Origin of the sequence: Streptomyces sp. NPDC051636, assembly GCF_044453765.1 — a bacterium.
Lineage (GTDB): Bacteria > Actinomycetota > Actinomycetes > Streptomycetales > Streptomycetaceae > Streptomyces.
In genome coordinates this window covers 1-55,286 of record NZ_JBITDA010000001.1, presented here as the reverse complement: position 1 = coordinate 55,286, position 55,286 = coordinate 1, and the positions used below count along the sequence as shown (strand labels likewise).

General features: G+C 72.1%; 52 protein-coding genes, 1 other RNA gene, 3 pseudogenes and 2 riboswitches (1 of these 58 running past the window's edge). Of the genes and pseudogenes, 29 read left to right on the top strand and 27 right to left on the bottom strand.

What is annotated here, in order from left to right; all coding sequences use genetic code 11:
- The 6 genes from ACIBBH_RS00280 to ACIBBH_RS00255 all read left to right on the top strand — a co-directional run.
- Window positions 1-495, top strand: partial view of a hypothetical protein gene (locus ACIBBH_RS00280; protein WP_399400326.1) — the 3' portion only. Its footprint begins 231 nt before the window's first position; only the last 495 of its 726 coding nucleotides appear in the window; the start codon falls outside the window, past its left edge; its stop codon occupies window positions 493-495.
- An 874-nt stretch (window positions 496-1,369) separates the two neighbouring features.
- Complete coding sequence (gene fxlM / locus ACIBBH_RS00275) at window positions 1,370-2,632, top strand: methyltransferase, FxLD system (protein ID WP_399400324.1); 1,263 nt, start codon at window positions 1,370-1,372, stop codon at window positions 2,630-2,632.
- A 50-nt stretch (window positions 2,633-2,682) separates the two neighbouring features.
- The gene (locus tag ACIBBH_RS00270) at window positions 2,683-2,865 is read left to right on the top strand and encodes an FxLD family lanthipeptide (RefSeq protein ID WP_399400322.1); all 183 of its coding nucleotides are present in this window, start codon (window positions 2,683-2,685) and stop codon (window positions 2,863-2,865) included.
- A gap of 144 nt (window positions 2,866-3,009) precedes the next feature.
- On the top strand, window positions 3,010-6,021 hold the full coding sequence (locus ACIBBH_RS00265) for a lantibiotic dehydratase (protein WP_399401444.1): 3,012 nt from the start codon (window positions 3,010-3,012) through the stop codon (window positions 6,019-6,021).
- The gene (locus ACIBBH_RS00260) at window positions 6,018-7,190 is read left to right on the top strand and encodes a lanthionine synthetase C family protein (RefSeq protein WP_399400320.1); all 1,173 of its coding nucleotides are present in this window, start codon (window positions 6,018-6,020) and stop codon (window positions 7,188-7,190) included. The genes ACIBBH_RS00265 and ACIBBH_RS00260 overlap by 4 nt, the downstream gene beginning before the upstream one ends.
- Complete coding sequence (locus tag ACIBBH_RS00255) at window positions 7,172-8,254, top strand: thiopeptide-type bacteriocin biosynthesis protein (protein ID WP_399400318.1); 1,083 nt, start codon at window positions 7,172-7,174, stop codon at window positions 8,252-8,254. Before ACIBBH_RS00260 ends, ACIBBH_RS00255 begins: the two co-directional genes overlap by 19 nt.
- An 84-nt stretch (window positions 8,255-8,338) precedes the next feature.
- Here the strand turns inward: ACIBBH_RS00255 and ACIBBH_RS00250 are convergent, their stop codons facing one another.
- Both ACIBBH_RS00250 and ACIBBH_RS00245 read right to left on the bottom strand, forming a co-directional pair.
- On the bottom strand, window positions 8,339-9,112 hold the full coding sequence (locus ACIBBH_RS00250) for a glycosyltransferase family 2 protein (protein ID WP_399400316.1): 774 nt from the start codon (window positions 9,110-9,112) through the stop codon (window positions 8,339-8,341).
- Between the two features lie 186 nt (window positions 9,113-9,298).
- A complete protein-coding gene (locus ACIBBH_RS00245) occupies window positions 9,299-9,586 on the bottom strand; it encodes a hypothetical protein (protein ID WP_399400314.1) in 288 nt (95 codons plus the stop codon).
- Window positions 9,587-10,459: 873 nt separating this feature from the next.
- Here ACIBBH_RS00245 and ACIBBH_RS00240 point away from each other — a divergent pair.
- Window positions 10,460-11,773, top strand: coding sequence for a tyrosine-type recombinase/integrase (locus ACIBBH_RS00240; RefSeq protein ID WP_399400312.1), 1,314 nt, complete (start codon window positions 10,460-10,462; stop codon window positions 11,771-11,773).
- 189 nt (window positions 11,774-11,962) lie between these two features.
- On the opposite strand, the gene rnpB is transcribed toward ACIBBH_RS00240, so the two are convergent.
- Both rnpB and ACIBBH_RS00230 read right to left on the bottom strand, forming a co-directional pair.
- An RNA gene (rnpB, locus tag ACIBBH_RS00235) (RNase P RNA component class A) lies at window positions 11,963-12,365 on the bottom strand.
- A gap of 52 nt (window positions 12,366-12,417) precedes the next feature.
- Window positions 12,418-12,594 carry a hypothetical protein gene (locus tag ACIBBH_RS00230; protein ID WP_399400310.1) on the bottom strand — a complete coding sequence of 59 codons (177 nt, stop codon included), beginning with the start codon at window positions 12,592-12,594 and terminating at the stop codon, window positions 12,418-12,420.
- Window positions 12,595-12,787: 193 nt separating this feature from the next.
- Here ACIBBH_RS00230 and yaaA point away from each other — a divergent pair, with 193 nt between their 5' ends.
- Window positions 12,788-13,570, top strand: coding sequence for a peroxide stress protein YaaA (gene yaaA, locus ACIBBH_RS00225; protein ID WP_399400308.1), 783 nt, complete (start codon window positions 12,788-12,790; stop codon window positions 13,568-13,570).
- Window positions 13,571-13,646: 76 nt separating this feature from the next.
- A complete protein-coding gene (gene eda, locus ACIBBH_RS00220; RefSeq protein WP_399400306.1) occupies window positions 13,647-14,309 on the top strand; it encodes a bifunctional 4-hydroxy-2-oxoglutarate aldolase/2-dehydro-3-deoxy-phosphogluconate aldolase in 663 nt (220 codons plus the stop codon).
- On the opposite strand, the gene ACIBBH_RS00215 is transcribed toward eda, so the two are convergent.
- Genes ACIBBH_RS00215 through ACIBBH_RS00205 form a run of 3 tightly spaced genes read right to left on the bottom strand, consistent with a single transcriptional unit; the run spans window position 14,281 to window position 17,385 of the window.
- Window positions 14,281-15,762 (bottom strand): bifunctional RNase H/acid phosphatase, encoded by a 1,482-nt coding sequence (locus ACIBBH_RS00215; RefSeq protein WP_399400304.1) that lies wholly within the window; start codon window positions 15,760-15,762, stop codon window positions 14,281-14,283. The genes eda and ACIBBH_RS00215 overlap by 29 nt on opposite strands.
- 31 nt (window positions 15,763-15,793) lie before the next feature.
- The gene (locus ACIBBH_RS00210; RefSeq protein ID WP_399401442.1) at window positions 15,794-16,537 is read right to left on the bottom strand and encodes a zinc ribbon domain-containing protein; all 744 of its coding nucleotides are present in this window, start codon (window positions 16,535-16,537) and stop codon (window positions 15,794-15,796) included.
- The gene (locus ACIBBH_RS00205; RefSeq protein WP_399400302.1) at window positions 16,534-17,385 is read right to left on the bottom strand and encodes a Nif3-like dinuclear metal center hexameric protein; all 852 of its coding nucleotides are present in this window, start codon (window positions 17,383-17,385) and stop codon (window positions 16,534-16,536) included. The genes ACIBBH_RS00210 and ACIBBH_RS00205 overlap by 4 nt, the downstream gene beginning before the upstream one ends.
- Before the next feature lie 189 nt (window positions 17,386-17,574).
- Here ACIBBH_RS00205 and ACIBBH_RS00200 point away from each other — a divergent pair, with 189 nt between their 5' ends.
- Window positions 17,575-18,711 (top strand): hypothetical protein, encoded by a 1,137-nt coding sequence (locus ACIBBH_RS00200; RefSeq protein WP_399400300.1) that lies wholly within the window; start codon window positions 17,575-17,577, stop codon window positions 18,709-18,711.
- 98 nt (window positions 18,712-18,809) lie between these two features.
- Complete coding sequence (locus ACIBBH_RS00195) at window positions 18,810-18,965, top strand: hypothetical protein (protein WP_399400298.1); 156 nt, start codon at window positions 18,810-18,812, stop codon at window positions 18,963-18,965.
- Between the two features lie 150 nt (window positions 18,966-19,115).
- On the opposite strand, the gene ACIBBH_RS00190 is transcribed toward ACIBBH_RS00195, so the two are convergent.
- From ACIBBH_RS00190 to ACIBBH_RS00180, 3 genes are read right to left on the bottom strand one after another with little or no spacing between them, the layout of a single operon-like run.
- Window positions 19,116-20,054 (bottom strand): 3-oxoacyl-ACP reductase, encoded by a 939-nt coding sequence (locus ACIBBH_RS00190; RefSeq protein ID WP_399400297.1) that lies wholly within the window; start codon window positions 20,052-20,054, stop codon window positions 19,116-19,118.
- A 12-nt stretch (window positions 20,055-20,066) separates the two neighbouring features.
- The gene (locus tag ACIBBH_RS00185) at window positions 20,067-21,143 is read right to left on the bottom strand and encodes a Zn-dependent alcohol dehydrogenase (protein WP_399400295.1); all 1,077 of its coding nucleotides are present in this window, start codon (window positions 21,141-21,143) and stop codon (window positions 20,067-20,069) included.
- A 31-nt stretch (window positions 21,144-21,174) separates the two neighbouring features.
- Entirely contained in the window at window positions 21,175-22,068 is an 894-nt protein-coding gene (locus tag ACIBBH_RS00180; RefSeq protein WP_399400293.1) for a MaoC/PaaZ C-terminal domain-containing protein, read from the bottom strand.
- Window positions 22,069-22,351: 283 nt separating this feature from the next.
- Here ACIBBH_RS00180 and ACIBBH_RS00175 point away from each other — a divergent pair.
- Window positions 22,352-23,315 (top strand): annotated as a pseudogene (locus ACIBBH_RS00175) (ATP-binding cassette domain-containing protein).
- Window positions 23,316-23,328: 13 nt separating this feature from the next.
- Here the strand turns inward: ACIBBH_RS00175 and ACIBBH_RS00170 are convergent.
- Genes ACIBBH_RS00170 through ACIBBH_RS00160 form a run of 3 tightly spaced genes read right to left on the bottom strand, consistent with a single transcriptional unit; the run spans window position 23,329 to window position 26,150 of the window.
- Complete coding sequence (locus tag ACIBBH_RS00170; RefSeq protein ID WP_399400291.1) at window positions 23,329-24,102, bottom strand: hypothetical protein; 774 nt, start codon at window positions 24,100-24,102, stop codon at window positions 23,329-23,331.
- Window positions 24,102-24,641: a SigE family RNA polymerase sigma factor gene (locus tag ACIBBH_RS00165; RefSeq protein ID WP_399400289.1), complete on the bottom strand. Its 540-nt coding sequence runs from the start codon at window positions 24,639-24,641 to the stop codon at window positions 24,102-24,104. Before ACIBBH_RS00165 ends, ACIBBH_RS00170 begins: the two co-directional genes overlap by 1 nt.
- 51 nt (window positions 24,642-24,692) lie before the next feature.
- Window positions 24,693-26,150 (bottom strand): MFS transporter, encoded by a 1,458-nt coding sequence (locus tag ACIBBH_RS00160; RefSeq protein ID WP_399400287.1) that lies wholly within the window; start codon window positions 26,148-26,150, stop codon window positions 24,693-24,695.
- Between the two features lie 215 nt (window positions 26,151-26,365).
- Between ACIBBH_RS00160 and ACIBBH_RS00155 the strand changes: the two genes are divergently transcribed.
- The 5 genes from ACIBBH_RS00155 (at window position 26,366) to ACIBBH_RS00135 (ending at window position 31,928) form a co-directional block, all read left to right on the top strand.
- Window positions 26,366-28,105, top strand: a complete 1,740-nt coding sequence (locus ACIBBH_RS00155; RefSeq protein ID WP_399400285.1) for an MFS transporter — start codon at window positions 26,366-26,368, stop codon at window positions 28,103-28,105.
- A gap of 90 nt (window positions 28,106-28,195) precedes the next feature.
- The gene (locus ACIBBH_RS00150; RefSeq protein ID WP_399400283.1) at window positions 28,196-28,858 is read left to right on the top strand and encodes a class I SAM-dependent methyltransferase; all 663 of its coding nucleotides are present in this window, start codon (window positions 28,196-28,198) and stop codon (window positions 28,856-28,858) included.
- A gap of 10 nt (window positions 28,859-28,868) precedes the next feature.
- Window positions 28,869-29,852: an N-acetylmuramoyl-L-alanine amidase gene (locus ACIBBH_RS00145; RefSeq protein WP_399400281.1), complete on the top strand. Its 984-nt coding sequence runs from the start codon at window positions 28,869-28,871 to the stop codon at window positions 29,850-29,852.
- 117 nt (window positions 29,853-29,969) lie between these two features.
- Window positions 29,970-30,806: a DUF5336 domain-containing protein gene (locus tag ACIBBH_RS00140; protein WP_399400279.1), complete on the top strand. Its 837-nt coding sequence runs from the start codon at window positions 29,970-29,972 to the stop codon at window positions 30,804-30,806.
- Window positions 30,807-30,917: 111 nt separating this feature from the next.
- Window positions 30,918-31,928: an LLM class F420-dependent oxidoreductase gene (locus ACIBBH_RS00135; protein ID WP_399400277.1), complete on the top strand. Its 1,011-nt coding sequence runs from the start codon at window positions 30,918-30,920 to the stop codon at window positions 31,926-31,928.
- 4 nt (window positions 31,929-31,932) lie between these two features.
- On the opposite strand, the gene ACIBBH_RS00130 is transcribed toward ACIBBH_RS00135, so the two are convergent.
- Both ACIBBH_RS00130 and ACIBBH_RS00125 read right to left on the bottom strand, forming a co-directional pair.
- Complete coding sequence (locus ACIBBH_RS00130; RefSeq protein WP_399400275.1) at window positions 31,933-32,175, bottom strand: hypothetical protein; 243 nt, start codon at window positions 32,173-32,175, stop codon at window positions 31,933-31,935.
- On the bottom strand, window positions 32,172-32,789 hold the full coding sequence (locus ACIBBH_RS00125) for a hypothetical protein (RefSeq protein WP_399400273.1): 618 nt from the start codon (window positions 32,787-32,789) through the stop codon (window positions 32,172-32,174). The genes ACIBBH_RS00130 and ACIBBH_RS00125 overlap by 4 nt, the downstream gene beginning before the upstream one ends.
- Window positions 32,790-32,955: 166 nt before the next feature.
- On the opposite strand from ACIBBH_RS00125, the gene ACIBBH_RS00120 reads away from it, so the two are divergent.
- The gene (locus ACIBBH_RS00120) at window positions 32,956-33,249 is read left to right on the top strand and encodes a hypothetical protein (RefSeq protein WP_399400271.1); all 294 of its coding nucleotides are present in this window, start codon (window positions 32,956-32,958) and stop codon (window positions 33,247-33,249) included.
- Between the two features lie 181 nt (window positions 33,250-33,430).
- On the opposite strand, the gene ACIBBH_RS00115 is transcribed toward ACIBBH_RS00120, so the two are convergent.
- From ACIBBH_RS00115 to ACIBBH_RS00105, 3 genes are read right to left on the bottom strand one after another with little or no spacing between them, the layout of a single operon-like run.
- Window positions 33,431-34,501 carry a prenyltransferase/squalene oxidase repeat-containing protein gene (locus ACIBBH_RS00115; RefSeq protein WP_399400269.1) on the bottom strand — a complete coding sequence of 357 codons (1,071 nt, stop codon included), beginning with the start codon at window positions 34,499-34,501 and terminating at the stop codon, window positions 33,431-33,433.
- Window positions 34,498-35,253, bottom strand: a complete 756-nt coding sequence (locus ACIBBH_RS00110; protein WP_399400267.1) for a class I SAM-dependent methyltransferase — start codon at window positions 35,251-35,253, stop codon at window positions 34,498-34,500. Before ACIBBH_RS00110 ends, ACIBBH_RS00115 begins: the two co-directional genes overlap by 4 nt.
- Complete coding sequence (locus ACIBBH_RS00105) at window positions 35,247-36,638, bottom strand: glycosyltransferase family 4 protein (RefSeq protein WP_399400265.1); 1,392 nt, start codon at window positions 36,636-36,638, stop codon at window positions 35,247-35,249. Before ACIBBH_RS00105 ends, ACIBBH_RS00110 begins: the two co-directional genes overlap by 7 nt.
- Before the next feature lie 221 nt (window positions 36,639-36,859).
- Between ACIBBH_RS00105 and ACIBBH_RS00100 the strand changes: the two genes are divergently transcribed.
- Window positions 36,860-37,492: a TetR family transcriptional regulator gene (locus tag ACIBBH_RS00100; RefSeq protein WP_399400264.1), complete on the top strand. Its 633-nt coding sequence runs from the start codon at window positions 36,860-36,862 to the stop codon at window positions 37,490-37,492.
- 35 nt (window positions 37,493-37,527) lie between these two features.
- A riboswitch (TPP riboswitch) is annotated at window positions 37,528-37,711 on the bottom strand.
- Window positions 37,712-37,818: 107 nt separating this feature from the next.
- Here the strand turns inward: ACIBBH_RS00100 and ACIBBH_RS00095 are convergent.
- From ACIBBH_RS00095 to ACIBBH_RS00085, 3 genes are read right to left on the bottom strand one after another with little or no spacing between them, the layout of a single operon-like run.
- Window positions 37,819-38,559 (bottom strand): tetratricopeptide repeat protein, encoded by a 741-nt coding sequence (locus ACIBBH_RS00095; protein ID WP_399400262.1) that lies wholly within the window; start codon window positions 38,557-38,559, stop codon window positions 37,819-37,821.
- Between the two features lie 25 nt (window positions 38,560-38,584).
- Window positions 38,585-38,857 carry a ferredoxin gene (locus ACIBBH_RS00090; RefSeq protein ID WP_399400260.1) on the bottom strand — a complete coding sequence of 91 codons (273 nt, stop codon included), beginning with the start codon at window positions 38,855-38,857 and terminating at the stop codon, window positions 38,585-38,587.
- A gap of 4 nt (window positions 38,858-38,861) precedes the next feature.
- Window positions 38,862-40,319: an aldehyde dehydrogenase gene (locus ACIBBH_RS00085; protein WP_399400258.1), complete on the bottom strand. Its 1,458-nt coding sequence runs from the start codon at window positions 40,317-40,319 to the stop codon at window positions 38,862-38,864.
- 107 nt (window positions 40,320-40,426) lie between these two features.
- Between ACIBBH_RS00085 and ACIBBH_RS00080 the strand changes: the two genes are divergently transcribed.
- Together ACIBBH_RS00080 and ACIBBH_RS00075 are read left to right on the top strand one after the other, a co-directional pair.
- Window positions 40,427-41,452: an MBL fold metallo-hydrolase gene (locus ACIBBH_RS00080; RefSeq protein ID WP_399400256.1), complete on the top strand. Its 1,026-nt coding sequence runs from the start codon at window positions 40,427-40,429 to the stop codon at window positions 41,450-41,452.
- Window positions 41,453-41,492: 40 nt separating this feature from the next.
- Window positions 41,493-41,939 (top strand): nuclear transport factor 2 family protein, encoded by a 447-nt coding sequence (locus tag ACIBBH_RS00075; RefSeq protein ID WP_399400254.1) that lies wholly within the window; start codon window positions 41,493-41,495, stop codon window positions 41,937-41,939.
- Here ACIBBH_RS00075 and ACIBBH_RS00070 read toward each other — a convergent pair.
- The 5 genes and pseudogenes from ACIBBH_RS00070 to ACIBBH_RS00050 all read right to left on the bottom strand — a co-directional run bounded on the left by ACIBBH_RS00070 (window position 41,932) and on the right by ACIBBH_RS00050 (window position 46,710).
- Window positions 41,932-43,365, bottom strand: coding sequence for an FAD-dependent oxidoreductase (locus tag ACIBBH_RS00070; RefSeq protein ID WP_399400252.1), 1,434 nt, complete (start codon window positions 43,363-43,365; stop codon window positions 41,932-41,934). The genes ACIBBH_RS00075 and ACIBBH_RS00070 overlap by 8 nt on opposite strands.
- Entirely contained in the window at window positions 43,358-44,563 is a 1,206-nt protein-coding gene (locus tag ACIBBH_RS00065) for an MAB_1171c family putative transporter (RefSeq protein WP_399400250.1), read from the bottom strand. The genes ACIBBH_RS00070 and ACIBBH_RS00065 overlap by 8 nt, the downstream gene beginning before the upstream one ends.
- An 11-nt stretch (window positions 44,564-44,574) precedes the next feature.
- Complete coding sequence (locus ACIBBH_RS00060; RefSeq protein WP_399400248.1) at window positions 44,575-45,147, bottom strand: hypothetical protein; 573 nt, start codon at window positions 45,145-45,147, stop codon at window positions 44,575-44,577.
- A 35-nt stretch (window positions 45,148-45,182) separates the two neighbouring features.
- Window positions 45,183-45,779, bottom strand: coding sequence for an XRE family transcriptional regulator (locus ACIBBH_RS00055; protein ID WP_399400246.1), 597 nt, complete (start codon window positions 45,777-45,779; stop codon window positions 45,183-45,185).
- 245 nt (window positions 45,780-46,024) lie between these two features.
- Window positions 46,025-46,710: pseudogene (locus ACIBBH_RS00050) on the bottom strand (phosphotransferase).
- Between the two features lie 67 nt (window positions 46,711-46,777).
- Window positions 46,778-46,905, top strand: a riboswitch (cobalamin riboswitch).
- 114 nt (window positions 46,906-47,019) lie between these two features.
- Between ACIBBH_RS00050 and ACIBBH_RS00045 the strand changes: the two are divergent.
- The 7 genes from ACIBBH_RS00045 (at window position 47,020) to ACIBBH_RS00015 (ending at window position 53,981) form a co-directional block, all read left to right on the top strand.
- Entirely contained in the window at window positions 47,020-48,243 is a 1,224-nt protein-coding gene (locus ACIBBH_RS00045) for a prenyltransferase/squalene oxidase repeat-containing protein (protein WP_399400244.1), read from the top strand.
- Window positions 48,240-48,878, top strand: a complete 639-nt coding sequence (locus ACIBBH_RS00040; protein WP_399400242.1) for an SCO2322 family protein — start codon at window positions 48,240-48,242, stop codon at window positions 48,876-48,878. The genes ACIBBH_RS00045 and ACIBBH_RS00040 overlap by 4 nt, the downstream gene beginning before the upstream one ends.
- A complete protein-coding gene (locus tag ACIBBH_RS00035) occupies window positions 48,871-49,947 on the top strand; it encodes a CbiQ family ECF transporter T component (protein ID WP_399400240.1) in 1,077 nt (358 codons plus the stop codon). The genes ACIBBH_RS00040 and ACIBBH_RS00035 overlap by 8 nt, the downstream gene beginning before the upstream one ends.
- Complete coding sequence (locus ACIBBH_RS00030) at window positions 49,944-51,599, top strand: ABC transporter ATP-binding protein (RefSeq protein ID WP_399400238.1); 1,656 nt, start codon at window positions 49,944-49,946, stop codon at window positions 51,597-51,599. Before ACIBBH_RS00035 ends, ACIBBH_RS00030 begins: the two co-directional genes overlap by 4 nt.
- On the top strand, window positions 51,596-52,501 hold the full coding sequence (locus ACIBBH_RS00025) for an ECF transporter S component (protein ID WP_399400236.1): 906 nt from the start codon (window positions 51,596-51,598) through the stop codon (window positions 52,499-52,501). Before ACIBBH_RS00030 ends, ACIBBH_RS00025 begins: the two co-directional genes overlap by 4 nt.
- A 263-nt stretch (window positions 52,502-52,764) precedes the next feature.
- On the top strand, window positions 52,765-53,181 hold the full coding sequence (locus ACIBBH_RS00020; protein WP_399400234.1) for a transglycosylase SLT domain-containing protein: 417 nt from the start codon (window positions 52,765-52,767) through the stop codon (window positions 53,179-53,181).
- Between the two features lie 122 nt (window positions 53,182-53,303).
- The gene (locus ACIBBH_RS00015; RefSeq protein ID WP_399400233.1) at window positions 53,304-53,981 is read left to right on the top strand and encodes a YoaK family protein; all 678 of its coding nucleotides are present in this window, start codon (window positions 53,304-53,306) and stop codon (window positions 53,979-53,981) included.
- A 368-nt stretch (window positions 53,982-54,349) separates the two neighbouring features.
- Here ACIBBH_RS00015 and ACIBBH_RS00010 read toward each other — a convergent pair.
- Window positions 54,350-54,997, bottom strand: a pseudogene (locus ACIBBH_RS00010) (transcriptional regulator); the annotation flags it as partial.
- A gap of 68 nt (window positions 54,998-55,065) precedes the next feature.
- Here ACIBBH_RS00010 and ACIBBH_RS00005 point away from each other — a divergent pair.
- The coding region (locus ACIBBH_RS00005; RefSeq protein ID WP_399400231.1) for a helix-turn-helix domain-containing protein at window positions 55,066-55,286 on the top strand (221 nt) is incomplete at its 3' end.

The following is a 55,286-nucleotide window of genomic DNA, read 5'->3' as shown; positions in this document are numbered from 1 at the left end:
ACGACCGCACTGCGCTCGCTGGACTACGTCGTCGAGCACGCCGGCCGCCCGGTTGACCCGACGCTGGACTTGCGGGCCAACTTGTTGGTCTACCGGATGGAGCCGGGCAAGGCGCCACCCCAACGCCCGCAGGACGCGTGGACGCACGTTCCACCCCGACGGACGGCGCCGTACTCCTGGCACGAGACCTCGCCTCAGGACCAGGTCAGCAAGGTACTGCGGGACACCAAGGCTGCACGGAACGGCTCACGGCTGGTGGTCTGGGACATCGAGAGCGCCCTCTGGCCACCGCGCGCCTCCTCCTGCACGCTCGTGCGATGGTGGCCAACCCCAGGCGCCCCAAGCCGTGCGATTCACGAAGGGCTCCGCGAGTTCACCTCCGCCGCGAGGGACGCCGGCTACTGCACCCGGTTGCAGGAGTGCCCCATCCCTGACGCCATAGAAGACGTCGACCTCCTCGTCTACCGCGAAGCCGACTCGACGAGCCCTGCCTGACATCTCCCGGCGACCCGGTTGGCAGCCAGCGGCCGGCCCGCGCTCGACCACCCTCCGGTGTCGGTGTGACGGTCACTCGGCGGGCGGGTGAACCACACGTCGGACACAGCACTTACCGAAGCGGAGATGCCTTGCCCACACCACGACCTCCCGCGACTTCTGTCTCCTTCGGATGGGATGAGACGCCCGTGGTCAGCCCGCCGCAGAAGCAGTGGCGAAGCCTCGGAACGCTGTTCGGAGGATTCACCTCGGTGAACGAGGCGTTCCCCCCGGATGCCGAAGTCCTGCCGCCCCAGCACACGATTCCGCGACCGGCGCCTGACGAAGTTGTCCAGACCGATGAGGCCGCCACGGCGGAAGAGACCATGAAGGCCGCTGGCTACGTGCCGGAAGTGCCCTACCCGGGGAGACGGTCGCTCCCCTGGCGCAGCCGTTGCGCCGACTGTGGAGCCCAGCGCCGGCCGTCTCTCCAAGACGTCGACCGCGGCGTTCGATGCAAGCACATACGCCGCTCCCGCTGAGCAGTCCCCAGGCCAGCGCCCCATCAGCCCGGCAGGTTGCGGCCGGACCACGCAACCACGTGTGCAGAACCTGCACGCCGGTTGCACGTTGCGACAGCCCATCACAACTCCGGCCCGGCCAATGGTGTTCTGGTACCAGAAGCCAGGCCCATCCCCTGGCTGCTTCCACTGAAGGAGGACGCATTTCAGCCGAACTCTGAGGGCCGGCACCCCTACGGCGAGTAGCCACCCCACGTGAGTGGCGTCCTGGCTAGCGTCGTCGTCGGCCACCAGCCGCAAAACATTAGAAACACCGCAGCGACTCGCATGGCGACCGCTGTGCCATGCAGCACCACTGAAGGAGAACGCGACGAATGCCTACTGGCCCGCAGGCGACCGACAACAACGCACCCGCCCCCTCCGCCGAGTCTCTGCGGGAGGAGATGATCAGCGAACTGAAGCGCTCGGGTGACCTCACGTCGCCCGACGTCGAGGCCGCGCTGCGCAAGGTCCCCCGGCACGAGTTCACGCCGGGGATCCCGCTGGAGAAGGCGTACAGCTGGTTCGAGGCCGTGCCGACGAAGCTAAACGAGCACGGCGTGCAGACGTCCTCGGTGTCCGCGCCGCAGATCCAGACGTTCCAACTGGAACAGGGCCGTGTGGGGACCGGCATGAACGTGCTGGAGATCGGCTCGGGCGGCTACAACGCCGCCCTGATCGCCGAAGTGGTCGGCCCGACGGGCCAAGTGACCACCATGGACATCGACCCGGACGTCACCGAGCGGGCCGAACGCCTCCTCAAGCAGCACGGCTACGACCAGGTTCACGTAGTGACCGGAGACGCCGCTACAGGTGTTCCGGACCGGGCCCCGTTCGATGTGATCCTCGTGACGGTCGGCGCCTGGGACATCGCCCCCGCCTGGGTCGACCAGCTCACCGAGGGCGGCCGGCTCGTGGTGCCCCTGCGGGTGCGGGGGCTGACGCGATCCATCGCATTCGTCCGCCACGGCGACCGCCTGGTCAGTGAGTCAGTGCGGGTGTGCGGGTTCGTGCCGATGCAGGGCGCGGACGAACACGACACACAGGTACTGCTGGTGACCGGCACCGAGGAGATCGGGCTCAAGTTCGACGACGAGGTCATGGGCAACCCGTCCGACCTGGACAACGCCGTCAAGACGCCGAGGTTCGAGACGTGGACCGGCGTGACGATGGGTATGCAGGAGCCGTTCGACTCCTTGCAACTGTGGCTGGCCACGCGGCTGGACGGGTTCTGCATCATGGCAGTCCGCGACGACCTGGACACCGGCATCGTCGCCCCGGCGAACAAGTGGTTCTCCATGGCCGCCGTGGAGGGCAACTCCTTCGGCTACGTCACCTGGCGGCGTCTGGAAGCCGGCGACGGCAGCAAGCGCATGGAGTTCGGCGTCCACGCGCTTGGGCCGCAGGCTCCCGAGCTGGCCGAGTCCATCGCCGACCACATCCGCGCGTGGGACCGCGAGCAGCGCGGCGCCAACGGCCCGGTGTTCGCCGCCTACCCGGTGGGCACCCCCGACGACCAGCTTTCCGGCGAGCGGGTCGTGACCAAACGCCACAGCCGGATCACGATCTCCTGGCCCCCGACGAAGTCCGAGGGCTAGGCGTCCTGCACCACCCATCCATCAAAGAATCAAAGAGGAGTGTGATCGCTATGACGGCTCTGCTGACTGACCGCCCCCTGGTCGAGGAGGACGACCTGTTCGACCTTGACGTCAAGGTCGTGGTCGCCGCCCACCCGAGCGGGAAGCTGATGTGCTCCACCGGCGACGGCTGCGGCACCACGTGCGCGACGGGTTCCAGCGCCTGCGGCTCGTCGGTGGGAGACCCCTCCTGACCCGCTTCAGGGGGTGACCGGGTGGGCCGAAGGGCGTGCTCCTTCGGCCCACCCCGTGCCATCCAGCCGACATTACTCAGCGAGTCAGTGGAGGGGGAACCGTTGAATCGAGGGATACCGGTCTACCGCTGGGCCGGCGCGGCGATGCTGCGCGCTGGCACCTACCCGTGCGATCTGGAGGTTCCGACCGGGCCGGATCTGGCCGCCGAGGATGCCGTCGCGCGGGCCAGGGAATGGTTGGCAGAAGTGTGGAGCATTCCGCAGATCCGTGAGGCAATGGTGTTGGCCAGCCCGGTGCTTGGGCCAGAGGTCCACCGGGTGCTTCAGGGGGCGGGGAACCAGAAGCGGATTCGGCGTCTGGTGCTCACGCTCGCCGCCTACCTGGCGCGGTGGCAGCGACGCGCCACGCCGTTCGGTCTGTTCGCGGGCATCACGGGGGTGGAGGTCGGCCGTACGGCGGGGGTGGTGTGGAGGCAGCGGCACGCGCGGCTGCTGCGTGCGGACGGAGCCTGGCTCGCGAGCATCGTCGCCAAGCTGGAACGGGAACCCCGGCTGGTGGAGCGGCTGCCGTTGCTGGCCAACAACACCGCTACGGTGCGCGGAAACCGCGTCGTGGTACCCGGTGTCCCGGCGGGCGGTGACGAGCTGCTGATGCCTCCGGTCGAAGTGTCCGTGCGCGCCACGGGACCGGTCATACTCGCGCTGGAGGCGGCTACCAAGCCGGTACCGTACGCCGAGCTGCGTGCCACGCTGGCCGCGCGCTACCCGTCGGTGCGGCAGGCGCGGCTGGATGCCCTGCTCATGGGTCTGGTCGAGCAGCAGTTCCTGGTGACAGCCTTGTGGCCTCCAATGACGAGCGCGGACGCCCTGCACCACGTGTGCGCAGTCCTGGGTGAGGCCCATGCCGGTGAACTTCCCGAAGTCGCCGCCCTGACCGCCGAGCTGGAACACGTGCGGCACGCGCTCGCTCAGCCCCAGGCAGATGCTCTGGCACTGGTAGAGCGGATGCGCGCAGTGCATGAAGGTGACACCGTGCCCGTCATGGCCGACGTGCGCCTGGACGCCGAAGTGCAATTGCCCGAGGCGGTGATCCGGGAGGCCGAAGCCGCAGCCGCTGCTCTGGTCCGTCTGTCCGCGCACCCCTACGGGCCGGCGCGCTGGCGCGACTACTTCGCGCGGTTCCGCGCCCGATACGGCGTCGGCGCGGTCGTCCCCGTGCTGGATCTGCTCGCCGACAGCGGTCTCGGCCAGCCTGCCGACTTCCTCGGCTCCGCCCGGCGCAGCGCACAGCGCCCGGCGACGAGCCGCGACGACAAGCTCCTGGCCTTGGTCCAGCAGGCCATGGCGGACGCCAGCGACGAGATACACGTGACGGACGCCCTCATCGCCGACCTTGCGGATGCGCAGGACGAGCCGCTGCCGCCCGGACGTGTCGAGCTATGCCTGGAGGTCCACGCACCAACCCTCGCCGACGTGGACCGAGGCCGTTTCGACCTCGCCATCACCGGGGCCCCGCGCCCGGCCAGCAGCATGGCCGGACGCTTCGCCCATCTCCTCACCGAGGACGAGCGGCGCCACTGGGTGGACAGCCTCCGGACGGGGCCGGACGCAACTGCGGTGCAGCTGTCCTTCGCGCCGCGTCGCCGACGCGACGACATGCTGGTCCGCTGTGGCCTTCTCCTGCCCGAGGTCATACCGCTCGGCGAGCACCGTTCGCCTGGCGACGCCGTCATCGAACTGGCGGACCTGGGCGTGACCATCGACGCCCGCGGGTTCCACCTGCTTCACCTGTCCACCGGCCGCAAGCTGGAGCCGCGGGTCCTGCACGCGCTGGAGGCGGGCAAGCACACACCACCGCTCGCCCGGTTCCTCGCCGAACTGACCGGGGCCCGCTGCCCGGTCTACACCGGCTTCGACTTCGGCGCCGCCGCCCGCCTGCCCTACCTTCCCGGCGTCCGCTACCGGCGCACACTCCTGGCCCAGCCCCGCTGGCTCCTGCCCCCAGATGCGCTACCCGGCGCTATGGCTCCGGCCAAGGAATGGGATCAGGCCCTGACCCGCTGGCAGGCCCGTTGGAAGATGCCTGACCACGTCGCGGTCGTGGAGATCGAACAACGTCTCCCGCTCGATCTCACCCACCCCCTGGACCGGCAGTTGCTGCGCTCGCGGCTCGCCCGCGCCACCGGCCCCGTGGAGCTGCGACGCGCCCCCGCGCCAAAAGCGTTCGGCTGGATCGGCCGACCCCACGAAGTCCTCCTCGCGTTCCGCTACCAGCCGACACTGGGAACCGGCAACGCCCTGGCATCGAGGCCGGTCACCACTGCCGGCTCCGTGCAACTCCCGTGGAACAGCAGCGTCCTGCACGCGCAGCTGCTCGGACACCCGGACCGTTGGGACGAGATCCTGACTCAGCACCTGCCCACCCTCATCGATGACCTTGGGTCCGAAACCCAGTGGTGGTTCCAGCGGTTCAAGGACACCGCACGCCCCGACGCCGACCAACGCCTAGACCTCTTCCTCCAGATGCCTCACCGGCGACGCCGTCACGCCGCGCGCAGGATCGGCGCATGGGCGGCGCGCCTGCACCGCCAGCGTCTCCTATCAGACCTCCACCTGGCGGGCTACCAGCCCCAGACCGGCCGGTACGGGCACGGTCCGGCACTCTTGGCCGCCCACACGGTGTTCGCCGCCGATGCCACGGCCGCACTCGCCCAGATCCGCGCCGCCGAGACTGCCGACGTCCCGGCGCAGGCCCTCGCGGCGGTGAGCATGGTCAATCTCGCCACGGCGCTGGCCCCCACCCCGGACGACGGGATGCGCCTGCTGTCTGCGGTACTGCCGCGCCATACCGGCCTCGTCGATCCGGAGCTGCGTCAGGCCACCCTGCGCCTGGTCGGCTCCGGCGGAACGTCACCAGCCCTGCACAGGCTGCCCGGCGGCGCTCTCGTCGCTGACGCCTGGCAGCACCGTGCCGACACCCTCGCCGCCTACCGGGACGCACTCGCCGAACAGGGCAGCGCCCCCGCGACGGTGCTGCGGTCACTGCTGCACGGGCACCACCTGCGCGCTGTCGCCGCCGACCCCGCCCGAGAACAGACCACCGAGCGCCTCGCGCGGGACTGCGCGCTGGCCTGGACCGTCCGGAACCCCTCATGACCACGGCCGACACCGCCACGGAGGACGAGCCGGCCTGGGCCACCCAGAGTCTCGACATCGGGGCAGCCGGGACCGCGCTGCTCCACATCGAACGCGCCCGAACCGGCCATGGCAGTTGGAAGGCGGCACACGCCTGGATCGCCCGCGCCTCCGCCCACGACCTGAACGGCAGCCTGACCGCGGGCCTGTTCCTCGGGGCACCAGCGGTCGCGTTCGTCCTGCACGCCGCCGCCGACCCGCCCGAGCGCTACCAGGTCGCCCGCGAGACCCTCGACCGACACGTCCGTGACATCGCCCACCAACGAGCCGACAGCGCCCTGACCCGCATCGCCTCCGGGCAGCCCACGCGCTTCCACGAGTACGACCTGTTGTACGGGCTCACCGGGATCGGAGCGCTGCTGCTGCGCACCCAGCCAGACAGTACAGCGCTGGAGCACGTCCTGACGTACGTCGTGGCGCTGACCCGCCCTGTTGAGCACCACGGGCAGCAGCTACCCGGCTGGTGGGTCGGCCACGGAACGCGCTGGCACGACGGCGCATACCACGGACCGCACCACCTGAACCTGGGGGTGGCACACGGCATCACCGGCCCGCTGCTGCTGCTCTCCCAGGCGGCCCGCCGGCGCCTGATTGTGCCCGGTCACCTCGACGCCATCCAGACGATCACCGGATGGCTGAAGCGGTGGCAGCAGGCCGGGCCCACCGGTGCATGGTGGCCGGAGACGATCACTCTCCCGGAGATCACCGCAGGGCAGCCGGGACAGCGGCGTGCGGCACGGCCGAGCTGGTGCTACGGCACACCCGGCATCGCCCGCGCCGGACAGCTCGCCTCCCTCGCACTCGGCGACGAGGAGCAGCAGCGCGGCTACGAACAGGCCCTCGCCGACTGTCTCACGGACCCCGCCCAACTCCAGCAGATCACCGACGCTGGCCTGTGCCACGGCTGGGCAGGGGTCTACCAGACCGTCTGGCGCGCCGCCCAGGACGCCGTCACCCCGCGCCTGGCCCCGCTCCTGCCCACCCTCGGCCAGCAGTTGACTTCGCACGCCGACTCTCGCAGCGGTGAGGGTTTCCTCAACGGCGCCGCCGGCACAGGGCTCGCCGTGGCCACCCACACGACAAAACAGCCACCCGTATCCGGATGGGACACATGCCTGCTGATCGACTGACCTCCCGCGACCGCAGCCCCCTGCACCAACCGGACCCCGGCCGGGTCGAATCCGCCGTCATGCGAGTTCTCACCGGGACAGCCATCACCGACGCAGCCAGCAGCGCTGGCCTCGACCCCGCTGAGCTGACGACCGCCGTCGCGTTGTACCGGCAGGCGGGCCGAGACGCCCTGCACCAGCAGACCGCCCGGACATGCTGGCAGGCATACATCGAGTTCGACGACTGGTCCACCGCCGAGACTGTCGCTGCCCTACACCTCGCACCCGCCCTCCACGAAGCGGAGTCGAACGGCGCGGCATGGTGGTTCATCCGCAAGTACCCGTGCTGGCGGCTGCGCATCCACCACGACCCCCGCCGAGGCGATTCCCCTGCGATGGTCATCGCCGCTCTGGACGCCCTCACATCCAGCGGAGAGATCAAGCGGTGGTGGCGGGGCCTGTACGAGCCCGAAGTCCCTGCGTTCGGCGGCCACGGCGCGATGGCCGCCGCACACGCCCTGTTCCATGCCGACAGCCGCGCCATCCTCGACCACGCCACGGACCAGCCCTGGCCGCTCGGCCGGCGTGAACTATCCGTGCTGCTGTGCACCACCATGTTCCACGCCGCCGGACTGGAGTGGTACGAGATGGGCGATGTCTGGGAGCAGGTCAGCCAAGAGCGCGCGCTCCCAAACGACCTGCCAGAGGACTGGCTGCCCCGGATGGGGAACAACATCCGGCAGCTTCTCCTCGCCGACACCGAACCGGCTGGGGCCCTCTTCCGAGACGGCGGGCCTGGCGCGTTCGCCGCCCGGTGGGGAGAGGCATTCCGCCAGGCCGGGGCTGACCTCGGTGCTGGTGCCCGCGCGGGTGAACTGGAGCGAGGCATACGGCGCGTCCTCGCCTACCACGTGATCTTCCACTGGAACCGCCTCGGCCTAACCGCCGGAGCCCAGGCAGTGCTCGCCCGTGCCGCCGCACACGCTGTCCTTGGCGGCCTCGGTGAGACGCCGGAGCGCGAGGCGTTCCCACCCGGCGCAGAAGTCGTGCCGCCGCAGCATCCGGCACCGACAGGCACCTGCTGAAGTACCCAACACCGACGAGGCCGCCGCAGCAGAAGGGACTTTTCGGATAGCCAGCCGCAGCCCCCTGGTCAGGCGCTTCGGGTGCTAGATGCGCGATTTCCGCACCGAGTGCCATGCTGCCCCGGCCAGAGCCCGAGCCGACCGCAACACCGAGAGATGTTCGTGCTGGCGGTAGAGGTTCCAGTTGTACGGGACGAGCGACAGCTTGTTCGACGAGAGCGACCCGGCCCGCTGCGCCCGGTACACCGCCAACGGTTCCCGCAGCGCCCGCGCGGGAGTCCCATCCCGCATGATCGACAACCAGAGCGCGTAGTCCTGCCTCTTCGGCATGTCCGGCATCAGCCTCGCCCCGACCACCCTGCGGTCGTACATGGCGGTCAGGGCGCCGATGTGGTCATGGACCAGCATCGCGCGGTAGTCCACGCGCTCCGGCGCCCACACCACCCGCCCGTTCGGGACGAAGTCGGCGGCCTCGCCCGCGTACAGGGCGTCGACCTTGTAGTAGGAGGTGAACGTCAGGGGCGTCGCGGCCGTCGCGGCGAAGGCGAGCTGCTTCTCCAGCTTCGTCGGGAGCCACATGTCGTCGCTGTCGAGGAAGGCAATGTAGTCGCCCCGGGCCCGCGCGATGGCCAGGTTTCGGGCCTGGGCCGCGCCCCCCTGCCGGGCCGCTGCCTCCGGCAACACCCGCTCGTCCTTCCGGGCCAGCTCTCTCAGCAGGTCCATCGAATCGTCCGAGGACGCATCGTCGGTGATCAGCAGTTCGAGGTCGGTGTGGGTCTGCGCCAGCACCGACCGGACTGAGGGCCCGAGCGTGGCCGCCGAATTGTGTACCGGCATCACCACAGAAACCAGGGGCACAGCAGTGCTCCTTACCCAGATCGGAGTGGTCATGGATGTTGTCGTCGCCGGCCAAGGCTACGTGGAACTGCCGCTGGCCATACGCGCCGCCGAGGCGGGCCCTCGCGTCGTCGGCTACGACGTCGAGGTGTAACAGATCAGGCGATCCCGACGTTCCGTCGCCGTGTGAGGGGGTTGGCCCTTGTGTCAACCCCACCAGCGACACGGCACGGAGGAATGGGTGACGACTGCTACCGCTCCCCTCTCACCGGCGGTGGGCCGCGCCTTCTGGCAGGAGCCCTTGTTCCCCGCCGCCAGACCCGCGCCGAAGCAACGGTCCCTGGTGACGGCGACGGGGGCGGCATCTCCGGAGCCGCCGCCGACCGAGCCGGCCGAGCCGCCCAATGACCTCTCGCACACCTGAGTGGTGGCCATCGGGATCGTCGTCTCGCCGAAGATCGCGAGCATCGCCGACTTCCGGGGCTCCTCCCCCAAGAGCTTCGGATAGTCAACACACCCACAGGTCACCGGTCCGAACCGGAGCGAGACCTTGGCGCGCGCCATAGGTGCGCCTACGGCTCCGTCATCCCGGCCGGACGCTGGGCGCCGATAGCTGCCGCCACATTCACGGAATCCCGACTGCCGCACAGGGCACCGGCCGCGGTTCGAGGCAATCTGCGGCGATTTCGCGCGGAGCGCTTCTACGCGGGCGACCGAGCGCCCCCAGGCCCCGCCGCCCCCCTACCAGTAACACATGTTTACGACATAACCCCGCAAAGCGGATTCCCCTGTCAATATGACACTGCCGCCTCGCGGACGCGTGAGCTAACCTGAGAACAGGTCATAAACACCCGTAGATGACTGGCTCTGGTGCGCTCTTCGCTCACGCGCGAAGCCTCGCCCGCCGCCATCGACGGGTCGGCTGCACGCTCATTGGGGGAGGACAGCCTTGCTGGAGACAGGGCACGCGCATGCGGAATATTCGACTCCGATTCGGCGCGAGATGCAGGTTTCGGCGCCTTGATGACCAGAAAAGAAAAAGCACCGGAAACCGGTTCTTCTGTTTTCGATGACCGCTATATGATGCCCCGTGAGGTGGAACACCGCCTGGGTATTTCACCCTCAACTCGGCGCAGGTGGACTAATCGGGGTCTGCTGCGCGCCTACCCTCTTGGCCCGTATTACCAACCCGGACCAGGTGACAACCGGAGAGGAAACAGGAATGGCAGCAGGGTGCGCTACAGCGAGAGGCAGGTGAACGACCTTTTTGAGCGCATCAAGAGGGGAGAGCTTGCACGACCCCCGAAGCCGGCCGAACTGTAGGACCGCGGGTCGAGGAAAGCTGTACTCACCATACGGAAGGGGCACATGGCCGAGTCCGACGCGCCATTTGACCGATGGCACAAGAAGTACCCGAAAACAGGAGACAAGCCGTGCAAGTGCGGCACGAAGAAGAATCCACTGTACCCATCGGCCGACCACGGCCGGGGACAGCAGTGGCAGGCTCGTTACACCGACCCGAACGGCAAGCCTAGACGGCCCATGTTCGACACGTGGCAGGAAGCGCGTGACCACCTGGACGAGGTGCGGGTAAGCATCCGCAGCGGCACATGGGTGGACCCGGATATCGGAAGCCAGAAGGTCAAAGCGTTCGCAGACGAGTTCATCGAGCGCAAGAAAAAGAAGAACAAGAACGAAAACACGACCGGCACCTACGAGACACATCTCCGGGTCCACATCGTTCCGTTCCTTGGCTCACGCGTCGCCAAGACGCTGAAGCGCCGGGACACCATGGCGCTCGTCGATCACCTCATCGGCAAGCCCGGCATCGAGTCCGCGTACTACGTCCACCAGATTTATAAGACGTGGCGCATCCTCGTGAACTATATGATCGATGAGGATGTACCCCTGCCGGCGAACATCGTTTCCCGTATCGAGCTTCCGGAGATCGAAGAGCGGGAAAAGGTTGCGCTGTCCCCTGAGCAAGTCGCGAGACTGGCTCTCGCCATGCGGCAGGTCGAGCCTCGTTACGAAATCCTCGTGTGGATTGCAGCCTGCGCTGGACTGCGCGAGGGCGAGGCTTTTGGCCTCAAGGAGACCTCAGTCGTGTGGGATCATGACCTGCTCTACGTCGAGGAGCAGCGGCAGCGGGGCAAGAAGGTGAAGCTGAAGACCAAGGCGAGCTACGCCACGCTGCCCGTCGATCACTTCCTTATCGAGCGCCTTTCGGAGCACTTGTCTCATTTCAGAGGTCCGGCTCCGGTTTCCAAGGAGGCGCTGCAGAAGCGGAAACAGCGCGGCTACGTACCGCCACCTGACGAAGGGCTGATCGTCACGACCCGGACCGGTCGGCCGCTGTCGCGCAGCCACTTCAATGACAAGTGGCGCGCGGCCGTCGAGCTGGCCGGGCTGCCCGAGGGCACTCGGTTCCACGACCTCAAGCACTTCTACACGAGCCGCTTGGGGGCAGATGGCAAGTACGACCCGAAGACGGTCCAGGCGCTCTCCCGGCACGCCGAGTTCTCCGAGACGTGGGACACCTACGCGCACCCGCCTGTGGCTGTGCAGGGCGTGAAGGTGGACACCTTCAGCGGGCTCTTCGGCGCCGGCGGACCCGGCATCGCGCAAGCGCAGCTCGGCACCCAGCAGCGGGCCGAGGGCATCGACCGCGCGGCCGCATGACGTCGATGCGGGACTTGACACCGACCGCACCGCAAGTGCAAGACTCTTCGACGCAACGAGGCGAACCATCGTGGCGCGAGGGTGAGTTGACCCGTGGAACGGTCTGCCCACCCAATTCGACCCCGATTCGACCCCGGAGCCGAATGGCAGAGTGGACACCCCCTCTGACCTGGGCCGGAGGGGTGCGACAGGACGAGCCGGGCTGTACGCCGGGTTCTGTTCCCCAGGGTCCTCGCGGGCCCCGGGGCGACGGCCATCCATCTAGGACCGGCGTTGCCGCCGGCCTCGTGCGGTCTACCCGCGGACTCGGGCGGGCAGCCCTCGGACGTCCGCGCAGAGCGCTTTTCACGGCGCTCCTTTTGACCTTGCTCCGGGTGGGGTTTACCTAGCTGCCCAGGTCACCCTGGGCACTGGTGGTCTCTTACACCACCGTTTCACCCTTACCCAGCGCCTGAGCGCCGGGCGGTTTGTTTTCTGTGGCACTGTCCCGCGGGTCACCCCGGGTGGCCGTTAGCCACCACCCTGCCCTGTGGAGCCCGGACGTTCCTCGGGAAGCCCCCTGGGGGCTCCACGCGGCCGTCCGCCCGGCTCGTCTGCCGTGTCGACCATGTTACCGGGCGGGACGAGCGGTTCGGTCCGCCGCCTCAGAGGAAGTCCGCCGTCTCGAGCTCGAAGCCGAAGGGCTCCGTAAGGGTGAGGGGCCTGCCGTACGGGCGGGTGCAGAGCTCGCGGTAGTCGTCGTTCTCCGGGTCACTGAACAGCGTGACCCGGTAGCACCGGCGTTTGGTCTCGCGGTCGGCCCTGGGCCTGGGGGACGTCACATCGAGGACCATGGCAACGCCGTCGCAGGGCATCCACGAGCGACGATCTCCCCCTCGATCAGTTCGGCCCGGAAGCCCTCCGAGCTCTGGTTCGGGACGGTGACACCCCGCGTTCGGCCCTGCCCTGAAGCTCACGCGGGGCGGTGAGGCGGCACCCCGTACGCTGGCCGGGAGTGTGAGAGAAGGAGTCCCCGTGCTTGTCCTGCTGCCGCCCTCCGAAGGCAAGGCGTCCTCCGGTCGTGGCGCCCCGCTGAAGCTGGAGTCCCTGTCCCTGCCAGGGCTGAACGCGGCCCGCGAGGCCGTGCTCGGCGAGCTGGTCGAGCTGTGCAGCGGCGACGAGGAGAAGGCGCGCGAGGTGCTCGGGCTGAGCGAGGGGCTGCGCGGTGAGGTCGCCAAGAACGCCGGGCTGCGCACCGCCGGGGCCCGGCCCGCGGGCGAGATCTACACGGGGGTCCTGTACGACGCCCTCGACCTGGCCTCCCTCGACGCCGCCGCGAAGAGGCGTGCCGCCCGTTCGCTGCTGGTCTTCTCCGGGCTGTGGGGCGCGGTCCGGGTGACGGACCGGATCCCTTCCTACCGTTGCCCGATGGGCGTGAAGCTGCCCGGGCTGGGCGCGCTCGGCGCGTACTGGCGTGTGCCGATGGCGTCGGTGCTGCCGGAGGCGGCCGGGGACCGGCTGGTGCTGGACCTGCGGTCCGCCGCCTACGCGGCCGCCTGGAAGCCGAAGGGCGAGGTCGCCGGGCGGACCGCGACCGTACGGGTGCTGCACGCGCCGACCCGGAAGGTGGTCAGCCACTTCAACAAGGCGACGAAGGGCCGGATCGTGCGCAGCCTGCTGTCGGCCGGCACGGCTCCCGCGGACCCGGCGGAGCTGGTGGAGGCGCTGCGGGACCTGGGGTACGAGGTGGAGGCGCAGGCGGCCGCGGGGGCGGGGAGGGCGTGGGCGCTGGACGTGCTGGTGACGGAGGTCCACTGAGAGGGGGCTCCAGCAGAGCATTGCAGTATGCGCAACGACCTTTGCGTGTACTGCACCCCCCGGGCACGATGAGCGCATGACCTCACCGCTGTCCTCCTCTCCGGCTGTCTCCGTGCTGGATCTCGCGCCCGTCGTGCCCGTGGTGGTCGTGTCGGACGCCGCCGACGCCGTACCGCTGGCGCGGGCGCTGGTGGCCGGGGGGCTGCCCGCGATCGAGGTGACGCTGCGGACGCCGGCCGCGTTGGAGGCGATCCGGGCGATCGCCGGCGCGCTGCCGGACGCGGTGGTCGGGGCGGGGACGGTGCTGGCGCCGGGTCAGGTCACGCAGTGCGTTGCGGCGGGCGCCCGGTTCCTGGTCAGTCCCGGCTGGACGGACGTACTGCTGGGGGCGATGCGGGCCTCGGGGGTGCCGTTCCTGCCGGGGGTGTCCACGGCCTCCGAAGTGGTGGCGCTCCTTGAGCGCGGGGTGCGGGAGATGAAGTTCTTCCCGGCGCAGGCGGCGGGCGGTACGGCGTATCTGCGGTCGCTGGCCGGTCCGCTTCCGCAGGCCCGGTTCTGCCCCACGGGCGGGATCGGGCCGGAGAACGCCGCGGAGTATCTGTCCCTGCCCAACGTCGGCTGTGTGGGCGGGAGTTGGATGGTCCCGGCGGACGCCGTCGCCGCGCGGGACTGGGCGCGGGTCGAGGCGCTGGCGCGGGCCGCCGCCGGGCTCAGGGACGCAGGTGGGACGTGTCGTTGAACAGCCGTACGCTCGCGTTGCCGTCCGCGTAGTACGCCACCGCAGACAGCGAGGCCGCCGACAGTTCCATGCGGAACAGGGACTCGGGCGGGGCGCCGAGGGCGAGGCGTACGAAGGTCTTGATCGGGGTGACGTGCGTGACGAGCAGGACCGTGCGGCCCGCGTACGCCGCGACCAGCTTGTCCCGGGTGGCCGCGATCCGGGTGGCGGTCGCCGCGAAGCTCTCGCCGCCGCCGGTGGGCGCGGCCTCCGGGTCGGCGAGCCAGGCGTTCAGGTCGTCCGGGTAGCGCTCGCGCACCTCACCGAAGGTGAGCCCCTCCCAGGCGCCGAAGTCCGTCTCCCGCAGCCCGTCGTCGATCGTGACGTCCAGCCCGAGCCGCGCGGCGACGATGCCCGCCGTCTCTCGGGTACGGGCGAGGGGTGAGGCGACGACGGCCTGGATCGTCCCCCGCCGGGCGAGCATGGCCGCGACCCGCTCGGCCTGCTCCCGCCCGACATCGGAGAGGGAGGGATCGGTACCGCCACTGCCGGAGAACCGCTTCTGCGGGGTCAGCGGGGTCTCCCCGTGCCGCAGGAGCACGAAGGTGGCGGGAGCCCCGAGATCGGCGGGGGCGGCCCAGCCGACGCCGGGTCTGGCAGGGGCTGCAGAGGGCGTGCCCGGGACGGGCCTGCCGGGAGCGCCCGAACCCGGGGCGGAAGCACGGGAAGCGGCAGCGGGATCCCCCGGGACCGGGACACCGGAGTCCGGATCCGGGCCGCCGGGACCAGCGGCCGGGACACCCGAGCCCGGGACCGGAGCGCCGGAACCCGAGCCGCCCGGATCCCCGGCCGGACCCCCGGAGGCGATCGTGCGGGCGACCCGCGCGTCGGCCTCCGTCGCGTCCTCGGACGGCGACCGCGCGTCCCCACCCCCGTCACGCCCCGCCGCCAGCGCCGCACGTGCCCGTGCCGCGCCCGCCGCCGGGTCGCCGGGCGGGGTCTGCGGCTCAGGCCGAAGGGAGCTGTCCAGGTCGGCGGTCGAGGTGGACGGTGACCACTGTTCGCCCCGCTTGCCCGCGTCCATCGCCTCGTTGGCCAAGCGGTCCGCGTGCTTGTTCCGTTCGCGGGGGATCCACTCGTAGGTGACCTGGCCGGGTGGGAAGGCCCGGGCCGCCTCCGCCGCCAGCGGCTTCATGTCGGGGTGTTTGATCTTCCAGCGGCCCGACATCTGCTCGATGACGAGCTTGGAGTCCATGCGGACGTGCACCCGGGCGGTGGGGTCGAGGGCGTGGGCGGCGCGCAGGCCGGCGAGGAGACCCCGGTACTCGGCCACGTTGTTGGTGGCGATGCCGAGGTACTCCGCCGCCTCGGCCAGGGTCTCCCCCGTCGCCGCGTCGCTGACCACGGCCCCGTAACCCGCCGGGCCGGGGTTGCCCCGCGACCCGCCGTCGGCCTCGACGATGAACTCCCGCACGACCAAAGCCCCTTGACCGCCCGCCCCGCCCCTACAGGCCGGACTCGGCCGTGCGCACCAGGATGCGGCGGCAGTTCTCGCAGCGCACCACCGTGTCGGGGGCGGCCGCGCGGATCTCGTTGATGTCGGTGATCGCCAGCTCCTGGCGGCAGCCCTGGCAGGTGCGCTGGTACAGCCTGGCCGCGCCGATCCCGCCCTGCTGCTCGCGCAGCTTGTCGTACAGCTTGAGCAGGTCCGCGGGGATCACGCCCGCGATGACCTCGCGCTCCTTGGTCACCGAGGCCACCTCCCCGTCGATCTCCTCGAAGGCGGCGTCCCGGCGCCCGGTCGCGTCGTCGATCTTCGCCTGCACGGAGGCCACCCGCTCGGTCAGCTCGGCAACCCGTTCCTGCGCGGCCTCGCGGCGCTCCATGACCTCCAGGACGACGTCCTCCAGGTCGCCCTGCCGCTTGGCGAGCGAGACGATCTCCCGCTGGAGGTTCTCCAGGTCTTTGGGACTGGTGACCGCGCCGGAGTCCAGGCGCTGCTGGTCGCGGGCGGCACGCTGGCGCACCTGGTCCACGTCCTGCTCGGCCTTGGTCTGCTCGCGGGCGGTGTCGCTCTCCTCGGTCTGCGCGGCCACGAGCAGGTCGCGCAGCTGCGTGAGGTCCTTGGTCAGCGACTCGATCTCGGCGTGCTCGGGCAGCGACCTGCGCCGGTGCGCCAGCTGCTGGAGGCGTACGTCGAGGGCCTGGACGTCGAGGAGACGGATCTGGTCGGCGGGCGCGGCGTTCAGTTGGGGGCTCCTGCGGTTGATTCGGGGGACGCCGCGTGGGCGGTCCAGGGGTCGGTGACCGTCTTGGAGACGTGGACGCGGAGGTCCCAGCCGTGGCGGTCGGAGATTTCGTCGAGCTGGGCGGCGGCCAGCTCGCACCAGGGCCATTCGGTGGCCCAGTGCGCCGCGTCGAGCAGCGCGAGCGGACCGGCGGCGACGGCCTCGGAAGCCGGGTGGTGGCGCAGGTCCGCGGTGAGGAAGGCGTCCACGCCGGCCGCCCGGACGTGGTCGAAGAGGCTGTCGCCGGAGCCGCCGCTGACCGCGACGGTGTGCACGACCGCCTCGGGGTCGCCGGCCACCCGGATGCCCTGTGCGGTGGCGGGCAGCCGTTCCGCCGCGCGGGCGGCGAACTCGCGGACGGTCAGCGGGTGGTCGAGTTCGCAGACGCGGCCCAGGCCCCGGCAGCCCTCGGGGTCGGTCGGGTCCGGCACGAGGGGGCGTACGACCCGCAGGTCCAGCGCGCCGGCGAGCGCGTCGCTGACGCCCGGGTCGGCCGTGTCGGCGTTGGTGTGGGCGACGTGCAGCGCGATGTCGTTCTTGATGAGGGTGTGCACCACCCGCCCCTTGAAGGTGGAGGCCGCGACCGTCGTCGTACCGCGCAGGTAGAGCGGATGATGGGTGACCAGCAGGTCGGCGCCCAGCTTCACCGCCTCGTCGACGATCTCCCGGACCGGGTCGACGGCGAACAGGACCCGGGTGACCTCCTGCTCGGGGTCGCCCACGACGGTGCCGACCGCGTCCCAGGACTCGGCCCGCTCGGCGGGCCACAGGGTCTCCAGCGCGGCGATGACTTCAGACAGACGGGGCACGGGGAAAAGGCTACCTGCCTGTTCCGCGCCGCAGTACCGCCTCCGCCCCACACCACCCCGGGCAGCACATGGGTCCCCGGTTCCTCACAGGAACCGGCGCCCGGCCACCCATATGTGTGAAACCGGGCGCACGCCGGTCCCGCGTCTGTGCGTACCAAAACTAGCTTCGCCACTGGAGGTGACCGAACGATGACAGCCTGTGCTATCGAACCTTCGGCGACCGGCGAGGACGACGGCGCGCCCCGGGCGGGCTGCACCATCACCGTGGACGGCGTCTACGCCGCCCGCCTCGCGCCGGCCGGCGACTGCTGGTTCCCGGAGCGCTGGACGCTGGACGGGCCCGAGCCGTACGCCGTGCCGCTGCCCGGCAACCAGCCGGAGGAGCCCGGTACCGAGGTGCAGCCGATGGGCGACGGGCGGGTCCTCGTCCACCGGCTGGTGGAGCGGCGGCACGCCTTCTCGCTGCTGTACCCGACCGGACCCGGCACCGGCGAGCTGCCACTGGGCGCGGTGGAGTGCCCGGGGGAGGACATCCGGGTGCGGCTGCTGCCTCCGGCGCCGGGCGGCGAGCGGGCGTACGCCCTCGCGGTGGGCCGGTACACGACCGGGGTGTGGCTGGTGGCGGGCGGCGCGTTCGGGCCCGAACAGCTCGCCGAGGTCCCGGGGCGCTGCTCGGGCGGCGTGTGGCTGGACCGGGCGGGGCGCCTGCTCGCCGTGGACAGGGAGATCGGCGGCCGGACCAAGGCGGTCGTGGTGGACCTGGAGCGGGGCGGCGAGGTGTCGCCGCTGCTGCAGATCGCGGCCGACAGCGACGACCGGCTGCTGCTCGCCGACCCCGACAGCGGGCTGCTGCTGATCTCCTCGGACGCGCCGTCGCCCGGGCAGGAACGATTGGGCTGGGGTGTCCTGGGCAGCACGCTGCCGGTGCGCTTCCCGGAGCGCCTGCGGCTGCCGGACTGCGCGGTCACGCCGTTCGCGATCCAGCCGGGGCAGGTGCTGATGCCGGAGAACTGCGCGGTGGCGCTGCGGATCGACGGGCCGCTCGGCGGCTGGGTCGGCGTGTGGCGGCCCGCCGAGCGGCAGGTGCACCACTTCCCGGCGCCCGAGGGCTGGCTGGCGGGAGCCGGGCTGTGGACGGCGGACGGGGTGCTGCGGCTGCCGTACGCCACCCCGGACGTACCGTGCGGTGTCGCGGGGCTGCCGGCCCCGCCGCGAGCCCCGCTCGCCAGGGCCCCGGAGCCGGCCGAACCGGAGCCTGCCAAGCAGGTTTTGGCCCGTCCGGTGCCCTTGCAGCAAGCACCCCTGGGACGTGTTGTAACGAACTAGTGCCGGTTGGCGTGCCCGCCTGGATCCGGCCCGAGGCGTGCCGGTTAGACTCGCCCGGCTGTACGAAAGATCATGTGTTGACGGGGTGAATTCTTCCGATGAGCGACGCCAGTACGTCCCAGCAGCTGCCTGCCGACATCCAGCAGTCCGACGGTCACGGCAAGCACCGGGGTCCGGTCTCGGTCCACGACAGCGAGACGGCCCCCCGCGGCCGGCACCGCAAGCCGGAGCCGGCCGAGACGGCGGCCGCCTGACGGTCCGCCGGATGGACTGCCGCCCGGTTGCGGACGCCGACCGGGCGGCAGTTCCACGTCTCGACGGCACTCGCCGACTTGGACGCGGAGGCGGTAACCACGCGGCACCGTCACCGGCGCTCAGCCCCCTCAACTCACGGGACCCGCCGGTCACCGCCGCTTCAGCCCCAGCACCTCCGCCGCCGCGAACGTCTCCCCCTCCGGCCGCCGCGCGTAGTGCGGGGTGAGCAGCGCGTCGAGTTCGTCGTAGGTCAAGGTGTCCTGCTTGCTGTCGAACTGCGCCTGCACCCGCGGTCGTTCAACGATCGCCACCATGCCGCCGTGCACCACGAGCAGTTGCCCGTTGACCCGGGCGGCGGCGGGTGAGGCCAGGTAGCCGACGAGCGGGGCGACGTGTTCGGGGGCGAGGGGGTCGAGGCCCTCGCCGGGTGCGGCGAGGGAGGAGAAGACGTCCTCGGTCATCCGGGTCCGGGCGCGCGGGCAGATGGCGTTGGCGGTCACGCCGTACTTGGCGAGGGCGAGGGCGGTGGACGTCGTGAGGCCCACGATGCCGCCCTTGGCCGCCGCGTAGTTGGGCTGACCCGCCGATCCGGCCAGGAACGCCTCCGAGGAGGTGTTGACGATCCGCCCGTACACCGGCCCCCCGGCCGCCTTGGACCGCTCCCGCCAGTGCGCGGCGGCGAAGCGCGTGGTGTTGAAGTGGCCCTTGAGGTGGACCCGGATCACCGAGTCCCACTCCTCCTCCGTCATGGAGAAGACCATGCGGTCGCGCAGGATGCCCGCGTTGTTGACCAGGATGTCCAGCTTGCCGAACTCCTCAATCGCCAAGTCGACCAGGGACCGTGCCCCGGGGAAGTCGGCGACGTCTCCGGTGTGGGCCAGTGCCCGGCCCCCCGCCCCGCGGATCTCTGCGGCGACCTGCTCGGCGGGCCCGGCGGAGGCCTCGCCGGAGCCGTCCCGGCCGGGGCGGCCGTAGTCGTTGACGACGACGGCTGCGCCGAGCCGGGCGAGCTCCAGCGCCTCGGCCCGGCCGAGTCCCCGGCCGGCGCCCGTGACGATCGCCGACAGCCCCTCGAGTGGCAGTGACATGTGCGGCCCCCGTCAGATCTCGATGCAGGTGCGCAGAGCGGTCCCCGTACGCATCCGGTCCAGCGCCTCGTTGATCTCGGTGAGCGGCACCCGGTGGGTGATCAGCCCTTCCAGGTCGATGCGGCCCGCCCGCCACAGGGCGATGGTCCGCTCGTAGGAGCGCAGGACGTCGCCGCCGCCGTACATCGACGGCAGGATCCGCTTCTCGTCGAAGAACAGCTCGAACATGTTGAGTTGCAGGAAGTCGTCCATGGCGCCCGCGCCGACGATCACCAGGGTGCCGCCGCGCCGGGTGTTCTCGTAGGCGGTCCGGGCGGTGGCGGACCTGCCGACGACCTCGAAGACGTAGTCGAAGCCCTCGCCGCCGGTGACCTGCTGCTTGGCCTCGGGCAGTTCCTCGGGGGAGACCGCCTTCGTGGCGCCGAATCCCAGCGCGGACTCGCGGCGCGAGGCGACCGGGTCGACGGCGACGATCTCGGCGGCGCCCTTCAGCCGCGCCCCCTGGATCGCGGAGATGCCGACGCCCCCGCAGCCGATCACGGCGACCGACGAACCGGCCTCCACGTCGGCGGTGTTGAGCGCGGCGCCCAGTCCCGTCGTCACGCCGCAGCCGATGAGGGCCGCGATGTCGAAGGGCACGTCGTCCGGGATCGGTACGGCGCAGCCCGCGTCGACGACGACCTCCTCGGCGAAGGTGCCGGTCCCCGCGAAGCCGAAGACGTCGCCGCCGGGCCGCCTGAAGTTGGGGGTGCCCGCGTTCATGAACCCGGCCAGGCACAGCTCGGTCTGTCCCCGCTTGCAGGCGGGACACGCCCCGCACGCGGGCAGCCAGCACACGACCACCCGGTCCCCGGCCTTCAGGTTCCGCACGCCGTCCCCGGCCTCCAGGATCTCGCCCGCGCCCTCGTGGCCGGGCACGAAGGGCGCCGGCTGCGGCAGTACCCCGCCCATCGCGGACAGGTCCGAGTGGCACAGCCCGGCGGCGCGCACCCGGACCCGCACCCGGCCGGGGCCGAAGCCCACCGCCTCGACGTCGTCGAGGACCTCGAGCTTGTCCTGGCCGATCTCGTGCAGTACGGCTGCGCGCATGGTGCGGCTCCCCTCGTGAGAACTGGGTGGCTCAGCAGTGTTCGACGACTGTGTCGGCGAGGACGGGCGCGTCGTCCCGCTCTTCGGCGCTCACGGCGACCCGCACCGAGCCGTCCCGCCGCCACATGCGGATGCGCAGGGTCTCCCCCGGGTACACCACTCCGGCGAAGCGCGTGGTGTATGCGCGCACTCGGGTGACGTCACCGCCGAGCAGCGTGTCGACGACGGCCTTCAGCGTCATCCCGTACGTGCACAGCCCGTGCAGGATGGGCCGGTCGAACCCGGCGAGCTTGGCGAACTCCGGGTCGGCGTGCAGCGGGTTGAGGTCGCCGGAGAGGCGGTAGAGCAGGGCCTGGTCCTCGCGGACCCGTCGCTCGACGACCTTGTCCGGCTCACCGGTGGGCGGGTCGGTGGGGGTCCCTCCGCTCGAGCGAACCCGGGAGTGGGAGCGGGTGGACGGCCCGCGGTCGCCGCCCCAGCCGCCCTCTCCCCGTACGAAGATCTGGGCGTCGTTGGTCCACAGCGGGCCGTCGGCGTCCGCGACCTCGGTGCGCATGACGAGGACGGCCGCCTTGCCCTTGTCGTACACGGCGGCGATGCGGCCGGTGGCGGTCGCGGTGCCCCGGGGCGGGATGGGCCGGTGCAGGGTCAGCGACTGGCCGCCGTGCAGGACGCGGGTGAGGTCGACGTCGACGCCGGGCATGGACAGGCCGCTGATCACGCCGGGCGAGCCGGCGCCCGCGACGGTGGCGAAGCTCGGCAGGACGTGCAGCCGGGACTCCAGCGTGTAGCGCAGCTCGTCGGGATCGGTCGCCGGGACGCCGGCGCCGATGCCGAGGTGGTAGAGCTGGACGTCCTTGGCGGTCCAGGCGATCTCGCCGGTCCTGGGCTCGGCCGCGAGGGCCAGGGCTGCGTCGATGGGCATGGGGCTCCTGACACGGGCGGCTGGTTGCGGGTGGCATGTGGCGCGGCGGTGCAAGACCCCGGCACGGCCGTCCGCACCGTCGGCCGCACCGAGGTCGTCACGCGCCGACCTAGAACGCGTTCCAGTCCGGCGCCCCTTGTATAGCCCAGCGCTCCGCAGTTGTGAAGGCTCCTGACCCGCCGTCAGGTGAGGGGTGCCATGGCCCGTGCCGTGACATGTGTACTGCCCGAGTCCGTACAAGCGCATCTGCCGGGCCGGGGGCCGGAAACATAGCGTCGCAGGCATGACACGGACATCACCCGCGGTCTCCTTCCGGGGGGCGGTCAAGGCGTACGGCGAGGTCCGTGCCGTCGACGGCGTCGACCTGATAGATCACACGCGGTGAGACGGCCGCCCTGCTCGGCCGCAACGGCGCCGGGAAGTCCACGACCATCGCCCTGCTGCTCGGCCTGCTCGAACCCGGCGCGGGCCGGGTCGAGGTCTTCGGCGCACCCCCGGAGCGGGCCGTGCGCGCGGGCCGGGCGGGCGCCATGCTCCAGGAGGGGCGCGCGGTGCCCCGGGTCACCGTCGGCGAGCTGGTGTCCTTCGCGACCTCCCGCTACCCGGCCCCGCTGCCCGTGGCGCGGGCCCTGGAACTGGCCGGGATCGCCGAACTGGCCGGGCGGCGGGTGGACCGGCTGTCCGGCGGGCAGACGCAGCGCGTGCGGTTCGCGGTGGCGCTCGCCGGGAACCCCTCGCTGCTGGTGCTGGACGAGCCGACGGCGGCCCTGGACGTGGAGGTGCGGCACGCCTTCTGGGACTCGATGCGGGCGTACGCGCGCCAGGGGCACACCGTGCTGTTCTCCACCCACTACCTGGAGGAGGCCGACGCCCACGCCGACCGCATCGTCGCCGTCGACCGGGGCCGGATCGTCGCGGACGGCACCGGGGAGGCGCTGCGCCGGGCGGCGGGCGGCAACCTGGTCTCCTTCGACCTGGCCGGCCGCGGCACGGACGGCCTGGCCCTGCTGCCCGGCGTACGGTCCGTGGAGGTGCGCGGCGACCGAGCCCGGCTGCGCACGGACGACTCCGACGCGACGGTGGTCGCGCTGGCCGGGCTCGGCGCGATACTCGGCCGGGAGGTCGCACCCGCCTCGCTGGACGACGCGTTCACGGTGCGCAACCACCTGTCGTCCGCGATCGGCAAGACGGGCACGCGGAACCGGATGGAGGCGGTGCGGGAGGCGCGGCAGCAGGGGTGGCTGTGACCTCCCGACGCCTTTACCGCAGCACCTTCACGTCCTTCCAGCCCGTCCCCTCCGGCCCCACGCACACGAACCATTTCACCGGGGTTCCGGCGGCGTCCCGGGTCACCTCCGCGGTGCTCGACCCGTCCTGCCAGGTGCACTTCACCTGCTCGGCGGTCTTGGCGACCCGGCCGACCACGAGCCGGTGGGGGCCGGCGACGTCCTCCTCTGCCAGGGGGACCGCCCCGGCACCCAGGTCCGTGCCCGACACCCGGTCCCACTCCCCGACGGTGTCGAACAGCACCAGCCTGGGGTGGTCGTTGCCGTAGTACAGGCTCACGAAGTACGAGGTCTTGCCGACCAGGCCGGAGGCCCTGGGGAGGGCCTCGGAGTTGATGCCGTCCGCGGTCATCGCATGCCGCTGCCCGTTCGCCTCCGCCCCGTCGCGCGGCACTCCCCAGACGGAGACGACGACGCGCCAGTCCTTGCCGTGGTCGCTGCCCCGGGACAGTTCGGTCCGCTGGGGGGTGTACACGTGCCGCTGCCCGGGCGATGTCGCCACCGACGCCCCCCGGTCACCGTGGCCTCCGGGCAGCCCCGTCACCGCCAGCGTCGCCCCCGTCGACCCCGCCAGCACCACCGCCGTCGTCGCCGCGACCGCCCACCGCCGCGCCCTGCGCCGCCGCCCCCCGCGGATGACCGCCTGCACCGGGGCTGTACCGATATCGACCTCGTCCGCGGCGTCCGCGAGGAGGAGGGCGATGTCCGTCTGTGTCATGTCGTGCGTCGTCTCCCGGTCCGCGCTCATCAGTTGCGCCCTCCCTGCGTCACCATCTCGGCCAGTCCCGGTACGGCGCGGAGTTTCGCGATCCCCTTGGCCGCGTTGCTCTTGACCGTGCCCACCGAGCAGCCCATCGCCTCCGCCGCCTGTGTCTCCGTGAGGTCCTCCCAGTACCGCAGGACCACCGCCTCCCGCTGCCGCACCGGCAGTTGGGAGAGCGCCTTGAGCAAGGCGCTGCGGTCGTCGGCCTGGGAGATGCGGTCGCCGGTGTCGGCCACCTCGCGCACCAGGCCGGAGTCGTCCCTGGGCGCCAGGAACTCCTTCAGTTTTCTGCGGTGTTTGCGCGCGTGCGCGTTGATCATCACGCGCCGTACGTACGCCTCCGGATCATCCGCCGAGCCGACCCTGCGCCAGGCCGTGTAGACCTGTTCCAGCGTCGACTGGACCAGGTCCTCGGCGGCGTGCTGCTCCCCCGTGAGGAGAAATGCCGTACGCATCAGCCGCGGCCAGCGGCCGATGACGAAGCTCTGGAACTCCTCGTCCCGGGCCCTCTTCCGATCCCCCATGGACACCTCCTGGATGTCAGAAGGAGTCCATGAGGCACCCGGACCGTTGCCTCACCTCGCGGAGGACTTCGCGGGGGACTTCGCGGGAGCCGGGGAAACCCGTCGCGGCAGCCACGCCAGCATCAGCGCCGCCCCGCCCAGCAGCAGCACCGCGCTCGTGCGGAACGCCAGCGCGTACCCCTGTGTCAGCGCCCCGGCCCCGCCGCCGTCCCCCGTACGCGCCGCCGCGATGGTCGACATGACCGCAAGACCCAGCGAACCGCCCATCGTGCGCGAGGTGTTGACCAGCCCCGACACCAGGCCGGCCTCCCCCGGTGCCGCCCCGGAGGTGGCCAGCGCGGCCAGCGGGGTCGCCGCCAGGCCCGCCCCCAGCATCATCAGGATGCCCGGGACCATGATCGCCGTGGCGTAGGCCTCGTGCGCGCTCATCGTCGACTGCCAGCCGAACCCGACGGCCGCCACCAGCGTCCCCAGTGCCGCCACGGAACGCGCCCCGGCCCTCCGCATCAGGCGCGGCGCCAGCTTCGAGCCCACCACCACGGCCAGGGAACTGGGCACCAGCGCGAGTCCGGCGTCCAGGGGCGAGTAGCCGAGCACGTTCTGCGCGTACAGCGTCATGAAGTACCACATGCAGAACATCGCCGAACCGGACACGAACATGGCCGCGTTCGCCGACGCCACCGATCGCAGCCGCAGCAGCCCGAGCGGCATCAGCGGAGCCGTCGTACGCGCCTCGACCAGCAGGAACAGCCCGATCAGCGCGAGCCCGGCGGCCAGCGGCACCACTGTGGCCGCGGCCGTCCACCCCTCCGCCTCGGTCTGCACGATCCCGTACGCCAGCGTCGCCAGCCCGGCCGTCACCAGCAGCGCCCCCGGCAGGTCGAGCCGCCGCCCGTCCCCCGCCCGGCTCTCCACCAGCCACACCACGGACCCGGCCAGCACCACCGCGCCCACCGGCACGTTGATCAGCAGCACCCACCGCCACGACAGCACGTCCACCAGGACCCCGCCGACGAGCCCGCCCGCGGCACCGCCGCCGGCGCCCACCGCCGTCCAGGTGGCGATGGCCCGCGCCCGGGCCCCGCCCTCCGGCACCGCCGCCGTCAGCAGCGTCAGCGTCGAGGGCGCCAGTACCGCCGCGCCCAGCCCCTGCGCGGCCCGGGCCAGCAGCAGCTGCCAGCCCTCCTGGGCCACCCCGCCGCCCAGCGAGGCCAGCGTGAACAGCGCGAGCCCCACCAGGAACACCCGCTTGCGCCCGTACAGGTCACCGGCCCGCCCGCCCAGCAGCATGAACCCGGCGAAGGCGATGGCGTAGGCGTTGACCACCCACTGCAGGCCGGCGGCGCCCAGCCCGAGGTCGGCCCGCATGGAGGGCAGCGCCACGTTGACGACGGACACGTCCAGCACGACCAGGAACTGTCCGGCGCAGGCCAGTGCCACCACCAGCCAGCTGGGCACAGCGGTACGGCGGTATGTGGGGGAGGCGTCGGCTTCGAGCATGACTGTCATGCTCTCAACCCCATTACGGTCCTTGCATCGGCATTTCGCCGTACCCGCACCCCGGGCCTGCGACCTACACCGGCCGCGGGAGGGGGTTCTCCGGCCTGACGGCACCTCAGATACCCATGGGAAGGTCAAGAATTCATTAGAAGCCCGAAGCAACGGAATAGTTGCCTGCACATACGAGGTTCACCCAGCACTTATCTCACTGGAGGCCTCACTCAATGACGCACACGACCACCGGCCGGCCCACCCGGCGAGCGAGCGGAGCCGTGGTCCCGGTGCTTGCCTTCGCGGGCATCGTGGTCGCGGTGATGCAGACCCTGCTCGTCCCGGTCATCAAGGACCTGCCGCAGCTGCTGGACACCGCCCCCAGCAACGCCACCTGGGTCCTGACCTCGACACTGCTGTCGGGCGCCGTCGCCACCCCGATCATGGGCCGGCTCGGCGACCTGTACGGCAAGCGGCGCATGCTGATCCTCAGCCTCGCCGTCATGGTGATCGGCGCCCTGATCAGCGCGCTCACCAGCCAGCTGCTCACCATGATCGTCGGCCGCACGCTCCAGGGCTTCGCGATGGGCGCGATCCCGCTCGGCATCGGCCTGATGCGCGACACGCTGCCCCGCGAGAAGCTCGGCTCGGCGATGGCCCTGATGAGCTCCTCGATCGGCGTCGGCGGCGGCCTCGCACTGCCCGCCGCGGCCCTGGTCGCCCAGCACGCCGACTGGCACGCCCTGTTCTACGGCGCCGCCGGTCTCGGCGCGCTCTCCATCGCCCTCACCCTTCTCGTCGTAGCGGAGTCCCCGATGCGCGCCGAGGGCTCCTTCGACCTGCTGGGCGCGCTCGGCCTGTCCACCGGCCTGGTCCTCTTCCTGCTGCCGATCACCAAGGGCAGCGACTGGGGCTGGACCTCGGGCATCACACTCGGCCTCTTCGCCGCCGCCGCGGTCGTGCTCGTCCTGTGGGGCGTGATGGAGCTGCGGATCCAGGCCCCGCTGGTGGACCTGCGCACCACGGCCCGTCCCGCCGTGCTCTTCACCAACCTCGCCTCGATCATGGTCGGCGTCTCCTTCTACGTCGTCTCGCTGGTCCTGCCGCAGCTGCTCCAGCTGCCGAAGGCCACCGGATACGGCCTCGGCCAGTCGATGGTGGTCGCGGGCCTGCTGGTGGCGCCGCTCGGCCTGACGATGATGTTCACCGCACCCGTCTACGCACGCCTCTCGGCCAAGTACGGCCCCAAGGTCACGCTGATCCTCGGCCTGCTGATCATCGCGGTCGGCTACGGCGCCGGCCTCGGCCTGATGAGCGCCGCCTGGCAGAGCCTGGTCATCGCGGTGGTCCTGGGCGCCGGCATCGGCCTCGCCTACTCCTCCCTGCCCGCACTGATCATCGGCGCGGTCCCGGCCTCGGAGACCGGCGCGGCCAACGGCCTCAACACCCTGATGCGCTCCATCGGCACGTCGGTCTCCAGCGCCGTCATCGGCATGGTGCTGGCCAACACTGCGAACAACGTGGGCGGCGTCGCCATCCCGACCATGCACGGCTTCCGCGTCTCCTTCCTGATCGCCACGGCCGCCGTCGCCGTCGGCCTCGTACTGGCCCTCTTCCTGCCCGGCCGGCGCCCCGCCGACCGGCCGCAGCTGCGCGCCAGCAGCGAGGAGGACGCCAACCTGGCGCGCGCCGAGGAGGTGCTGCGCGGCTTCCGCGGCCGGATCCTGGGCGCCGACGGCACCCCGGTCGCCCGCGCCAAGGTCACCCTGATCGACCACCGGGGCCGCCAGGCGGGCGCGACCCTCTCCGAGGAGGACGGCAGCTACCGCCTCGCCGTCCCGGCCCGGGGCGCCTACGTCCTCGCCGCGAAGGCCTCCGGCCACGGCCCGCACGCCTCGTCCGCGACCCACGCGGGCGACGAGCGGCCGGTGGAGCTGGATCTGGCGCTGCCGGGCGAGACGGTCAGCGCGTAGGCCCTCCCTCTCCGTACCCCCTGTCGCTTCGTCGGCAGGGGGTACGGCAGCATGGGGCGCCCACACGCACGTACCACCGAAGGGACCCCCATGCCCGCGGCACCCAAGCCCGAGATCCTGGCCGCGTTCGAGGCGGCGAAGGGGTTCATGCCCGTGGACGAGGGGCTGGCGCTGTACGCGGCGGCCGTGGAGGCGGGCCGGCTGGGGCTGCCGCTGCTGGAAGTCGGCACGTACTGCGGACGCTCGGCCATCCTGCTCGCCGACGCGGCCCGGCGGGCCGGGGTCACCGCGCTCACCGTCGACCACCACCGGGGCAGCGAGGAGCAGCAGCCGGGCTGGGAGTACCACGACCCGGAGACGGTCGACCCCGAGGTCGGCCTGATGGACACGCTGCCCACCTTCCGCCGGACCCTGTACAAGGCGGGCCTGGAGGAGCACGTGGTGGCGCTGGTCGGCCGCTCCCCGCAGATCGCCGCGTTCTGGAACTCCCCGCTCGGCCTGGTCTTCATCGACGGCGGCCACACCGACGAGCACGCGGGCGCCGACTACGAGGGCTGGGCCCCCCATGTGGCGGAAGGCGGCCTGCTCGTCATCCACGACGTGTTCCCGGACCCGGCGGACGAGTTCACCGGCCAGGCCCCGTACCGCGTCTACCTCCGGGCCCTGGAGTCCGGCCGGTTCACGGAGGTCTCGGTACGCGACTCGCTGCGCGTCCTGCGGCGAACGGGGGCGGGGATCCGGACGCCCCGTTAGAGTCGCAGACGTGTCGTACGTAGGCCCCGACTTCGATCCCCCGCAGCCCCGCCGGCCCCGGCGCGGCCCGCTGACCGTGGCGCTCGCCGCGCTGGTGCCGGGCGCGCTGCTCGGCTGGCTGGTGTACGAGGCGGTGGGCGACCCGGGCGGCTCGGGCCAGGCAGGCCCCGCCTCGGGCTCGGCGTCCGTCTCGCGTCCGCTCTCCTCCTCGCCCTCGACGGGCCTGCCCGCCTCGCCCACCGGCTCCTCCGCCGACGACGGGAAGACGAGCCCGAAGCCCACGGCCACCACTCCGTCGGCCTCCGCCGCCGCCTCCGGCCCGCTCAAGGGCAAGGTGATCGTCATCGACCCGGGGCACAACCCGGGCAACTTCCGGCACACCGCCGAGATCAACCGTCAGGTGGACATCGGCACGAACTCCAAGGAGTGCGACACCACGGGCACGTCCACCAACTCCGGTTACACCGAGGCCCGGTTCACGCTGGACGTCGCCCACCGGCTGCGCGCGATCCTTCAGAAGCAGGGCGCCACGGTGAAGCTGACCCACGACGGCGACTCCCCGCCCTGGGGGCCGTGCGTGGACGAACGCGCCCGGATCGGCAACAACGCGCACGCGGACGCGGCCATTTCCCTCCACGCCGACGGCGCGGCCGAGGGCGACCGCGGCTTCCACGTCATCCTCCCGGCGTCCGTCCACGCCGACGCCGCCGACACCCGCCCGATCGTCGCCTCCTCCCGCGACCTCGGCGAGCGGATCGCGGGCAACTTCGTACGCGTCACGGGTGAGCCGCCCTCCAACTACGTCGGCGACGGCACCGGTCTCGTCACGCGTAAGGACCTGGGCGGTCTCAATCTGTCAACAGTTCCCAAGGTGTTCATCGAGTGCGGCAACATGCGCGATAGCAAGGACGCGGCACTGCTCACCAGCGGCGCCTGGCGGCAGAAGGCGGCGCAGGGGATCTCTGAGGGAATCGTGAGTTTCCTGCGCGGGTAGTGATCAGCGGTCGGTCCCGACGTACAGCCTGATCGTTAGAACGATAGTGTGCATACGATCAGGGGCCACCCCCGCGACGCCTCTACCGACGACGAGACGACCTACAAAGGACCTGAAGTGAATATCCGCTCCCTCACTCGAGGCGACGGCGTGGTGATCGGAGCAGCGGTGTTGCTGTTCATTGCCTCGTTCCTCGACATCTACTCGTTCGACGGGCTCCCCGACGGCTACGACATGCCGAACCTCTGGTCGAGCGGTCCGGTCCTGATGGGGGTCGTACTGGCGGGCATCATCGCCGCCGCACTGGTCGTCGTCTCCCGGGCGCTGCCGCAGCCGCGCAAGGTCGCCGGTCTCGAACTCGCCCAGTTCGGCGTCGCGTTCGCCGTCTTCGCCGCGTGGAGCGCCCTCGGCAACATCTTCGATCCGGCCGGTGGCGTGGACAACGTCGGCGGCTCCTCGGACGGTCCCAGCGCCGGTATGGGCCTGATCCTCGCCCTGGTCGCCACCCTCCTGCTGGCCGCCGCCGCCATCGCCACCCCCCTGGTCCCCGCCCTCCAGGCCGCCCTGATCCCGGCCCCCAAGCCGGCCGCGCCCCAGCCCTACGGCGCCCAGCCCCCCGGTGGTTACGGCTACCCGGGCGCGCCGCAGCAGCCGTACGGTGCTCAGCCGCAGCAGGGTCAGCCCTTCGGGCAGCAGCCGCCGGCCGCGCAGCCGCACGGCCAGCCGCAGGGCCAGCCGCAGCCGCAGCCGGCCGGGGACTTCTCGCCGTTCTGGTTCGCCGTGCCGGTGCCGCGCCCGCTGTTCGCGGAGGACGGCTCGCCGGCGCCGATCGCCGAACTGGCGCCGGGCACCTGGTACCTGGCGGTCGAGCAGCGCGGCGCGCAGCTGGTCGCCCAGACCCAGGACGGGCGCCGGGGCGTCCTGCAGGACACCTCCGGGATCCAGCGCGGCTGAGTCCGCCGCGACCGTCGCGTACGGCCCCTCGCCCTTCCGGGCGGGGGGCCGTTGCCGTACAGTCGCAGCCCGACAGGCTTCTGACGATCCGTCATATGGGAGGCCGGTGATATGCGGCTCGGTCTCGCGCTCGGCTACTGGGGCCGCGGCCCCTCCGCGGACCACGTGCCGCTGGCCCAGGAGGCGGAGCGGCTCGGCTACCACTCCGTGTGGACGGCGGAGTCGTGGGGCTCGGACGCCTTCACGCCGCTGACCTGGATCGCCGCGCGGACCTCAAGGATCATGCTGGGCACGGCGGTTGCCCAGATGGCGGCCCGTCCGCCCACCACCACCGCGATGCACGCGCTCACCCTGGACCACCTCTCCGGCGGACGCGTGATGCTGGGCCTCGGGCTGTCCGGCCCGCAGGTGGTGGAAGGCTGGTACGGCCGCCCGTTCCCGGCCTCGCCGCTGACCGCGACCCGGGAGTACGTCGACGTCGTACGGCAGGTGCTGCGACGTGAGGCGCCGGTGGAAGCGGCCGGGCGCTTCCACGCCCACCCCTACCGGGGCCCGGACGCCACGGGCCTGGGCAAACCCCTCAAGCCCATCACCCACCCCTTGCGCCCCGATCTCCCCGTCCTCCTCGGCGCCGAAGGCCCGAAGAACGTCGCCCAGACGACCCGCATCGCGGACGGCTGGCTCCCCCTGTACTGGTCCCCGACCCGTCCCGAGGTCTACGGCCCCTCCCTCACGGACCTCCCGGAAGGCTTCCTCGTCGCCCCCATGGCCCAGGTGAGGGTCTGCGACGACGTGGCCGAGGGCCTGCTCCCGGTGAAGGTCATGCTCGGCTTCTACATCGGCGGCATGGGCCACGCGGCCCGCAACTTCCACGCCGGCCTGATGGCGCGCATGGGCTACGAGGAGGAGGCGCGCCGCATCCAGCGGCTGTTCCTCTCCGGCCGCCGCGAGGAGGCCGTCCACGCCGTCCCGGACGCCTTCGCCGACGAGATTTCCCTGGTCGGCCCGCGCGAACGCATCGCCGAGCGCCTGGAGTCGTGGCGCAAGGGGCCGGTGACGGACCTGCTGGCACTGGCGCCGGATCCGCACACGCTGCGGGTGCTGGCCGAGCTCAACTCATAGTCGCTCAGCGGAAGATGGCGATCGGGCCCAGCGTCAGCTCCCCCTCGGCGCCGTTCCAGGTGCGCACCTTGCCCAGGCAGCGGGCCTGGAACTCGCCGGTGTAGTAGTCCTCGTTGCGGAACTCCCCACGGCCCTCGGACTCGTCGCAGGTGATCTTCACATGCGCGGACGGCGTCCCGTCCCCGTAGGGGGCGCGCAGTTCCACGTCGCCCTTGTCCGTACGACGGGCCGTGAAGCGGCCGGTCACGGAGACGTACTCCCGTTCCAGGTGTCCGCTGTGGAACCGCTGCCGTCCCGGTCGGTCCCGGGGTCGTCCACGCCGTCGAGGAGACCCGTGAACTCCCCCATCTCGAGGTCGTAGTAGAGCGTCCTGCCGCCGGCCGGGGCCGGCTGGGGCGTCGCCACCCCGGTGCGCACCAGAGTATCGGCGTAGTCGCGGAACGTGCCCAGCACCAGCGGGGTGGCGAAGGGGATCGTGGAGGGCACCGAGCGGTGCAGCCGGTTCTGGATCATCGTCGCCGCGGGCTGGCCGGACGGGAAGACCACGTCCATGCCCTTCAGGGAGGTGGTCGCGATGCCCCGGGAGCCGAGCCGGTGGATGTCCACCCGTATGCCGTGCTCAAGCAGCAGCCGCTGCACCTCGGGATCTTCGAAGTAGTCGGACTTGGAGGCCATCTTGGCCTCCAGGGTGGTGATGCGGTCGAAGGGTCTGAGCGCGTTGCCCGAGACGAGCAGGGAGACGAGCCCGGGCAGGGCGAGCGGCAGCCCCACGACCACGTACCGAGGGGTGCGGCGGCGGCGACGCACGCGACGGGTGGTGAGTCGCGGCTCCTCGATCGTGGTTGATCCGGCGTCGGACAACGGCCCTCCTGCTCCTCAAGGGGCAGGATTATCAGGGATCGCGTCCAACAGCCGCCACCGGAAGGGACAACTCCGGGCGAAAGGAAGGAGAACGGCGGCGGCCGGCCGCGCCGGCCGGGGACAGCGGTGGGGGTTTCACCGCCGAAGGAGCGGCAACCCGAAGGGCATGTCCCCGTATTCTCGCAACGGCGCAAATCAGGCCGGCACGGTCATAGCGATCGTCGCCGACGTCATGGCCTTCATCCTGGGCCTGTGGATCCTGATGTACCTGCTGGACGCGAACCGCGCGAACGATCTCGTCCAGTTCGTGCACGACGCGGCCTCCTGGCTGGCGGGCTGGTCCCATGACCTGTTCACCTTCGACGAGGCCTGGGCCCGCGTCGTCGCCGGCTACGGCCTGGCCGCCGTGGTCTACCTCTTCGTCGGCCACGCCATCGCCAACCGCATCCACCGGCACTGACCCCGGCCCCCGGGCAGGCCGGTCGCAACGACCCGGGGGCCTGGGCGGCACCCCCAGACGACACAGCACCTTCGACGAGGGCCGGTTCCGAGTCGTCGGGGATACACCGGCACTCACGCCCCGTCCCGGGGGCCCGGACAACCCACCTGGGCCCCGCGTCCCCGGGGCGACCGCCGGACGGCTAGCCGCAGCAGTCCGGGTCCAGGCCCGGCGGCAGGTGTTCGCCTCCGAAGACCGCGCAGGTGGCCTCGTGCCCGCCGAGGGCGGCCACCGCGAGGAGGAGGGAGCCTGCCGTCCAGGTGGTGCGTTCGCGGGGCCAGACCGCGCCGTCGTCGAAGACGTAGCCCGTCCAGTAGAGGCCCGACTCCGGGTCGCGCAGGTGCTGGATGGACTGGAGGATCTCCAGGGCACGGTCGGACTCGCCCATCGCCCACAGGGCCAGGGCGAGTTCGGCGGACTCGCCGCCGGTGACCCAGGGGTTCGGGACGACGCAGCGGACGCCGAGGCCGGGGACGACGAAACGGTCCCAGTCGGCCTCGATGCGCTCCTTCGCCTCGGCCCCGGTCAGGGCGCCGCCCAGGACCGGGTAGTACCAGTCCATCGAGTAGCGGTCCTTGTCCAGGAAGCGTTCGGGGTGCCGGCGTATCGCGTGGCGCAGCGCGCCGACCGCCAGCTCCCAGTCCGGCTGCGGCTCTTCGCGCTCCTCGGCGATCGCGAGGGCACAGCGCAACGCGTGGTGGATGGAGGAGCTGCCGGTCAGCAGCGCGTCCGCCGTGCCGGTGCCGTCGTCGTCGCGCCGCCAGCCGATCTGCCCGCCGGGCTGCTGGGAGCGCAGCACCCACTCCATCGCCGCGTACACGCAGGGCCACATGCGATCCAGGAACGTGTCGTCACCGGTCGACAGGTAGTGGTGCCAGACTCCTACGGCTATGTAAGCGACGAAGTTCGTCTCGCGGGCCCGGTCCGTCACGTCGTCGTGGGCCCCGTCCGCGTACGCCGCGTACCAGGAGCCGTCCTCGTTCTGGTGCCGTGCCAGCCAGGTGTACGCCCGCTCGGCGGCCTCGTGTTCGCCGGCCGCGTCCAGGGCCATGGCCGCCTCGGTGTGGTCCCAGGGGTCCAGGTGGTGTCCGCGGAACCACGGGATCGCGCCGTCCTCCCGCTGTTCGGCGAGGATGCCGCGCACGGTCTCGGCAGCCTGCTCCGCGGTGAGGACCCCGGGCAGGACGAGGTGTTCTGTCCGGGGTGTCGTCACTTGGCGGCCACCTCGGTCTCGGCCCCGGGAAGACGCGGCAGGTGCGGCTTGGTCGCGTACGCCACGAAGCTCTTGCCGATCAGCGGGTTCAGCGCCTGCTCGGCGATCCGGGTGGCCAGCGGCTTCTTCATGATGTCCCAGACCAGCAGCTTGTGGTACGCCCGCACGGGCAGCGCCTTGTCGTTGTCGACGCCGAACGCGCATTTCAGCCACCAGTAGGGCGAGTGCAGGGCGTGCGCGTGGTGGGTACCGTACGGGCGCAGTCCCGCTTCCCTGATCCTCGCCAGCAGTTCGTCCGCCTTGTAGATGCGGATGTGGCCGCCCTCGACCTCGTGGTAGGCGTCGGAAAGGGTCCAGCAGACCTTCTCGGGGCCGTAGCGCGGGACGGTGATGGCGATGCGCCCGCCGGGCTTCAACACCCGCACCATTTCCGCCAGTACGCCCTTGTCGTCGGGGATGTGCTCCATCACCTCGGAGATGATGACGACGTCGAAGGACTCGTCCGGGAAGGGCAGCGCGAGGGCGTCGCCCTCCATCGCCGTCGCGGTCGCGCCCGCCGGGGCCTCGCCCGCCTCCTTCATCGCCGCGAACCACTTGGCGACCTCGCGGATCTCCTCGGCGTTCCGGTCCAGGGCCACGACCCGGGCGCCGCGCCGGTAGCACTCGAAGGCGTGCCGGCCGGCCCCGCAGCCGAGGTCCAGGACTCGGTCGCCCGGGGCGAGCGGGAACCGGGAGAAGTCGACGGTCAGCACGTGGCCCTGCTTTCGGAGTAGACAGCGGTGGCGGCGGCACGAGGGCCGGGACTGCGCGGCTCGGTTCTCTCTCCCCCGGAGCGGGCGATGGCCTCCCGGTACCGGGCCACCGTGCCCTCGGCGGCCCGCGCCCAGGTGAACCGCTCGAGCACCCGCTCACGCCCGGCCGCCCCGAGCCGCGCCCGCAGCTCCGGGTCACCGAGGAGCCGGCTGAGTCCGGCGGCCAGCGCCCCCGCGTCGCCGGGCGGCACCGCCAGGCAGGTCTCCCCGTCGGGCCCGGCGACCTCGGGGATCGCGCCGCCGGTCGTGGCGAGCAGCGGGGTTCCGGTGGCCATGGCCTCGGCGGCCGGCAGGGAGAAGCCCTCGTACAGCGACGGCACGCAGGCGACCTCGGCCGAGCGGACCAGGTCGACCAGTTCGGTGTCGGAGATGCCCTTGACGAACTCGACGGCGCCCTCCAGGCCGTACCGCTCGATGGCCTGGGCCACGGGTCCGTCCTCGGCGCGCTTTCCGACGACGACGAGGTGGGCGTCCGGGTGCTCGGTGCGCACCTTGGCGAGCGCCTCGACGAGGAAGACCAGGCCCTTGAGCGGTACGTCGGCGCTGGAGGTCGTCACGATCCGGCCCGGGACCACGGGCAACGCCGGATTCGGCGAGAAGAGGTCGGTGTCGGCGCCGATGTGGACGACGTGGATGCGCTCGTCGTGGACGCCGAGGTGCTCGACGATCTCCTGGCGTGAGGTGCCGGAGACGGTGAGGACGGAGGGCAGGCGGCGGGCGACGCGCTTCTGCATGCGGGTGAAGGCGTACCAGCGGCGGACGGAGAAGCGGCGCTGCCAGCCGTCGGCCGCGTCCAGCTCCAACCGGCGGTCCACCGTGATGGGGTGGTGGATGGTGGTGACCAGGGGGGCGCCGATGTCGCCCAGCAGGCCGTAGCCGAGGGTCTGGTTGTCGTGCACGACGTCGAACGCGCCGCGCCGGGCGCGCAGATGACGGCGGGCGCGGAGGGAGAAGGTCAGCGGTTCGGGGAAGCCGCCGGTCCACATGGTGGCGACCTCGAGCGCGTCGATCCAGTCGCGGTACTCGTCGCGGCCCGGGGTGCGGAAGGGGTCGGACTGGCGGTAGAGGTCGAGGCTGGGCAGCTCGGTCAGGCTGAGCCGGCCGGCGTAGTCCGCGCCCTCGTCGAGGACGGGGTACGGCTGGGAGCCGATGACCTCGACACGATGGCCGAGGCGGGCCAGTTCGCGGGAGAGGTGCCGTACGTAGACGCCCTGGCCGCCGCAGAACGGGTTCCCTTTGTAGGTGAGAAGCGCGATGTCGAGCGGTCGCTCGCCGTCGGCGGCGGGGTCCTCCTTGACACCCGCCTCCCTGGCCTCAGCGGTCACTCTGGGCCCCCTTCTCCCTGCGCTGTCCCGCGAGACTACGCCGGGACGCTAATCTAGAACAAGTTTCAGACTTGATCGTTCAAGAGGCTCTGAATCTACCGGCAGGTAGGGGAGCTGTGAGCAGTGGATCAGGTGATTCGCGCCACGGCCGGGACCCCTGCCATGCTGGGTGATCACTCGCCCTCACCGGCCGCCTCACCGACTGTCACGGAACGGGACCGATGCCTGCGCACGCCAAGGTGGAATCCAGTACCGCGCACCCCGCCTCCGCGCCCCTGACGGAGCGACAGGAGGCCCGGCGGCGTCGGATCCTGCACGCCAGCGCGCAGCTGGCCAGCCGGGGCGGTTTCGACGCGGTGCAGATGCGGGAGGTCGCCGAGTCCTCGCAGGTGGCGCTCGGCACGCTCTACCGCTACTTCCCGTCCAAGGTGCACCTGCTGGTCGCCACCATGCAGGACCAGCTGGAGCACATGCACGGCACGCTGCGGAAGAAGCCCCCGGCCGGCGAGACGGCGGCCGAGCGGGTGGCGGAGACCCTCATGCGGGCCTTCCGCGCCCTCCAGCGCGAACCGCACCTGGCCGACGCCATGGTCCGCGCCCTGACTTTCGCGGACCGCAGCGTCTCCCCCGAGGTCGACCAGGTCTCCCGCCAGACCACCGCGATCATCCTGGACGCGATGGGCCTGGAGCACCCGAACCCCGAGCAGCTCTCCGCCGTCCGCGTCATCGAGCACACCTGGCACTCGGCCCTGATCACCTGGCTGTCGGGCCGCGCCTCCATCGCCCAGGTCAAGATCGACATCGAGACGGTATGCCGCTTGATCGACCTGACGGATCCGGGCGCTCGGCGGTAGACGCGGCGCTCAGCGGTGGACGCGGGGCACGAGAAGGACCTACGAGACGGGTTCCCTTCGCCGGTATTGCCCGGATCAGGTACTGGGGGTCGCCGTCCGGCCCGACTGCTGCCTTCCGGCCTCTCAGCCCGACCGTCGCTGTCGGCCCCGGCGGATGCCGATGTGAATCGGCGTCTCGCCAAAGTCGGCTACTCCGGTCGGACTCCCTCACTCGTCCCGTAGGCCAATACCAGGATAGAACGTCCATAGCGTGACACAACCCCCCGAAGGGGGACTTTTTTTCCGAAGTCAGGCGACCGTCTCCAGCCCGCTCCAGCTCCGCCCGATCACCGTCTGCCCGGCCCAGCGCTCCAGCAGGCGCCGCGCCTCCTTCTCGGGGGCGGCCAGGCACACCCGCTGGGCGCCCGCGTGCACACCCCGCTCCCCCCGCTCCCTCTCCACGGTGCCCTCGCTGCAGCACGCACACAGGACCTGCACCTGCTCGCGGGCTCGGCGCCATAGCCGTGCTCGACGAACAGGCCGGTCAGCGCCTCCATGTCGGCGGCCGTGCCCGCGTGCACGGTCACCGCCAGGGTCGGCAGCTCGGACGCCTCGAAGAGCAGCAGTTCGTCGAAGACGGGGAACGTCATGCCGTCGACGACCCGCTCGCCCTTGGGCTCACCGTCGTGCACGACGATCTCACCGAACCGGCGCCCGCCGGTCACGGGTACGTTCATCACCCTCCCGCGCGTGGGGCACAGCCGGTCGATCCACACGACCTCCCGCTCCCCGCCGCTGTCGGGCCGCACACAGGCGGGGCCGAACCGCTCCCTGATCTCGCCCTCCCCATCAGGGAGCTCGATACCGAAGCCGGTCCAGGCCTCCCGGGCGGTGGCCCAGTCGCGCTGGATGGTGGCCGCGATGCCGAGGTTCCAGTACGCCGGATCGCCCTCGCCGCGCGGGGCCCGGGCGGCGGCCTCGCGGCCCAGCTGGTACGCCTTGGCCCAGTTGCGCAGGAACTTGTGGGCGAGCGCGGCGTCGTACCACCACACCGCGCTGCGCCTGTCGTCCGGGAAGTGGGCCAGCACCTGTCCCGGGCCACCGGCAGCGGCCCTACTCGTCCGGCGGGAACACCGCCTCCCCGCTGCCCGCCAGCGTGATCGCGATGGCCTCCACCGGGCAGTTCTCCGCCGCCGCCAGCGCCCGCTCGTTCGCGTCCGTCTCCGCCTCGACGGGGTGGGACTGGCGGCCCGTGTCGAGGCGGAAGTCGCCGGGGGCGCGGTGGACGCACTGGGCGGAGCCGATGCAGACGGAGCGGTCGACCTCGATGTGCCAGCGATCCCCCGCCCCCGCGCTCGAATCCGCTCGCGCGGGAGGTATCCCCATCGCCTCACGCCTCCCAGCCGGCCGGGAGGTGGATCATCTTGTGTTCGAGGTACTCGCCGTACCCCTCGGGCCCGAACTCCCGCCCCAGTCCTGAGTTCTTGTAGCCGCCGAACGGGCCGAGCATGTCGAGGCTGAAGGTGTTGACCGAGTAGGTGCCGGTACGGACCTGCCGGGCCACCTCGATGCCGTGCTCGACGTCCGACGTCCACACGCTGCCGGAGAGACCGTAGTCCGAGTCGTTCGCGATCTTCAGGGCCTCGGACTCGTCGCCGTACGGCAGGAGGCAGATCACCGGGCCGAAGATCTCCTCGCGGGCGATCCGCATGGAGTTGTCGACGTCGCCGAAGAGGGTCGGCTCCACGTACCAGCCGCGCTCCAGCCCCGCCGGGCGCCCGCCGCCGGTGAGGATCTTGGCGCCCTCCTCCTGGCCGATGCGGATGTAGTCGAGGTTCCTGCGCTGCTGCCGTTCGGCGACCAGCGGGCCCACCTGGGTCGCCGGGTCCAGCGGGTCGCCGACCGTGAGCGCGCCCGCCGCCTGCGCGAACGCGTCCGCGAACTCGGCGTATCGGGAGCGGGGTACGAGGATGCGGGTCTGGGCGACGCAGGCCTGGCCGTTGTTCATCCAGGCCGCCGGGACGATGCCCGCGACCGAGGCCGCCACGTCCGCGTCGGGCAGGACGACCGCCGCCGACTTGCCGCCCAGCTCCAGCGTCACACGGGTGAGATTGCGCGCGGCGACCTCCATCACGCGCCTGCCGGCCGCGACCGAGCCGGTGAAGGAGACCTTGTCGATCCCGGGGTGCCCGACCAGGTACTCGCTGACCTCACGGTCGGCCGGGAGGATGGACAGCACGCCGTCCGGCAGGCCGGCCTCCCGTGCGATCCCGCCGAGGATGTAGGCGTCCAGCGGCGACTCCGGCGACGGCTTGAGCACCACCGTGCAGCCGGTGAGCAGCGCGGGGGCGAGCTTGGCGGCGGCGACGAACTGGGGGACGTTCCAGGGGACGACGGCCGCGACGACCCCGACCGGCTCGCGGCGCACCAGGATCCTGCCGAGGACTCCGTCGCGGGTCTCCTCGTACGTGAAGTCCCGCGCGACCCTGATCGCCGCGTCCCACACCATCATCGCGCCGAGGGCCTGGGCGAGGACGCTCCAGGAGTACGGGGAGCCGTTCTCGGCGGAGATCACGCGGGCGATCTCCTCGTGGCGGGCGGCGATCGCGTCCTTGATGCGGGTGACGACCTCGATCCGCTCCTGAAGGGCCGTACGCGGCCACGGCCCCTCGTCGAAGGCGCGGCGCGCCACGGCGACGGCCCGGTCCACGTCCTCCCGCGAGGCGTGCGGCACCCGCCCGATGACCTCCTCCGTGTGCGGGGAGATGACCTCGATGACGTCCTTGCCCAGGGGGTCGGTCAACTCCCCGCCGATGAACAGCTGTCCGTGTTCCACGAGCTCGGTCATGGCCGACTGCCTCCTGCGGCACCTTTTCTGACGCTGTTTCAGAACTGATATCAGTTCTAGTTATAGTGGGCAATGGCCGTGGTGCGGCGGTCGCGGGCGGAGGACAGATGACGAGGACGTTCGAGCACGGCGGCGGCGTACGGTCCATAGCGGTCCCGATTCCGGACAACCCCCTCGGCCACACGCTGGTGTACGCGGTCGACACCGACCGGGGCCCGGTGCTGATCGACACCGGCTGGGACGACCCGGCGTCCTGGGACGCCCTGGGGGCTGGGCTGGCGGCCCTCGACACCTCGGTCGCGGAGGTCCACGGGGTCGTCATCACCCACCACCACCCCGACCACCACGGGCTGTCGGGCCGGGTCCGGGAGGCCTCCGGGGCCTGGGTCGCGATGCACGCGGCCGACGCGGCGATCGTCCGCCGGGCGCGGCAGACGCGCCACGAGCACTGGTACGCGTACATGGCCGCCAAACTCACCGCCGCCGGGGCACCGGACGACCACGTGGCTCCCCTGCGTACCCCCCGCCGCCGTACCCTCCCCGGCCTCTCCCCCGCCCTCCCCGACCGCGAGATCGTCCCCGGCGAACTCCTCGACCTGCCCGGCCGCCGCCTGCGCGCACTGTGGACCCCGGGTCACACCCCCGGCCACGTCTGCCTGCACCTGGAGGAGGCCCACCCCGCGCACCTGCCCGGCCACGGCCGCCTCTTCTCCGGCGACCACCTGCTCCCCGGGATCACCCCGCACATCGGCCTGTACGAGGACCCCGACGACACCACCGCCACCGATCCCCTCGGCGACTACCTCGACTCGCTGGAGCGGGTCGGCCGCCTCGGCCCCGCCGAGGTGCTCCCGGCCCACCAGCACGCCTTCACCGACGCGCCGTCCCGCGTCCGGGAGCTGCTCATCCACCACGAGGCCCGCCTCACCGGCCTCCTCTCCCTCCTCGCCGAACCCCTCACCCCTTGGCAACTGGCCGAACGCATGGAGTGGAACCGCCCCTGGGACCGGATCCCGTACGGTTCGAGGAACATCGCGGTGTCGGAGGCGGAGGCCCATCTGCGGCGCCTGGTGAAGCTGGGGCGGGCGGAGGCGGTGGCGGGGGGCGAGCCGGTGGCTTACGTGGCGGTGTAATGCGGTCGTGCGGCGGGGGGCGGCATGGGTGGATTGGGGCATGGACCCTCTGGAGAAACTCCTCGCCGAGCGCGCCTGCGAGCGCCTCGTCCTCGACTTCGTCCACCGTCTCGATCTCGGTGAACCCGGCTCTGTGGCCGAGCTGTTCACCGAGGACGGCACCTGGGAGTGGCCGGCGGGCGGGCGGCTGGTCGAAGGGCGCGAGAAGCTCCGGGAGTACTTCGGTTCGCGTCCCGCCGACCGGCTCTCCCGCCGTCTGATGTCCAACGTCCTCGTCACCGTCGCCTCGCCGGACGCGGCCGTCGCCACCTCGTACTTCTCGACGTACCGCGTCGACGGGTACGAGGGCGGCGTCGTCACCGCCGGACCGCCGGTCCAGGTCGGGCACTACGAGGACGCCTTCCGTCGCGTCGGAGGCGCATGGCTGCTCCCGAGCCGGGTCCTCTTCCTGCCCTTCGGCGGTCCCACCCCCCGCGCGGTCAGCTGAGCCCCGCCGCCTCCCGTTCCGCCTCGCTCAGTGGCGGGCCGGCCAGCGGCCCCTTGCGGGGGCCGAAGCAGATGTTCCAGAGCATGTCGGGTGCGAAGAGGCGGGTGGGTGGGGTAGTGAGGCTCATGACGTCGAGGAGGGCGTGGAGGGCCCGGGGGTTTTCTGAGCCGGCGGCGACCGCCTTGTCGACGTAGGCCGTCAGGAGGCGCTCGACGGCGGTGGGGGGCTGGGGGGCGGCGCCGGGGTAGTAGGCGTCCTGGCCGACCGCGAGGTTCCAGGCGTTGCCGACCGGGCGGGCGACGGCACGCTGGATGCGGCGGGCGGTGCCGGGGGTGGTCGGGCCGTGGCGGTCGAGGGTCCGGCGCAGGGCGATGACGCTCTGCGCGGCGACCGAGAGACCGTGGCCGTAGACGGGGTTGTAGCCGGCGACGGCGTCGCCGAGGACGGCGAAGCCGTCCGGCCAGAGCCCGGCGTTCTCGTAGTAGCGGCGGCGGTTGGCCGTGCTGCGGGTGGTGACCGGGTCCGTCAGGGGCTTGGCCTGGGTGAGCAGGCGGCCGATGACCGGGTCCTTGAGGCCGGTGAGGGCGAACTCCTCGAACGCGTCCGGGTCGGCGGTGGGTTCGCCGCCCCGGGTGCCGGAGAGGGTGACCAGCCAGCGGCCGTCCTCGATCGGGACGATGACCCCGCCCCGGCCGGGGGCCTGGCGCGGGTCGGCCTGGACGTTGACGACCGGGTAGCGCAGGGACCCGGTGTAGCCGGGGGCCTCGTAGACGCGGCTGGCGTAGGCGACGCCCGCGTCGACCACGCGCTCCACGACCGGGGCGAGGCCCAGTGCCTCCAGCCACTTGTGCGCCTGCGAGGCGCGTCCGCTCGCGTCGATGACCAGGTCCGCGTGCAGGGTGGTCGCCTGGCCCGTGGAGTCGGCGGGTATGCGGACGCCCGTCACGCGGTGCCGGTCGCCGGCCAGGCCCCGCACCCTCGTACCGTCGAGCAGCGTGATCCGCCGCCGGGTGAGGACGTTCGCGCGGATCACCGCGTCCAGCAGGTCCCGGCTGCACACGATCATGTGGTGCCGCGAGTCGGTGAACCGCCGGAACCACTGCCCCGAGGGCGCCTTGCTGACCAGGTCGGTCATCACGTCGATCAGCCCGGCGCCCTTGCCGACCAACTCCCCGGTGACGCCCGGCAGCAGCTCCTCCAGCGCGGCCACTCCCCCGGACCACAGCAGGTGGGCGTGGCGTGCCTGGGGCAGGCCCTTGCGGTGCTCGGGGCCCTCGGGCAGCTTGTCGCTCTCGATCACCGTGACCTCGTTGAACCGGCTGGAGAGCACGGAGGCGGCGAGCATCCCGGCCGTACTGCCGCCGATGACGATCGCGGTGCGGCGGCCGGTGGCGGTGGGCCGGTGGGGCATGGGGCTCTCAGGCATGGGGGGTGAGACCTTCTGTGGCGGCCGCCTGCCGGCGGAACGTTTCTATGGCCGGCGAGTGGAGACGCAGGGCCTGCGCGACCGACTCCAGCTCGCTGTCCGGGACATCGGGGGCGTCGGCGGAGTGCCCGGGCCGGTCGTACGCGGGCCCCTGATCCCCGCCCGCGGAGCGCAGCGCGTCGACGGCGACCAGGATGTCCACGGCACCCGCGATGCCGCGCGCGGCGGGGTCGGGATGGCCGGCGGCCACGGCCTGCCGGTGGGCCCGTTCGCGCCGGGCTCCGCTCAGGTGCGGGGCGAGCTTGAGCAGGGCGTCGTTGATGGCGGCCCGGCGCAGTTCGAGCCGGAGTTCGGCGCCGCTGACCCGGCCCGTCGCCGGGGCGGACGGGGCTGTGACCGTCAGCAGGGCCTGCCACAGCGGCTCCAGGCGGCGGTGGGTGCGCCGCATCCGCCGGCGCTCCTCCACGAGGGGACCGGCCTGCCCGGCGATGAACCCCACCGCGACGAGGAACGCCTCGGCGATCGCGAACGGCGGCGCGACATACGTCGACAGCCCGTCCCAGTTCCGGCCGCTCCAGCGGGCGCCGATCGCGGCGACCTTGGCGAGGTCGAAGATGAGCCCGAGCGCGTAGGCGACCTGCAGGCACACCACCGCGCGGCGCAGCCAGGTGTCGTGGACCTCCCGGAACCAGGCCCACAGCAGGCTCGCGGCGACCACGGCGGACACCATGTGGGCGACGAGGTAGAGCAGGGCGAACTCGCGCATCCACGGCGTGGTGGCGTAGTAGGTGTCCAGGTCGCGCAGCCGCTCCACGTGGTGGTCGCCGAGGAAGAAGGTCACCCACAGGCCGAGGATGATCAGGCAGTACGCGATCCAGACCGTGCGGGTGCGCCGGCGCCGGGCCGGTGAGGGCGGCTCGCGCCAGGTGATGATCAGCCACAGGCAGGCGCCGCAGTAGGCGCTGAGCAGCGAGTAGACCCAGACGCCCGCGAAGTTCGGCACCCCGGTGAGCGTGTTGATCCGGTGCAGGTTGGCGGGCGGCAGGGAGGCGAAGACGACGGCGCCGATGCCGAGCAGCAGTGCCGTGGCCCGCAGGATCGGGTCCTGCCACGCGCGCCTGAGCAGCGGCAGTTTGATCACGAAGGCGACGGTGAGCAGCACGGCCGGTATGGCGTAGGCGAGGAAGGAGCCCGCCATGTCCCAGCGCATCACGGCCCGCCGACGTTGCCCAGCGAGGACGACAGCCGGTCCGTCAGGGTGTCCTGGGTCGTCCGGCCGGTCGCGGCGCCGGGGCCGACGACCTTGGGGAACTTGGCCGCCAGGCGCAGCCCGCACTCCTCGGCCTCCCACTCGGCCTCGGCGGTCGCGGCGGCCGGGGAACGCGTGGCCATGGCGACCACCCGGTCCCAGGGGATGTCCTCCTCGGCCTGGGACAGCAGCCGGCGGGCGGCGGCGGGCATGCCGTCCGGGTAGTGCACGTCCAGGGTCTGGTAGTAGATGTGGCCGATCTCGTGCCCGGCGATCACGAACTTGTGCGCGCCCGGCGCCCGGTCCTCGACCACGACGATGTACTCGTCGTCCTTGGCGAAGGTGACGCCGGAGACGTCCAGGCCCGGCGGGAAGGCGACGAACTTGAGCCGGACGGGGCGGTCCAGTTGCGGGCTGAGCGTGTCGCACACGGCGTGCAGGAACGCCTCTGGTCCGGTCGGCGGCGTCAGCGTGCGGGCGGTGTCGCGGACGAGCTGGGCGAGGAACCGCTTCGGCGATCTTTTCCGGCTCACTGAGCGTCCTCCGTGTGCGGTGTACGGCACGGGACTCACCCACGCCCCGTCGGGACGTCCGCGTCCTCGGACTTGATGATCATCTCGGCGAGGTCGGCCAGTGTGGCGAGCTGACGGGGATTCATCTGCGGGGCGCGCATCGCCAGTCGCACCAGGCCGCTCTCACGCAGCCGCAGCAGCGGGTCCGCCTGCGCCTCCAGTCCCTGGAGCACCGGCTGCAGGGCCTCGTGGAGGGCCTCCGGTTCGTCCGCGGTGAAGAAGCCGGCGGGCAGGCCGAAGAACCTGCGCAGCCGGTCGGCGTGTTCCAGGCTGGGCATGCCGCTCTTGCGCCACTCGCTCAGCCACTGCCGGCTGGTCCCCGCGATCCTGGCCAGCTCGCCCAGCGAGTAGCGCTTGCCGTCGGGCCGGCGCCGGGTCTCCCGGACGAAGTCCAGCCGCTGCCGCACCCGTTCGGCCAGCCCGGCCTCGGGCACGGAGCCGCCCGAGAGCAGCCGGCAGACCACCTCGGCGGGAATCCCGGTGCGGTACGACAGGTCGCCCACGTCCAGGACCTCCGGCAGCCGGCCCGGCCGTCCGGTGAGCTCCCCGAGCCGCTCCAGTACGTCCGCAAGCGGGGCGTAGGCGTCACTCACCGAGGTCCCCCCTGGGCGTGTCGTCCGTTCCGTGGCTGAGCTGACGCGAGGCTACCCGGTCGCCCGCCGGTCGAGAAGTGATGTCAACGACAACTGCCCATTGAGGCAGCAATCGTTGACAGTTGGGGGTCCGGCGGGACAGGATCACGACGCAAGGTCATGACCCCGGTCCGCTCTCCGCGCACGGGGTCGTGCGCCCTGTTCCCGCCCCGGGTGCTGCCTATGGGGGAGCAGCATCCGGGGCGTTACCCTGCCGCCCGCTCCGGGGTCGCCCGGAACGCCACCGCCCGTACCAACTTCTCCGCGTCTTCCCGCAGTTCGACCTCCCGCGCACTCATCGTCGGATTGGCCGCCCGCCGCCGGGCCTCCGCCGGCCCCTCCTCCGTCAGGTCGGACGGGTCGGCGAGCAGGGCGGTGAGGAGTGCGCGGGCCGGGGTGGCGAGGGGTTCGCCGGCGACGGCGACCCGGGCGAGGATCACCGCGGACATGCCCCGGTCGACGGCGGGCGGGCCGTCCTCGGCGTTGGTCCAGTCGATGACCCGGGGGCCGTCGGGGGTGAGGATCACGTTGTCGGGGTGCAGGTCCAGGTGGAGGACCCGGGGGCGGGGGCGGCGGAGTTCCGGGCGGGGACGGCGGGCAACCGCCGCAGCAGCCGGGCGAGTTCCGCCCCCGCCTCCGCCGCGCCCAGCGAGCCGTCCAGGAGGGCGGCCGGCACCGTCGGCCCGGACAGCCGCTCCCTCACCAGGTCGGTGCGCGAGCCGGAGGGCCGTACCCGGGGCACCGGATACCCGTGCTCGCGCACGTACGCCATCACCGCCCCCTCGGCCGCCGTGTCCCCCCAACCCTCCCGGTCGCGGCGCAGCACCCACGCCGCGTCGATCTCGTACACGTCGGCCGGCCGGCCCGAACTCAGCAGTCTCCCCGTTGGCATCATGGCGCGACCCTGGCCAGGTCGCCTGTGCCTCCGGCTCACAGCCGCCTCTCGGTCTCCGGCTACCGCCGGGTAGAGTGACCCGGGTCGTCATCACACCCGTACGAGGGGAAGCCGGTGCGATTCCGGCGCTGACCCGCAACCGTGAACCGCCCCCTGGCGGTGAGCCGGACCGCCCCGCACGGGACGTGACCGGCTCACGTGCGCGGCGGCCCGCCGCCCACGGCACCGTCGAGGTCTACGGAGCCGAGCCGCCCGGGGTGTCCCGTGCTGCCCGCGCTTCCCTTCAGGGAGAGGCAGTAGCCGACCATGAACGTCCGCCGCAGTGCCGCGGCTCTGGCCGCCGTCGGGGTGATGGCCGCCGCCGCGCCCGCCACAGCCGCGTCCCCTTCCCCCTCCCCGTCGACGGCGCTCCCGTCGGGGCTGTACGGCAGCACGGACCCGAAGTACGACGGCGTCTGGCGCCAGTCCCTCGCGCTGCTCGCCCAGCACACGCTCGGCGTCCGGCCCGCCGCGAAGGCCATCGACTGGCTGGTCGGGCAGCAGTGCGCCAACGGCGGTTTCGCCGCCTTCCGCGCCGACCCCGCGAAGTCCTGCGAGGCCACCACCGCCCAGACCGACACCAACAGCACGGCCGCCGCCGTACAGGCCCTGGCGGCGCTCGGTGAGCACGACGGCGAGGCCCGCAAGGCGGTCACCTGGCTGAAGATGATGCAGAACAAGGACGGCGGCTGGGGCTACACCCCGGGCTCGCCCAGCGACACGAACTCCACCTCCGTGGTCATCGGCGCCCTCACGGCGGCCGGCGAGGACCCCTCCCGACTCCGCACCGAGGGCAGGACCCCGTACGAGCTGCTGGCCAAGTGGTCCCTCTCCTGCGCGGGGGACGACGCCGGCGCCCTCGCCCACCAGCCGGACAAGAGCGGCAAGCTGTCGGCCGACGCGGACGCGACGGCGGCCGGGGTACTGGGCGCGCTCGGCAAGGGCTTCGTGACGACGGCCGGGAAGGCACCGCAGGAGGGCTACGTCTGCGCCGACTCCGACAAGCCGCTCACCCCGCGGGAGATCGCCCGCAACGGCGCCGCGTACCTGTCGGACCAGCTGCACGGCACCGGCCACCTCACCACCAGCCTCGCCGGTGCCAAGGACCAGCCCGACTACGGCAACACCGCGGACGCGGTCCTCGCCCTCGCCGCGCAGGGCTGGACGAAGCAGGCGAAGAAGCCGTACGCCTGGCTGGAGAAGAACTCCGCGCGGTGGGCCAGGCAGAGCGGCCCCGCCGCCTACGCCGAACTGATCTTCGTGGCGCACGCGATGGGCACCGACCCGCGTGACTTCGGCGGTACGGACCTGGTGCGGGCGCTCAACGCGACGGGCCCGGCGCCGCAGCCGGCCCAGGCGACGGGCGCTGACACCGAGCGGGCCGAGCACGAGTCGGGGAGGAGTCTCTGGTGGATCATCGGCACCGGCCTCGTCGCGGGCATCGGCATCGGTTTCCTGCTCAGCGGTCGCCGCAAGAGGCAGCAGCCGTGACCGCCGTCCGCCGTGCCGGGGCGCTGCTCCTGGCCGCCTTCCTGTGCGTGGCCCTGGCGGGCCGGGCCCACGCCACCGGCTACCGCTACTGGTCCTTCTGGGAGCGCACCGGCGGCCACTGGACGTTCGCCACCGAGGGGCCGTCCACCGCCCGCCCTTCCGACGGTGACGTCCAGGGCTTCCGCTTCGCGGTGAGCGAGGACTCCGCCGGCGCCACGCGCCCGCGCGGTACGGCGGACTTCGACTCCGTCTGCGCCAAGTCGCCTGCGCGGGCCGGCCGGAAGCGGGTGGCCCTGGTCCTCGACTTCGGCACGTCCGCCGACGCTCCCTCCGGCGAGACCCCGCCCGCTCGCCGAGCGGCCTGCGCGGTGGTCTCTCCCGACGCGCCGACCGCCGACGCGCTGGCCGCGGTGGCGGGGCCGTTGCGGTACGACTCCCACGCCCTGTTGTGCGCGATCGGGGGGTATCCGGGGAAGGGGTGCGGGGAGCAGGTGGCGGAGGGGAAGTCCCGCCCGGCCGCGACGAAGAGCGAGCCTCAGCACGGTCCGTCGGTGGGTGTGCTGGCGGGCGTGGGTGCCGTGGTCCTGCTGGGCGGCGCCGCGCTGTGGCAGGCACGGCGGCGCCGGGATGCGTAGGGCGCCCCGCGCCGCGGGTGTCCACCCCGGCGCCTGGTGGCTCTGGTCCACAGGCCTCGGCACCGCGGCCACCCGCACCACCAACCCCCTGCTCCTCGCCCTCCTCATCACCGCAACGGCCTACGTAGTGGCCACCCACCGCACCCCCACCCCCTGGTCCCGCTCCTACACCGCCTTCGCCGAACTGGCCCTCGCCGTCCTCCTCATCCGCCTCACCTTCGCGGTAGCGCTCGGCTCGCCCGTCCCCGGCACGCACGTGATCGTCACCCTCCCCGAAGTCGCCCTCCCGCACTGGGCGCAGGGCATCCGCCTGGGCGGCAGGGTCACGGCCGAGGGGCTGCTGTTCGCGCTGTACGACGGTCTGAGGCTGGCCACGCTGCTCATCTGCGTCGGCGCGGCGAACGCCCTCGCCAACCCGGCCCGTCTGCTGAAGTCCCTGCCCGGCGCGCTGTACGAGACGGGCGTGGCCGTGGTCGTCGCCCTCACCTTCGCGCCGAACCTCGTCGCCGACGTCCAGCGCCTGCGCGCCGCCCGCCGCCTGCGCGGCCGTCCGGACCGTGGCGTGCGGGGTCTGCTGCAGGTCGGACTCCCGGTGCTGGAGGGCGCGTTGGAGCGGTCGGTCGCGCTCGCCGCCGCGATGGACGCCCGTGGTTACGGCCGTACCGCCGACGTCCCCGTGCGGGTACGCCGTACGACCGCCGTCCTCACGCTCGGCGGACTGCTCGGCGTGTGCGCGGGAACGTACGGGCTGCTCACCGCCGAAGGCGGCGCCTACGGCCTGCCGGTGCTGCTCGCCGGGGTGGCCGCCGCGCTCGCGGGCCTGCGTCTGGGTGGCCGCCGTACCCTGCGCACCCGGTACCGCCCGGACGCCTGGAACCTGCGCGCCCGGCTGGTCGCCGCGTCCGGCGCGACCGTCGCCGCGCTGCTCGCCCTGGCCTCGGCGCACGACCCCACCGCCCTGCACCCCGGCGTGGTCCCGCTGGTCGCGCCCACGCTCCCGCTGTGGCCCGCGGCGGCCGTACTCCTCGCCCTCCTTCCCGCCTTCGTCGTCCCCAGGGAGCCGTCGTGATCCGCTTCGAGGATGTCTCCGTGACGTACGAAGGGGCACTCGAACCCACAGTCCAGGGTGTGGACTTCGAGGTCCCGGAAGGCGAACTCGTCCTGTTGGTCGGTCCGTCGGGTGTGGGCAAGTCCACCGTGCTGGGCGCGGTCAGCGGGCTGGTCCCGCACTTCACCGGCGGCACCCTGCGCGGCCGGGTCACGGTCGCCGGCCGGGACACCCGTACGCACAAGCCGCGCGAACTCGCCGACGTGGCGGGCACGGTGGGCCAGGATCCGCTCGCGCACTTCGTGACGGACACGGTGGAGGACGAACTCGCCTACGGGATGGAGTCGTTGGGCCTCGCCCCGGACGTCATGCGGCGCCGCGTCGAGGAGACCCTTGACCTGCTCGGCCTGGCCGACCTGCGCGACCGTCCCATCGCCACCCTCTCCGGCGGCCAGCGGCAGCGGGTCGCGATCGGCTCGGTCCTCACCCCGCACCCCAGGGTCCTGGTCCTCGACGAGCCGACCTCGGCCCTCGACCCGGCCGCCGCCGAGGAGGTGCTCGCCGTCCTCCAGCGCCTCGTCCACGATCTCGGTACGACGGTCCTCATGGCCGAACACCGCCTGGAACGCGTCGTCCAGTACGCCGACAGGATCGCTCTCCTGCCCTCCCCCGGCGCCGCGCCGCTCCTCGGCACCCCGGCCGAGGTGATGGCCGTGTCCCCGGTGTACCCGCCGGTGGTGGGCCTGGGCCGCCTGGCGGGCTGGTCCCCGCTGCCGCTGACCGTCCGGGACGCCCGCCGCGGGGCGGGGGACCTGCGGGACCGGCTCGCCGGCCGAACGGCACCCCGGAGCTCGCCGCCGATGAGTCCCGATGCTCCCCGCCGCCGGCGTTTCCGGCGCGGCGCCCCCGCCGCGCCTCTCCCCCGGGTCGCCGAGGTCCGCTCCCTGGCCGTTCGCCGCGCCCGTGTCGACGCCCTCCGCCATGTCGATCTCACCATCGCCCCCGGCGAGACGGTCGCTCTCATGGGCCGCAACGGCGCCGGAAAGTCGACGCTCCTGTCCGCGCTGGTGGGACTCGTCGAACCGTCCGCCGGATCGGTGGCCGTCGGCGGAGCCGTCCCGCACCGCACCCGGCCCCGCGACCTCCTGCGCCGGGTAGGTCTCGTCCCGCAGGAGCCGCGAGACCTGCTGTACGCCGACACCGTGGCCGCCGAGTGCACGGCCGCCGACCGGGACGCGGGCGCGGCCCCGGGTACGTGCCGTGCGCTGGTCTCGGAGCTGCTCGAGGGCATCACGGACGACACGCACCCCCGCGACCTGTCCGAGGGCCAGCGGCTGGCGCTCGCGCTGGCCGTCGTCCTGACCGCCCGGCCTCCCCTGCTCCTGCTCGACGAGCCGACGCGTGGCCTGGACTACGCGGCGAAGGCCCGCCTGGTGGCCGTACTGCGCGGGCTCGCCGCCGAGGGGCACGCCATCGTGCTGGCCACGCACGACGTGGAGCTGGCCGCCGAGATCGCTCACCGGGTGGTGCTGCTCGCCGACGGCGAGGTGATCGCCGACGGTCCGACGGCGGAGATCGTGGTCTCCTCACCGTCCTTCGCACCGCAGGTGACCAAGATCCTGGCCCCGCAACGGTGGCTCACGGTGACCCAGGTACGGGAGGCCCTGTCATGACCGGCTCCCCGCGCCCCGTCCGCCTGGGCCCGCGCTCCCTCGCCGCCCTCAGCCTGGTCAGCGCGGTGGGCGTCGTCGCCTTCGGCTGGCCCTTCCTCGCCCCGCCCACCTCACGGCTCGGCGCCCACGCCCAGGACGCGCCCTGGCTGTTCACGGGGCTGCTGGTGCTGCTGATCGCCGTCGCCGCCGCGACGATCTCCGAGTCGGGCCTCGGCCCGAAGGCGGTGGCGATGCTCGGCGTGCTGGCGGCCACGGGCGCGGCGCTGCGCCCGATCGGCGCGGGCACCGCCGGGATCGAGCCGATGTTCTTCCTGATGGTGCTCAGCGGCCGGGTCCTCGGCCCGGGCTTCGGCTTCGTCCTCGGCTCGGTCACCATGTTCGCGTCGGCCCTGCTCACGGGCGGGGTCGGCCCGTGGATGCCGTTCCAGATGCTGGCGATGGGCTGGTTCACGATGGGCGCGGGCCTGCTGCCGGGCCCGGACCGGCTGCGCGGCCGGGGCGAGCTCGCCCTCCTCGCGGCCTACGGCTGCCTCGCCGCCTTCGCCTACGGCACGGTCATGAACCTCGCGGGCTGGCCCTTCATGGGCGCCCTCGCCTCGGACATCGCCTTCGACGCGCACGCCGCCGTCCCCGTGAACCTGGCCCGCTTCGCCGCGTACTGCCTGGCCACGTCCCTCGGCTGGGACCTGGGCCGGGCGGTCTGCACGGTCGTACTGACCCTGACGCTCGGCCCGACGCTCCTCAGGGCGCTGCGCCGGGCCACCCGCCGGGCCGCGTTCGAGACGGCGGTCACATTCGAGGGACCCGGAACGCACCCGGTACGTCCTCACTCGTGCGCGGACCGTCAGACCCGCGGTGAAGCGGCCCACATGACGCACGTCACCTACGATGCCACCCCGTAGTGCGACTTGTCCGATATGTCCACACACGCACCCCCTCTGACCTGCGCTTTGAGAGCCAGTTCACACAGCAGACCTTTCTCTTCTATCCGGCCACAACTAGTAAAAGGGGTCATTGCGGACCCCTTCCGAGCCTGCTTGTCTGGAGCAGTCGCCAGGCGCCGACGAGCCCCCACGGGCCGCGGCGCCGACGTACGCCCTCACCCCGCACCGCGTGGTTCCGGCATACGTCCGGCGCTCCCTGTCCCCGTCAGAAGAGGTTCGCTGTGTCCGTCTCCTTCATCCGTCGCATCGCTTCCCCGAAGAAGGCCCTCACCTCCGCCGCCGTGGCCGCCGCCACCGCAGGCATGGTCCTGACCTCGGCTCCGGCCCACGCGGCGGCCGCCACCGCGCCCGCCCAGGCCCAGGCGATCGCGCACCGGCTGATCCCGGACGCCGCGCAGTTCAACGCGTTCAACAACATCGTCAAGCGCGAGAGCGGCTGGAACGTCACCGCCACCAACTCGTCCTCCGGCGCCTACGGCCTGGTCCAGGCCCTGCCGGGCACGAAGATGGCCTCGGCCGGCTCCGACTGGAAGACGAACGCCGCCACCCAGATCAAGTGGGGCCTGGACTACATGAACTCCCGCTACGGCAGCCCCGTCGCCGCGTGGAAGTTCTGGCAGGCCAACGGCTGGTACTGAGCCGTTCTCCCACTGAACCACCTCACCGCACCCTCGCCCCGCGCCCGGCGAGGGTGCGCGCGTACATACGGGACGCGTGGTGGACTGGTAAGCGCCCTGCCCGTCCGGCCGCCGGAGGACGCATGACAGCGCGGACACGGACGAAGGGCCCGGAGTTGCGCGGAGTGCGCCTGGTCGTCGTGCTGCTGGTGCTGACCGTGGTGAGCGGTCTGATCGACGCGGTCAGTTATCTGGGCCTCGGCCACGTCTTCACGGCGAACATGACCGGCAACGTGGTGGTGCTGGGCTTCGCCGCCGCCGGAGCACCCGGCTTCTCCGTACCGCACACGGCCACCTCGCTGGGCTGCTTCCTGGTGGGCGCGGTGGCCGGGGGCCGGATCGCGGCCCGGTACGGCGGCGGGTCCCGCCGGACCTGGGCCCGGGTGATGCTCGCCACCGAGGCACTGCTCGTGGGCGCGTCGGCGGCGGTCGCCTTCGTCGCACCGACCGGCACGGCCTACGCCCTGATCGCCCTCACCGCCCTCGCCATGGGGATGCGCAACGCGACCGTGCGCAAGCTGGGCGTGCCCGACCTCACGACCACCGTCCTGACCATGACCCTGACCGGCCTGGCCGCCGACTCCCCCGCCGGCGACGGCTCCGGCCACCGCCACCCACGCCGCACCGCCTCGGTCATCGCGATGGCCGCGGGCGCCGCACTCGGCGCCTGGCTGGTCCTCCACCACGGCCTGGCCCTGCCCCTGCTGGTCGCGGCGCTGGCGGCGGGGGTGCTGGCGCTGGCGGCGTCGGGGCGGGAGTAGACCGGTGGCCCGTCGTGGTCAGCAGGGTGCAGTCACCCGGCGGTGGCCAGGCGGCGCTGAAGCTCCTCCTGCGAGACGTCTTCCAGACGGGTCGGAAATACCCACATGTGACCCGAAGGGTCCTTGAGGATGACGGTGCGGTCACCGTGGAACATGTCCTTCGGCGGCTGGGGGTCTCAGCGCCGGCGGCCTCCGCGCGCTCCGCCAGGCTGTCGACGTCCGGCACGAAGACATGCAGCGTGACGGACGTACCCCCGCCGAGCGAGGTCGGCGCGGCGAAGGAGGCGGCGGCCTCCGCCTCGTCCACGCCGGCGTCGCCCAGCATCAGGGCGGACCGGGCATCCGCCCGGTGATCCACACGCAAGCCCCTAGCTGTCGTACGGGACCCAGGCACGCCCGCCTGCGTCGTTCGTGCCGTACCAGTAGCGCGGCATTCCCTTGATGCTGGTGGTGTGGAACGGGCGGCCGTGGTCGTCGATGCGGATCGTGCCGGTGCGGCCCTGGGAGGACCAGTCGAGTTCGAGGTACCAGCGGGCGTCGTAGGTCTGTGTCGTCGCGTCGACCAGCAGCACCTCCGGGTCCTCGGCGGAGACGCGGTACGGGAAGTGCACGGCCGGGATGGTGTGTTCGCTGTCGGCGCCGTCCCTCGGGCGGGCGATGGGGCGGTCGACGTCGAGGTTCACGGTGAAGCGGCGGGGCGTGAGCTCGCCGCCGCAGCCCTGGTCCATGGCGTACGCGCTCCCGGCGGCCGGGCTGCCACGGCTGACGATGCGGACGCGGAGCGCCTCCAGGACCACGGCCGTGGACGACCGCCCCTGCACCGAGATCTGCACCATCGTCTGCCGCCCGTGCACCGCGCCCTGCGTCGCCGCCCACGCTCCGGCGTCCTGCTGCACCGGCGGCGGAGGCACCTGCGCGGGCGGCTTGTCGATGACGTAGTCGTGGCCGCAGCCCATGTCCCAGACCTGGGAGTCGGCGCTCCAGGTGAGGGGCAGGCCGGTGGCCGGCTTCGCGGCCGAGGCGGGCCCCCTGCCGGCGGCTTGAGTTCTAGCGATCGTCGCAACACCCCAGCTCAAGGGGTGCGATGTTCGAGATCCGCAAGACCCGGACGGTGGCTCAGGGCCGCAGGAAGCTGACCCGTGAGCGGGAGGAATACTTCCGGCTCGTGCAGCAAGGCGTGAGTTACGCGGAGGCCGCCAAGGCCGTCGGTATCAACCTCCGCACGGGAAAGCGATGGCGTAACGGCCGGAACCCCTCCGGCCGGCAGAAGGCGGCACCACCGGCCAGACCGGTGGTGCCGCCTTC

Excerpts from the sequence above, each read along its gene's own strand:
- fxlM (WP_399400324.1), top strand. The coding sequence starts at position 1,370 with ATGCCTACTGGCCCGCAGGCGACCGACAACAACGCACCCGCCCCCTCC.
- ACIBBH_RS00270 (WP_399400322.1), top strand. The coding sequence starts at position 2,683 with ATGACGGCTCTGCTGACTGACCGCCCCCTGGTCGAGGAGGACGACCTG.
- ACIBBH_RS00265 (WP_399401444.1), top strand. The coding sequence starts at position 3,010 with ATGCTGCGCGCTGGCACCTACCCGTGCGATCTGGAGGTTCCGACCGGG.
- ACIBBH_RS00260 (WP_399400320.1), top strand. The coding sequence starts at position 6,018 with ATGACCACGGCCGACACCGCCACGGAGGACGAGCCGGCCTGGGCCACC.
- ACIBBH_RS00255 (WP_399400318.1), top strand. The coding sequence starts at position 7,172 with ATGCCTGCTGATCGACTGACCTCCCGCGACCGCAGCCCCCTGCACCAA.
- ACIBBH_RS00240 (WP_399400312.1), top strand. The coding sequence starts at position 10,460 with ATGGCCGAGTCCGACGCGCCATTTGACCGATGGCACAAGAAGTACCCG.
- eda (WP_399400306.1), top strand. The coding sequence starts at position 13,647 with ATGACCTCACCGCTGTCCTCCTCTCCGGCTGTCTCCGTGCTGGATCTC.
- ACIBBH_RS00200 (WP_399400300.1), top strand. The coding sequence starts at position 17,575 with ATGACAGCCTGTGCTATCGAACCTTCGGCGACCGGCGAGGACGACGGC.
- ACIBBH_RS00195 (WP_399400298.1), top strand. The coding sequence starts at position 18,810 with ATGAGCGACGCCAGTACGTCCCAGCAGCTGCCTGCCGACATCCAGCAG.
- ACIBBH_RS00190 (WP_399400297.1), bottom strand. The coding sequence starts at position 20,054 with ATGTCACTGCCACTCGAGGGGCTGTCGGCGATCGTCACGGGCGCCGGC.
- ACIBBH_RS00185 (WP_399400295.1), bottom strand. The coding sequence starts at position 21,143 with ATGCGCGCAGCCGTACTGCACGAGATCGGCCAGGACAAGCTCGAGGTC.
- ACIBBH_RS00180 (WP_399400293.1), bottom strand. The coding sequence starts at position 22,068 with ATGCCCATCGACGCAGCCCTGGCCCTCGCGGCCGAGCCCAGGACCGGC.
- ACIBBH_RS00170 (WP_399400291.1), bottom strand. The coding sequence starts at position 24,102 with ATGAGCGCGGACCGGGAGACGACGCACGACATGACACAGACGGACATC.
- ACIBBH_RS00165 (WP_399400289.1), bottom strand. The coding sequence starts at position 24,641 with ATGGGGGATCGGAAGAGGGCCCGGGACGAGGAGTTCCAGAGCTTCGTC.
- ACIBBH_RS00160 (WP_399400287.1), bottom strand. The coding sequence starts at position 26,150 with ATGACAGTCATGCTCGAAGCCGACGCCTCCCCCACATACCGCCGTACC.
- ACIBBH_RS00155 (WP_399400285.1), top strand. The coding sequence starts at position 26,366 with ATGACGCACACGACCACCGGCCGGCCCACCCGGCGAGCGAGCGGAGCC.
- ACIBBH_RS00150 (WP_399400283.1), top strand. The coding sequence starts at position 28,196 with ATGCCCGCGGCACCCAAGCCCGAGATCCTGGCCGCGTTCGAGGCGGCG.
- ACIBBH_RS00135 (WP_399400277.1), top strand. The coding sequence starts at position 30,918 with ATGCGGCTCGGTCTCGCGCTCGGCTACTGGGGCCGCGGCCCCTCCGCG.
- ACIBBH_RS00120 (WP_399400271.1), top strand. The coding sequence starts at position 32,956 with ATGTCCCCGTATTCTCGCAACGGCGCAAATCAGGCCGGCACGGTCATA.
- ACIBBH_RS00100 (WP_399400264.1), top strand. The coding sequence starts at position 36,860 with ATGCCTGCGCACGCCAAGGTGGAATCCAGTACCGCGCACCCCGCCTCC.
- ACIBBH_RS00090 (WP_399400260.1), bottom strand. The coding sequence starts at position 38,857 with ATGGGGATACCTCCCGCGCGAGCGGATTCGAGCGCGGGGGCGGGGGAT.
- ACIBBH_RS00085 (WP_399400258.1), bottom strand. The coding sequence starts at position 40,319 with ATGACCGAGCTCGTGGAACACGGACAGCTGTTCATCGGCGGGGAGTTG.
- ACIBBH_RS00080 (WP_399400256.1), top strand. The coding sequence starts at position 40,427 with ATGACGAGGACGTTCGAGCACGGCGGCGGCGTACGGTCCATAGCGGTC.
- ACIBBH_RS00075 (WP_399400254.1), top strand. The coding sequence starts at position 41,493 with ATGGACCCTCTGGAGAAACTCCTCGCCGAGCGCGCCTGCGAGCGCCTC.
- ACIBBH_RS00070 (WP_399400252.1), bottom strand. The coding sequence starts at position 43,365 with ATGCCTGAGAGCCCCATGCCCCACCGGCCCACCGCCACCGGCCGCCGC.
- ACIBBH_RS00065 (WP_399400250.1), bottom strand. The coding sequence starts at position 44,563 with ATGGCGGGCTCCTTCCTCGCCTACGCCATACCGGCCGTGCTGCTCACC.
- ACIBBH_RS00045 (WP_399400244.1), top strand. The coding sequence starts at position 47,020 with ATGAACGTCCGCCGCAGTGCCGCGGCTCTGGCCGCCGTCGGGGTGATG.
- ACIBBH_RS00035 (WP_399400240.1), top strand. The coding sequence starts at position 48,871 with ATGCGTAGGGCGCCCCGCGCCGCGGGTGTCCACCCCGGCGCCTGGTGG.
- ACIBBH_RS00025 (WP_399400236.1), top strand. The coding sequence starts at position 51,596 with ATGACCGGCTCCCCGCGCCCCGTCCGCCTGGGCCCGCGCTCCCTCGCC.
- ACIBBH_RS00015 (WP_399400233.1), top strand. The coding sequence starts at position 53,304 with ATGACAGCGCGGACACGGACGAAGGGCCCGGAGTTGCGCGGAGTGCGC.